Genomic DNA, 57,671 nt, shown 5'->3' with positions numbered 1-57,671 from the left:
CCCCAACTTTCCGTACGCTTAACAAAGCAGCGGCATTATTTGGCGACCGCTCCAGCGCATTAAAAGCGTGGATTGTTCATTCAACCACCTTACATACCTTGTACGACAATGCCTTAACTAACGCAGAACGTTTGTTTACTTACGATAACGTGAGTGTGATGCGCGATCCGTTTGGTCGCTTGTTTGTGGTCACGGATAGCCCTGCGTTAGTTGATAGCACCGCTTCAGCCTATAACACTCTAGGCTTGCAAGAAGGGGCGATCGTGGTAAGCGGTAACAACGATTTCAATAGCGAAATGCAACCGAAATTAGGCGGTGAAAATATCGCAGCAGTTTATCAAGCAGAATGGACTTATAACTTAGGTATTCTCGGTTATGAATGGGATATGACTGCAGGCGGTAAATCTCCTGATGATACTAAATTAGGTGCATCAGCCAACTGGCGTAAAACCGCAACTTCATTGAAAGACACTGCAGGTGTGTTGGTGAAAACCAAATAGCCATATCGCTAAAAAAGCGAGCCCCCAAGTAACGAATTACTCGGGGGTTCTTATTTCCATTGCCCATTAATTGCAAAAGGAAATAACTGTGTGAAATTGTACCAAAACAAAATTGAAGATTCTTCTAAGTAAGGAGAAAAAATGAGCGCTTATGTTTCTGTAGAAGAAGCTGATGCATATCATAATCTCAGAATGAGTGCAGAAATATGGGGGGCACTAAGTGCAACAGAAAAGGCTCGCCGATTAGTCAATGCATCGGATTATATTGATAGTGGCTATATCTATTTAGGAAAGCCATCCGATAAACATCAATTACGAGCGTTCCCACGTAATGGGGATACAGACGTGCCAGTAAAAGTAAAAAATGCAGTCTGCGAATTAGCTTTGGAAGAAAATTTAACTCAAAATCCAACCGCACTTAAAAGTGCAGTGAAAGTTGGTGAACTTTCTGTAACGTATTCTTATCCTTCAGCTGCAAACGGTGTAGAGAATCAGCGATTTAGTTATGTGGCTCAGTTATTGAGAGAGTTTGTTCGAGAGAAAGGCGCTATGCGTAGAGTATTGCTTGAACGGGGGTAAGAATGGGATTTTATGATGAGTTGGCTGATACTGCAAAGACCTTGTTAACCGAATTTGGGGTGCCATGTAGTATTGAACAAAACATTACCAGTGATTACAACGTTGAAACAGGTGAGGCAACTCGACGCAAGCGTCGCTTATTGGGTGTTTGTATATTTAACCAATTGGCCTATGACTTTCCTCAATTCCAAAGTTCTGGTGTTTTAAAAGGTGAGGCAAGCTTAGTTCAACAAGGCGATGTGTCTATTACGTTAAGCCTATCATCTCCTCTTTCGAGAGAGGAGCTGCTTTTAAGTGTACTCCTTGTTAATGGAGAGCGTTGGCAAATTGTGAATTGTCAGCCATTAAAACCATCTGGTATGACGATTTATTACAAGCTTCAGGCAAGGTTAGTAAATGGGTAAATTTGTAGCTGAAATTGATGCTTTTAGAGAACGAACGATGCAACGTGCAGATATGTTTGTACGGAAAATCGCATTGGATACATTTAAAAAAGTGCAATCTAAAACGCCTGTCGATAGCGGGCAGTTACGTCGGAGTTGGACAGTCTCGGTGGGAGAGGCACCATCTGTATTTAATGGTTCTAATGAAGTGATTAACAATGCAAAATTTGGTAATACGCTTTACATTGCGACGGATAAGCCTTATGCCTTGACGCTGGAATATGGTTTATACCCTAAACCAGGAGGGCGTAAAACAAACAATGGCTTTTCGATTCAGGCCCCAAAAGGCATGGTGAGGATTACTGTGCAAGAAATGGAAGCGTTATTAAAGAAAAGTAGGTGGTGATTTTAGATGAAACAAATTATTCGGTCTGTATTGCAAACACACTTAAACCAATTAGGACAATTTAATACCGCATGGGAAGGCGTTTTAAATACGCCCAAACTACCATATCAAACGCTCCACTTAACTATTTCATCTAGCGATACAGGTGCAATCTCTGATCGGCCACATGCTGAAGAATTAGGTTTTTTGCAATTAACGTTATTTTATGAGGCAGGATTAGGCACGAAAGCCATTGAGGAGCGTGCAACAGATATTCGACGGCATTTTTACGGTCAGTCCTTTATTAAGGATAACATTCAAATCATCATCCATAAACCGCCACTTATTGGCGGTATTTTTTTAAACGATAATAAACTGGCGTTGCCAGTTACAATCAATTTTACCGCTTATGAACTCTAGGAGGTTATATGGCAAATGCACAAGGTGTAAAACGTAAGGTTACGTTTGCAAAAGAAACAACATTTGGAGTACGTGCTGCAAAAGGTATTGGTAAAGTGATGCCTCGCACAGAAAGCTCACTGAACTCAACATTTGATTCATTCTCAAGTGAGGAAATTCGAGAAAATATGCAACGCTCTCCATCCATTGTTGGATTTGAAAAAGTGGAGGGCGATTTGAAAGGTGAATTGTCTGCAGGTCAATGGTCTGATTTTTTTGCGGCCGCATTGCGGGGAACATGGACAGAAGCGAAATCACCTGTATTAAAGAAAACTAGCACTGGGGCAGGTGAAAAACAAGGTAAATTACTCGTAATTCCTGAAACTGGCCATACAACTGATTCCTTTACGCTTGAAGACACCTTCGCAGATATTGGATTAAGTCGCATTTATACAGGTTGTCGAGTATCTAAAATTAGCCTAGATATTCAACCGAATGGTATAGCATCGATTGCGGTCACCTTTTTAGGACAAAAAGGCGAGGAGAGTCAAACTGCATATTTTACTGGTGCGCAGGAAGTGACTCAATCAGCTAAGGTTGCAGGTGTAAATGGGCAGCTGATGGTTAACAAAACCAAAGCAGCGTTAGTTACTGGTTTGAAGATGGACATTGATTTGAATGCGTCGAGTGAGGCGGTACTGGGCGCGAAATACGCACCTGACGTGTTTATTGGCACAGTGGCAATTAGCGGATCGTTTACGATGTATTTCCAAGATAAAACCATGATTGACGCTGTGCGTAGCGGCGCGAATCTTTCTCTTGCTTTAAGAATGGATGCCGAATCAGTCGACAACGGAGATTATTTAACGTTCATCTTGCCAGGCGTGAAAGCAACTTCTATTGAAATTGATGACGGTGCAAAAAACCTTATTCAAACCCTAAACTTTGATGCTTTCCCCGCGATTTATGATGCGGAAAGTACAATTGATGATGTATTAAAGAAACCAACAACACTCATCGTTCAAGATTCATTGGCCTAAAGCCGGTGAAAATTAGTCATACTTTATAGAAAACAACCCCCGAAAGTTCATCACTTTCGGTTTTTTTATTTCAATCCAATTTTATAAGGAAAACACAATGGACTTTTCTAAATTAAATACTGTTAAAGCCTCTGAAAATACTTATCGCTTTGAAGTCACTCACCCGATTACTGGGGAAGGAACTGGAGCAATGATTGATGTTTATGCCTCGCAAAGTGATGTTGTACAGCGTTTTCAATCTAACGTCTTACGCAAATTACAAAAGCAAGAATTTGAAAACCAGCGCACCCGCAAACCACAATTTAAAGAACTCTCTGAATTGAAATCGGAAGCTCTTGAAAACGCCATTGTACGCGTAGCTAGCTGGGAGAATTTAGAATGGGAAGGAACTCCTCTTGAGTTTACCCCCGCCAATGTGAAAATGCTGCTTACCCAGTGTCCTTGGTTAGCTGAACAAATTATTGAACAGTCAGAAGACTTGGGAAATTTCTTGAAGGCCTGATCGAACATCTCTACGAGTTTGCTCAGGCAGAATTTCGTCTTGATAAACGACCAGACAATTCCAAAGCGACACAACGCGAGCATCTTCAAGTTATTGAGCAACAATTAGGTATAACGCCCGAAGAGCTAAATAACTCTCCGCCCAATATCGCGGTGGGTTATTTGCTTGAGTATTTTTATGCCGTATCCTCCTCCCGTCAGTGCGGAATGTCCGCTAATCCTATTACTTTTAGTGAAATATTGGCATGGTCTCAATTGGCTAATACTTCATTGGCAAGATGGGAGGTTGAGGTAATTAAACGACTTGATATATTGTGGTTGAATATTCAAGCTGAATAGCTCAAGGTTCGGCTTGAATCCTTAACTAAGGAATGAATATGAAAGAATTTACTTGGCAAGCCGATTGGAATATGAAGCGGAAAAAAAAGCCGAATGTAAATACAATTCGATTTGGTGACGGTTATGAACAGCGACAATCAGATGGCATTAATAATAACCTAAGAACCTACGATGTAGTCTTTAGTGGTTCAGAAGAAAAGATCAAGGCAATAGATATGTTCCTTGATGAATGTCGTGGGGTGACAGCCTTTTCGTGGCAACCTTACGGAGATAAAAAAGGATTGTTTACCTGTGGTGAATGGGATGAAACTAAAAAAACAGGATATAGCACGCTAACAGCAACCTTTAAGGAAGTTGTTGCATAGAGGTAAATTATGGCAGATTTCGCACAATTAGGCATAGAGTTACGTTCTATAGGGGTTGATAAAGTTAATCGTGATATTCGTTCGGTGACGGATAACGCAAAATCTACTGAGCGCTCAGTGCAATCTCTTTTAGGCGTAATGGGTAAATTAAAAGTCTTAATGACAGCTGGATTGGGAATTCAAGGCCTTGGGCAATTTATTCAAATGTCCGACAAAATGAAAACCCTTGCTGCCCAGGTGAAATTTGTCACGAATTCATTTGAAGAATATAAAGCTGTTCAAAGCCAGCTTTTCTCTATTTCGCAACGCACACGCGCTGATTTAGAGGCAACAACCACAATTTACGCTCGCTCTGCTCGAGCATTGAAAGATTACGGTTATAGCCAAGAGCGGATTCTAACTTTTACTGAAACGTTAAATAAAGCGATGGCAGTAGGTGGAGTGGGCGCACAAGAGCAGGCGAGTGCACTTTTCCAGCTTTCACAAGCATTAGGTTCAGGTCGGTTACAAGGTGACGAGTTCCGTACTATTGCTGAAAGCGCCCCCATTATTTTAGATGTTGTTGCGCAATATATGGGGAAAACCCGTTCAGAAGTGAAACAACTTGCTTCTGAAGGTAAAATCACCTCTCAATTGTTATTTGAAGCTATTACAGGCGCAACTGAGAAAATTTCAGCAGATTTTGAAAAAATGCCTTTGACTTTTGGTCAGGCAATGACTCAATTGAAAAACCAAACACTTAAATTTGTTGATGATGTCGGTAATCGCAGTGGTATCTTTGATGGGATGGCTGCATCTGTCTCATTTTTAGCCAAAAATATTGACTATCTTTCGGTGGTGATTGGTTCGGTTCTGCTAGGACAATTAGGTAAAGCCTCTGTCGCAGGGATTAAGTCTGTATTAACTAAACGGCAAGAGGCTGTTGCGGCTTTAGAGGTTGCGCAGGCTACATCTGTTCAAGCTACGGCTGAATTAAGACTAGCACAAATACAAATGCAGTCTTTACGCGCCCAATTAAGTTTAGCTCAATCAGAACAAACAAGAATGGCGCTACGTGGTCAAATGGCCACCCAAGCCTCTCAACTTACAGTATTAATGAACGCAGAGAGAGAGGCTACAGAAAGGGCAGCGCTTGCTAAACAAAAACTATCTTTGGCTGGGCGAGCATCAAGTGGTGTTTTAAGTCTATTAGGTGGACCTATTGGACTGGTCACCACTGCGCTTACTTTGGGGGCGGGGGCATTTTATACCTGGAAACAAAATGCAGAGCAAGCCAAACAGGAAAATCTTGATTATGCGAAAAGTCTTGATGTGACAAGTGATGCGTTACAAAAATTGACTGCAAATCAGCTAGAAGCAATGAGCGCAAAATTGAAGCGTTCTATGGCAGAGCAGAAGAATCAAATCCAATCATTGATTGAAGAAAAATCAAGAATGGAGCGCGCATTATCGATTCAAACTAAAAGTATGGATGAGGGGAACCTTTGGCAAAATCAATATGCACTGAAACGCTATAATCAACTTCTTGAAGATTTAAAAATCAAGAAAGGCGAAATAGATTCAGCTAATCAGCAGTTAGCGAAGTCAGAGCGAGATTTAAAATCTATTGGTGCAGAGGAGTCAGTTCAACGTTTGAAAGAGAGCGTAGAAAAGCTCTACCCTGAATTGCAATTTAATAAAGACAAATTTGTTGAGTTAAAACTTTCAACAGAAGACTTTAAAGATTTGTTACCAGACGCCAATGGTAAAATCTTAGGGATGGCTGATGCATTAGCTCAGGCGGCGCAAAAGGCAAGATTGCTACTTAGCGGTGTAATTGGCGTAAAAGAAGAAACTGCAGGTATTGGCGCAGATGCTCAAAAGGTTATTGACGATCTTCGCCTTGATCGAAAAATTGCTAATGCAAAAACGCCGCAAGAAAGAGCAGCGGGAGAAACAGAAAAATATATTAAACGGCTTTCTGAGCAAGGTAAATATAGTAAGCCTGAACTTGATGCAATCGAAAAAGAATATCAAGCCAATGCGTTAGCTAGAGAGAATAAGGGGAGTGGGAATAAAGTTGATTATGTCAAACAGTACACTGATCAAGTGACCCAACTCCAACAACGCCTAGCGGACATAAAAGCCAATCTGCAAGATGGTGGAATTAGCCAATATCAAGAGTTAAAAAAACTCACAAACGATATTGCTGCCAATGGTGAAAAATATGCGCACTTTGGTGCAGAAGGACTGGCTAATCTAAAACGCCTTGCCAGTGAAATTGACAGTGGGCAGCAACAAGTTGCAATCCGCGATTTAGGTGACAATTACAAAGAGCAGATTGAGGCTCGACAATTTGAATTGACGCTTATTGGTCAAACAAGTGAAGCGGTAGATCAGTTACGTTTTAATCATCAACTAGAGCTTGAGACGGCAAAATTGCGCAAAGGCATGACGCAAGAAAATATTGCCTTACTTGAGCAGATGATTGATAAAATTAAACGCTTAAAAGAAGAACAAGCTAAACAAGCCGAATTACTAAAAGGCGATCCAGTGGCAGGATTTAGAGATGGTTTCCAAAAATTCCGAAACACGGTGGAAGATGTAATGGGCAACGTATCTCAAATCACGTTAAATGCGTTTAATGGAATGTCGGATGCCGTAACTAATTTCGTATTAACTGGTAAAGGAAATTTCCGAGGCTTTGCACAATCAGTGATTAAAGATATCACATCAATGATTGTAAAAATGATGATTTTTGCATCACTCGAGGCTGCGTTCAAAGGAACACCTTTTGGCAAATATTTCGGGTTCTCTGGAGGCGGTTTAGTCCCTGAATCAAAATATACTGGTGGACTCGTTGGATTTGATGAAGGGGGATTTACTGGCCAAGGAGGAAAATATACGCCAGCTGGCATTGTTCACAAAGGCGAATATGTCTTTACCAAAGAAGCAGTAAGCCGTTTGGGTGTGAATTACCTCGATCAGCTCAACTATCAACGCAAGGCTAAACCACAGGGCTACGCAAACGGCGGTTCAGTGGGTGGATACGCACCAAGCACACCAATGAATGCGAATAATCGGGGCGTGAAGGTAAACATCATCAACAACGGTGAGCCAACAAACGCCAACGTGGAAACCAAAGAGACCAGTGGCGGCTTAGAAATTACTGTGGAATTAGTGCAAGCCATTGCTCGAAAAGAGGCAGGAACAATAATGCAACAAAATATGCGACCGGGTGGAATGTTCGCCTAATTTTAGGCGAATTTTCCATTTTGTGATCTTGTTCAACGTTTTTTTGATGTTTTCAAAATAAAATGCAACCGACCATATTTTCAGAGGAGGTTGCATGAAAAAATTATTATTAACTGGGTTAGCTTGCGCATTATTGGTAGGGTGTGCTCAAGAACCGTTAAAAAAACAAACAGCGTCAGGAAAAGCAGAGGGTGAATATCCCCAATATACACCTGAACAAGTTGCTGACGCGATTGTTCAACATTGCAATGACAAAGGATATGTTATTGAAGAACAGGCTAAAAATTATGTTATTTGTTCAAAAGAAATGGAGGGAGGCGGAGCTATCATGATGCAAATGATGATCGGTAATTCGTACTCCACTACACCACAGTTAAAAGTTAGATATTCCATTAGTAAGTTTAGAAACGGAACAAAGGTTTGGGCTAATGCTTGGTCTGAATCTCAGATGGCTTTTGGGCAAATTAATAAAATGCAATTGGATAGCAATAACGCAAGAAATGAGCTCCAAGAAGTTCTTGATAAGAAATTACCCGCTTTACTTAAGAAATAATATTCGGTTACCTACAAACTCAAACACGAAGAAGCAGAGAAATTTAGAAATTTTATGAAAGAACACAGTGGTGTTTACCCATTTTATTTTAGGGATTCTGCACTTAATGGCGAGTTAGTGAAAGTGATATGTCCTAAGTTTCCTCGTCAAGTTGGCAAGGTTGACACGATATTTACTTGTGAGTTTGAGGAAGTTGTTTAATCGCAATGATTTCCCCTTGACTACAAAGGGGCTTTTTCATGCGGTAAGATTTTATTCTTTTTTAGTCATTGCAAGCAATTTCTTGTCAAGATAAAACTTTTCATCTATCATTCGATACAGTTTGAACTATTTCAATCACTGTTATTTAACCTTTAATAGCACATAAATTTACCCGTTCACTTCATTTTGGGTGAGTGTTTTTATGTTGATTAGAGAAATATGTTAGATAAAAAGAAGGCTTATAATGTCTAATAAAAAGTGTAATGTATTCACCTCAAATTTCGGCATAACCATTGAGGATACGCTCATGTCAGTGAAGAAACGCTTGGATAGAATCAGTCCGCCTTATGTCGTGGAAGTGATGTATGATGTAGAAGATAATATCCCCGCGTGGATTGGCACGTGCGATAAGTTGCATCTTGTCACTGAAGGTCGCACCTATGAAGAATTGCAACAACGCGTATGGGAAATTGCACCTGAAATGCATGAATTACAAGGTTACGGCAGTGAAAGTGATAATATCCGCCTTGCCTTTATCCAAACTGAAAGTCACGCGGATTTCCAACGTTTGGAGATGTAACGATGGGCAGTGGGTATTACGATCAGCTTATAAAAATACTCAAGCAATATGGTTGCACATTCTTGCGTCAGGGAAAGGGCAGCCATGAAATTTGGAACAGCCCAATTACTCAAAAACCTTTCCCTGTTGCTTATACTATTACCAACCGCCACACAGCAAATAACCTTGGTTTTGTGGGCTTTTGTTTTTGTGCTGAAGGAGGGATTTTTAACTTTTTTAAGGAAACGGATATGAAAAAACCTAAACACACCCATTGCATTAGCAATTTCTTGTTGGGGTTTGGTTCCATATTAAATATTGCCCCCGTTGTTTCCGTATCTTCTACAATTGAAATAGAGCCGAATGAGTATAAATATTTTAACAATGCTTGGGAAGAAACAGGGCGGCATTTACGTGATGCATTAAATAAAAGAGTATGGGGAAAATATGGAAATTAAAGATATTAATGCAATAAAACTAGCATTAAATGCTTGTACAGGGATCATTAATTTAGCAATGACAACAAAAAATGATTCTCAATCCAAACAAAATTTATTATCAGCTCTTGAAGCCGTAAAAGAGGTGTTGGATATATTAGAAAATGGAAAACGTGATAAAAATGCAGATATGGCGTATTCAATTCTTTACGATTGTTATCATAGGGCATTTGATATTGTAAACGGCAATCTTACCCCAGAAACAAAAAACTAATATTAGTTGACAGAGCAAAATTTAAAGCTTAGTATCCTCCCCAAGCTAGATAATCTAGCTTTAAGGTGTCGAAACCTTAACCAAAAAGCTTCCCAATGGAAGCTGTTTTTTTTATGGGGTAAGATATGGGTCGAAAAGATAATATCAAAGCAAATTTAGCTAAGTTAAAAGAACGGTTTCCAAATGTCTTTTTCGATACTAAACCACTAGTTCCTACAATTATCGATGATATGCTTGTCGTACTTGGTGATGATGAGTTATCAAAAGTGGTTCGAAGTGCTATGCGATATTATTTAGATTCACCTAGCTATTTAAAACGTTTTGTTCGTAGAAAATGGATCAGAGATGTTAATGGTTCAAAAGTGAGGTTAATTACTGCGGAAGAAAAGCAACTAGCGAGAGAAAGATTAAATCAAATTAACGAACATAATTCCAAAGCCAATGCTGAATATCGTTTTGCTATTGCACTCGCAAGAGAAACGAAGATTGAATATAAGAAAGTTGAATTGCTTGAGCAGAAAAATCCTGAAAAAAGTAAAGTAGTTGTAATCCATAGACGAACGCCCAAAATTAAAAGTGAATAATTACAAAAAGCCCCTTGACACCCAAGGGGCTTTTTCATTATGATTTTTATCAAGCAGATAGTTATCTGCTCAAGGTGTCGTAGCCTTAAATCCAAAGCGGTTAGTCCGCTCCCGATAGCATAGCGGTTTTTTTATGCGTGAAATTTAGTAACCTTGTTTGTTTATTGCCATTAAACATTCATTGCGCATAACCACATCTTATCTATGCCGAGAGGGCGAGGAATAAAAGACCTTCGGGGAATAACTCCAGCCGACTTTGGACGGTTTACGAACCTCTTGGCACCCTATTTAGGGTAAATCTTAATTTCGTAAAAAAAATCCAAAGGAGACATTCTATGTCTAATCAAATCTCAACCCAAACAATTTCATTCAACAATCAGTCATTAATTACCGTTGAACAAAATGGCAATCACTATGTTGCTATGAAGCCTATTTGTGAAAATATCGGCATTGACTGGCGCGCGCAACGCCAAAGAATAGTGAGAGATGAAGTATTATGTTCAACCGTGGTTATCATAACCACAGTTGCAGAAGATGAGAAAAATCGTGAAATGCTATGTCTTCCTATTCAATACCTAAACGGTTGGTTATTTGGAATTGATATTAATCGTTGTAACCCAGAAATCCGTGACACATTAATCAAATACAAAAAAGAGTGTTACCAAGCGTTACATGATTATTGGTTTAATGGTAAGGCTGAACGTAAAACCACGGTAGATGATCGCACTGGCCTGCGCAATGCCGTGAATATGCTCGTGAGCAAAAAGGGATTAATTTATTCCGATGCTTACCATTTAATCCATCAACGCTTTAATGTGGAAAGCATCGAAGATTTAACATTAGAGCAGTTACCTCAAGCGGTAGAGTATGTTCACAGAATTGTGCTTGAGGGTGAGCTTATCACTGAACAGAAAAAAGATGAGCTATTCATCCGTGAATTTACAGAGCATGACCTACAACAGCTTGTGTGGGCGTGGTTTGCTTTATTGCGTGGCACCGAACTCTGCCAAAATCTTCTCCCTGCATTAAAACAAATTGGTTCGCATTACGCTGCACCAGTTCATGACATGGCTTACGAATATCGCAGCACTCTTCGTCAGGCGCAAAAAGTATTAGAGCGAATCACTGAAAAATTTGAGTACAAACAAGGCAATAACTGGCGTGTCTTAAAATATCTTAGAGCCTACAACCCTAAAGCAACAGGATTTCAGCTAGACATTCTCTAAAACATAACAGAATTTAGACCGCACTTTGGGAAAGAAGAAAAACAAAGGGGAGCCTAATGCTCCCCACTTCACGATTAAACTGGCTTGTTATCGCCTTTGTTTAATCGACCAACTGTTTTTCAAATTGGTTTTGCAAGCCCCTCTCGGGTACGGGTAAGATTTTACCTTAGTTTTAGGGCTATTGCAGTACAATTTTTAATCAACTGGAAATCTTCGTCACACACAACAGGAACGATATAGGTTCTTTTATCAATCTTATATCGATCTAACCTAGATAGTGACACTGTGTAAACCATATCGCACTTTGCCCAACATTGAATATTTGCTTTGTCTGGTAGCGGATTTACAGGTAACGCATAATGATAATTTTCTAGGGGATTAGGTTCGGTTGTACTCAATGGGATAACAGTAACAAGTTCTCTGTTTCTCTTATGTCGAGCTATGACAACAACAGGGCGAACCTTTGTCATTTCTGGTGACTTGAATTGAGAAAAGTCACACATTAAAACCGATTTTTCCTTTGGTTGATATTTTAAAGTCATAAGATTTATTGATGTTTTTATTAGATCTTATATGACGCTATGACGGAGATCAACCATTAGATTTTCCTATAGAGTAGGGGTTACCTGCAACATGGAATAAACACAATAATACTAACAAACAACCGCTCTTATGGGCGGTTTTTTATTGCCTGTAAGATAGCGATGTACACGTGACAAGCGGTGCTTCCTTTCTCCACTCACTGCTTCTTACAGGCCTCTTTTTGTGGAGAAAACAGGAAGAAATATGCAAACATTAACTGCAGAATTTTTAGGTAAAGAAGTTACTTTAGTGGATAACAACGGCGTGGCTTATGTAGCAATGCGTGAGATTGTTGAGGGAATTGGGTTAGACTGGAAAGGTCAGCATAAAAAACTGATGGAACAGAGTGAGAAATTCAACTGTGGACATATCACCACGGTTGCCAAAGATGGCAAAAACCGTGAAATGTTATGTATTCCGATTAAAAAACTCAATGGGTGGTTATTTGGGCTTAATCCAAACAAAGTGCGTGCCGATTTAAAAGAACGCCTGGAAAATTACCAAGAGGAATGTTTCTTGGCGTTGTGGGACTATTGGACGGAAGGTGTCGCCCGCCGTGACGAAGTCAAAAACAAGTTGGCATTGTGGCAACAAAAGAAAGCCGAATACACGCAACGAGCTGGTGAACGGGGAAAATTATTGCAGCAATGCAAATCAGAAAAGCAAGCCCTTGAGCGTGAGCTTTTACAAATTAAACAGTTAGATCTTTTCGTGAACTTATAACCGCACAATCTTTTAGAAAGTGCGGTTTTTTATTGGAGTAAATAATGCCAGCCTTAATTAGCAACGCATTCAAACTCGACCTAGCCAAACTCGAACAAAATGCGCTCATTGAGTTGTTTGAGGTGGATTTGCGAGGATTGAAAGATAATGACGGCATGAATGGCGAGTTATATCGCTTTTATGCTGGCACCAATGAGAAATCACAATCTATCGTATGGCAAGGTAAAACATTTGAGCCATTTGCTGTAAAAGCAGATGGCTTTGAAATGTCAGGTAATGGCCCAAGTAATCGGCCAACTCTTACATTAGGAAATATTAACGGATTTATTACCGCACTTTGTAACCGCTTTGATCAATGTTTGGGTGGGATTGTCAGACGGAGATTAGTCTATATGCACTATCTTGATGCGGCGAATTTTGCAAATGGCAATAAAAAAGCAGATCCAACGCAAGAGGCGTTAAGTTACTTTGTGATTGAGCAATTATCCTCATTAAATCGAGATATTGCTCAATTTACACTAGCTTTGCCATCTGAGACCGACAATGCATTGATTGGTGCAAGAATGATTACATCTACTTGTAGTTGGCTGTATCGTAGCTCTGAGTGTGGCTATACAGGCAGAGCAGTTGCAGATGAAAAAGACCAACCAACAACAGATCCTAAAAAGGATAAGTGCAGTGGATTATTGACTGGATGTAAGTTGCGAAACAATACGCACAACTATGGCGGATTTGTTAGCGTTGATAAGTTGGGGTAACAATGGACGGTAAATTACATAACGAAATCATCAGTTATTCAAAATCAAAAGAACCGCAAGAAAGTTGCGGTTTTATTGTTTTAGTGGGTGGTGAAAAAGTCTTTATCCCTTGCGAAAACGCATCAGAAGATAAAGAAAACCACTTTGAAATATCGCCAGAAGATTACATTGCAGCAAGTGAAAAAGGCGAGGTTTTGGTCTTAGTCCACTCACACCCACAAGGCGAGCCAAAACTATCACAAGCAGATTTGCAAACACAACTTTATAGCCAGTTAGATTTTTGGTTAGTTTGTGATGAGCAAATTCATATTTTCCCCAAAATCCCATTTTTGATTGGTCGTGATTTTAAACACGGTGAAATGGATTGCTACACATTATTTAGAGATTTTTACCGCTTATCTGGTTGTAATTTACCTGATTTTGAGCGTGATGATTACTGGTGGGAAGATGGCTTTAATCTCTACCTAGATAACATGGCTAAACATGGTTTTGAGCAAGTAGAAGAACCACAAATAGGCGATGTTATTTTAATCAATATCGGGGCTGATGTACCCAATCACGCGGCAATTTATGTGGGCAATCAAATGGTACTTCATCATGCGCCAAAACGATTATCTAAGCGTGATTTATATGATGGATATTGGCTTAAACACACTCATAGTATTTGGAGATATAACGCATGGTCAACGTTAGATTTTACGGCAGCCTTAAACACTTTGGATCTGAATTTAGGCTAGATTGCCAAACTACGGCGGAGATAGTCCAAGCCTTAACGAGCCAAATTCCTAAATTGCGTCAATCCATCCAGCAAGGATTGTTTACCGTGCGAGTAGGGCGAGACTACTTTGATAATCGCTATCTCGAGCAAGGATTGAGCCACAAATTAAAAGATGATGCAACAGTCCATTTTACACCTGTTTTAAAAGGCTCAAAACGTGGTGGATTATTTGGCGTGATTGCGGGTGTCGCAATTATTGCTGGTGCAATCGCTTTAGGTCCGCTTGCTGGCATTATCAGTACCAATGCCGCTTGGATAGTTGGCTCTGTTGGGGCATCTCTATTATTGGGCGGTGTTGCTCAGATGCTCACTAAAATGCCAGAAATGAAAATGGGTACTGAAAAAGAAAAGAAACAATCTACGGCATTTTCGAACCTGTCGAATATGACAGCGCAGGGAAAACCTATGCCATTGGCGTATGGGAGAATAAGGGTAGGCTCTCTCATCATATCTCAGGGCGTAGAAACAATGGATACTGAAATTTAAGGAGTTTTCAATGGGTAAAGGTGGCGGTAGTGGCGGTCATACGCCAGTCGAGGCAAAAGAGAGCGGCAGAAGTAAGCAACTTGTCAAAATTGTTGAAGTAATTTCAGAGGGCGAAGTTTACGGTTTAGCCGATGGAATGAAATCCATCTATTTTGACAAAACACCAGTACAAAACAAAGACGGCTCTTATAATTTTAAAAATGTGCAGGTAGAGGGGCGTGTAGGCGGTCAAGTACAAGATTTAATGGCTGGATTTAATACATCTGAGAAGGAAGTAGGTGTTGGCACTCTAGTTAAGAAAAATCTACCGCTTACAAGAACCGTGACCGATAGCAAAGTATCTCGATTGCGCTTGACCATCGGTGTCCAATCGCTTTTTAAGCAAGAGGATAATGGCGATACTAACGGAACATCCGTAAACTTTATCATTACTATTGGCTCAAGAACTTACCCTGTGTCAATTAGTGGCAAGTATAGCTCTCAGTATTTGCAACATCATACTTTTGATAATCTGCCTAGCGTACCATTTATTGTCAAAGTCGAGCGAACTACAGACGATAGCACAACACAGCGCCTACAAAATAATACCATTTGGTCTAGCTACACTGAGATTATTGACACCGAATTTACCTACCCAAACACAGCTTTGATGGGGGTTAAATTTGATTCGGAGTATTTTAGCAACATCCCTACTCGCACTTATGACTTACTAGGATTAAAAGTTAAAGTACCTAGCAATTATGATACTCGTACTCGTCAATATACCGGTATGTGGGATGGCACATTTAAAATTGACTGGACAGATAATCCAGCTTGGGTGCTATATGATGTCGTAACGAATAAACGCTATGGCTTGGGCGGAAGACTTGGTGAGTTTGGCGCGGATAAATGGGCGTTATATCAAGTCGCTCAATATTGTGACCAATTAGTACCAGATGGATTTGGTGGGCAAGAGCCACGATTTACCTGTAATGTTTGGTTGACTGAACAACGCTCTGCTTACCAAGTTATTAATGATATTTGCTCAATTTTCAGAGCAATGCCAGTCTGGAATGGCCAGCAGCTAACCGTGGTAATGGATAGACCAGCAGATCCAGTTTGGACTTATACAAATGCCAACGTGGATGAGAGCGGGTTTAGTTATACATTTTCGGCTCGCAAATCCCGCCATAATGCAATTCAGGTCGAATATGCGGATAAAGAGAATAGTTACGAAAAAACGATTGAATACGTTTCCGATGACGAGTCTATCCGTAAAAATGGATTAAACGTTAAGAAAATCACGGCTTTTGGCTGTACATCAAGAGGACAAGCGCACCGTACAGCCTTATGGTTGCTACAAACAGAAAAACTAGAAACCAAAACCGTTACGTTTACTGTTGGCGCAGAAGGGTTAATGCATATCCCTGGCGACATTATCAAAGTCGCTGATACGCACTATGCTGGTACTAATATTGGTGGTCGAGTTTTAGCAGTCAATGGTATGACTGTAACATTAGATCGTGAAATCACTATTAGCGGTAATAGTTATCTTAGCTATATCAATGCCAATGCTAAACATCAAAATATTAAGATTATCTCAGTCAATGGTGCGGAGGTGACACTCGACCAACCGCCAGTAGGTTTGGAACTCTATGGTGTATGGTCTTTGACTACTCAACAAGTAACAAGCCAATTATTTAAGGCGTTATCTGTAAAAGAGGAGAGCAAAGGCAAGTACACCATTATGGCGTTACAACACGAGCCACAAAAAGAGGCAATCGTTGATAATGGCGCCAAGTTTGAGCCTGTAGGAACGACCGTACTTACTACACCGCAAATTAGTAACATTGGTGTGGCAGTAAATGCAGATGGTAGCGTATCAGTTGACAGTAGCGTGACTGGCGGTAATGGCATCGTCAAATACGATATCCGCATTTATAAAGGCGGTGTGCTATATGACGTGCGATTAGGACAACCTTCTCCCAATCTTAATATAAATAGTCTCGAAAATGGGGATTATAGCGTCCTTATCCAAGTTAAAACTGATAATGGGCAGTTATTGAGCGAAAAAACTCAGACCTTTACCATCAATAAACCTCCAGCGCCAACAGGCGTAAGAACAACTGGCGGTCTCGGTAATATCACGCTTGAGTGGGATTGGGTTGATGATGCTACGGCAACAGAAATTTTTGCCAGTGAAACAGATGACATTAAAACTGCCAAACGTTTGACGAAAGTCACAGCAAGAATGTACACGCACGAGGTTGGTGCAAAACAGGTTAGATATTACTGGTTGCGACATACTCGTGGTGTGAATGTTGGTCCATTTAATCAGCAGTCAGGAATTAAAGGTGAAAGTGCGGTAGATATTGATGCCGAATTAGAGGTGCTGAATAAAAAGCTATCTCATAACATTGTAAATGAGGTAATTGATACTGCGTTGCCAGCTCGCAACCTTGAAATGACTAAAACCGTAACAGGGTTAAACGTCAATAAATTTATAGGCTACAAGCAAGTATACAATACCGCCGATGGAAAACTATACACTTGGAACGGTAGTAAATACATCGAAAATGGGGTTGATGTAAACGGCATACGAATCAATACAACTCAATTAGTAGGCACGTTGCAAGCTAATCAGATTGGTGTAAACACAATTGGAGCTGGGGCGTTACAAGCTGGAGCAGTAAAAGCCAATCATTTAGCGGCTGGTGAAATAACAGGGGATAAGTTAGCAATTGGACTAGGTGGAAACCTGTTGTGTAACCCTATTTTTGCTAATAATGGCAACGGTTGGACGATGTATGTTGATACCAATAATATAGATCATGCTGATTGGGTATTTAATAGAAATACAGGTTATTATAATGGCAATGGCTATTTAGATACGGAAAATCAATTCCGTTGGCAAAGAAATAGAAAAAACACAAATAATGGTGATGTAAGATTAGGTGGATTATATCAAGACATCGCATTAGTAAAGGGCAAATATTACTGCTTTTCTGCTTATGTTGGTGGGCATCGGTCATTTCAAGACTTGAACGTAGAACTTGGCGCAATTGAAGTAATTTATAAATCTTGGACTGGCAGAGGTCGAAAAGGCGGTTTTGAAAGTATTGTAACTGGGCTAGAAGATGAATATCGTATATTTATGATATTTAAAGCAAAATCAGACAATGTCACATATAGATTAATAATTAATCAATGGGCTAGTGGAATTGAAAATAACCCCTTTATGTATATTCGACGCCCAATGCTAGAAGAATGCACTCAATATACGAGACAGCCTAGCGTATGGCAAAATGCTGGTGTAACCTCAATACACGGTGGATCTATCATCACCAGAACAATCACTACCGAGCAATTAGCGGCTAATAGTGTTACCGCTAATGAGATTGCAACTGGAGCAGTAACGGCTAAACACGTTGCGGCTAACAGCATTGGTGCAAACCACGTTGCGACACACTCTCTAACTGCAGATAAATTAAACGTAACTAGCATATCATCGATTAGTGCGGATTTAGGCGCTATCAATGGTGGCTCGCTTAAAATTGGTAGTTTAAATGGTAATTTTGGCACTTTATTTGAGGTGCAGTCTAATGGTGGTTTTAGACTTATTAGCCGAGATGCAAGCGGTGGTATTGAGTTATCTAGCGCTACAAGAGCGTTACACGTTTGGGATGGCGGAACAGAGGTTGTTAAAGTTGGTAAATTATCCTAAGGAGAGTTATGTATTACATCGATGAGCCTGTACCGATTGATAAATCGTTTACAGAAAAACCTATCTGCGCCTGGCATATTGCTGGGCGTTTGACTATTGATTACATCAATAAAAATACCACGATTGAGCTCGTAAGTTGGGCAAATAAACAATCATTTTTAGCACGTGGAGAATCATTAGTAACATTTTTGACAGTCAATGATTGTCCTAGATTTAGTGTTGATCCGAGTTTATTTGCTTTACGAGCATTGACTACCGTTGAGGGGTCGCCTTTTTATAAAAAACAAGTTAAATGCGATTATGATTTAGACCATATTTCGCAAGTGTGGGTAAGTTTAAATGAATAATTATGGATTACGAGTAAATAATAGTATATTAGATAGCTATTATTTAGAATTAGGTACTGCTCATATCACGGGGTATCAACATAAAATAAATATTCCATCTGAATATCAAATTCAATTAAATAAGGATTATATAGACTTAAATGAAAATAAAAGATTGGAGTTTGTTAGAAAGTATGGAAAAAATGCAATTTATTTAAATTATATTCCATTCGTAAGAATAGAGCAGTTTAGGTCAGAAGATTTTATATATCATTGCCCAAAAATTGAATGGGCTAGTTCACAAAATAAATATATTTTAGACCATATTCAATTTTCAGCAGATAGTTATTTTGATATTACTATTGGTTATGGCGTTATTATGGCTGATTTTCGGAGACTTTCTCAATGAATAATTACGGCATGTCAATGAATTATAAACATTTTTCATTACCTAATTTACAGCGTAAAATGGTAGCTTCAGAAATTCCTGTTAAATATTTAAGATATAAAAGGTCGTATAAATGCACATTACATAGTGCAATTTTTAGTAAAAAGCTACCTGTTGATAGAAATTGTTTACTTTTCATAGAACCTCAATCAAAATTTTTCCATAGTAAATCAAATAATGAACAAACAAATAAAGGAGTAAGTAATTTAATAATTTATCCTGATGAAACTTTTGCTAGAAGTAGATATAAATCTGATACAGGCAGATATATACAAATGTCTCCTGATTGGGATTATGCAATAAATACTAAATGTTATAGCAATGATGACCCTTTTTATCATATGGATTTTGGTTTTCATTTATTTGAATTTGTAGATAATACTTTAGATAATGCAAATTATGGCATAAAAGTTTTTAAAGAAGTGCTACTAAATAATAAGGTATATAAACCATTAGAAAGCATAAAATGTGGAAATATGTTTGATAATAATTTTGAAAGACATAGCAATATTTATAAAGATAGACGTGTCGCCTGTCTTATGCCACCTACAATGTATTACTATGACGAAAAAACAAACAGATCTATTATAACGCCTTTAATCATTGATAGTCTTTCTGGAACTAAATTTAGAACAATTTTAGCAAATAATTTGGAAAAAAATAAATTATTCTATATGCCATCTCATAGAAAAATACAAAGTGGAGAAATATATTTAGATGTAATAGATGTTTCACACTTACCGTCTTTTGATGAAATTCCTTACAATTAAAATATGGAGAAACAAAATGCAAGTATTTCTATTTGATCAACAACTAATTTCTGTAATTAATCGTAAAGAGGAAATTACAGATGAAACGTGTCTTATCACAGAGCAGGAGCGCGAAAAAATCCAAGAAACACTCGATACTCAAGGTCACTTTTGGCGTATAGATAAATATACCGTGGGTTGTAGTGGTGTCAAACCAAGCGAAAACCACAGGTGGAATGACGAAAAACACGATTGGGAAATCGATTCGGATTTAATCCAACAAAACCTCGCCAAGAAACGGGCTGAATTATGGGAAACCATTAAGGCACGCCGCTTACAAGCGACGAGAACAGGTGTAGAGGTCACTTTACCAAATGGTCAAGTTAGACATTTCCATACCGACCAAGTGGCACGCCAAGAATATGACGGTATGGGACTAACCATTGTATTAGGCACTTTTGAGCCGAGACAATGGAAAACAATCGAAAATGATTGGGTGCAATTTGATTTAGATACATTTAAAGCATTGGCGCAAGCAATCAAAGGTAAAGTCGATCACGATTACCGAAACGCTGAAGTATTAAAAGCGCAAGTTGATAAATCAGATACGCCTGAAAATATCGACCTTAACCAGGGATGGAGTCAATCTTATGTCTAAAGTGGTAATTGCTTTTTATAAACATAAACGAGAGCGGAATAGTGTTAAAAATACATTATTCCGCTTTTTTGATGATGCTATAAAATTTTTTACGCACGGACCATACAGTCATTGTGAAATAGCAATATCTAACTCTCAACAATCTAAGATGTACACTTGTTTTAGCGCAAGTAATCGAGATGGAGGAGTGCGTAAAAAAATAATGGAGCTACCTCCAGAGCGGTGGGATTTAGTTGAACTAGAAATCTCGCCAAAGGAAGTAAATGTATTTTTTGAAAAAACAAAAGGTTTGAAATATGACCTTATCGGCGCGCTAGGTGTTGTCTTGCGTATTAGAGACAGCAAGACAAAATATTTTTGCTCGGAATGGTGCGCAAAATGCCTTGGAATAGATAAGCCTTACAAGTTTAGTCCAAATTCACTTTACAAACATTTAACCAATAGCCATGGATAACACCATGGTTTTTTTATTAATAAATAGGAGTTCTTATGACGACATTCAACAAAATCTTAAACCCAATGTATTCAGTTATTGCTGCATACTCTAAACAAGAGGACGGCTCAATTAATGCTAAATATGTACTTGGTACTGGTACAGATAATGATGGGGCAGTGACAGACTTTACGCCTATCATCTCGGAATATAAATGGATTGATCCAGCCACAGCAAAAAACATTTTAGGCAAACCATTAACTCAAGATGACATTGGCAAAACAACGGAGGAAATCGATCTAGGACGCATCTATGCTTACTTAAAAGAGCAAGGACAGATTGTTATCTAATCATCTAATTATTAGAGATACCGCCTACGGGCGGTTTTTTATTGGAGGTAAGATATGGACGAAATAACACAAATTGATCTAAATCATTATCAAGGTACTGACAAAGATTTTATCTTTGAAATTGTCAATGATGACGAAGAAGAAACTGCCTACAATGGGTTAAGTAATGCATCTTTTGAAATGTGGATTAAGCCGTCCAGAGGCGAAACAATCAAACTATCTACGAGAACAGGCGAAATTGCAGTAAAAGATAATGTGATTGTTGTTAGTATTAGAAATATGCATACAGCTAACGTTAAATGGGGAATGGCTGATTATGACATATTCACACTGATTGACGACAAAATATCAGCTATTGTAACAGGCACATTTACATTACAGCATTCAATTACGAAAGAAATTCCTAAGCGAGTGAGTACGAATGAAATGTGAAAAATTTAAAGTTCGGTTGAAAACAAAACAACCGAAGATTAAAGTTAAATTGAGCAAGAAAGAACAAAATTGTGAAGATTTAATTTTACCGAATTTATTATTGATTTATAACCTAGCTAAAACATAAGGGGCTAAGATGACAGTTAATGCTAAAGATAATATCGTTGCGTTTGCAAAACAAGTTGGTGCTGACTATAAAGAGTTGCGAGAATTATTGCAACGTTTAGGTAGTCTACCAACTGATGTTGTTACTTCCTCACAACTACAAACACAACTGACACAATTTGAAAACAAATTGAAAGGTGGCGAGTTAGCTGAAAATCTTGACACTTTGTTTGAGATTGCACAGAAAATTAACAGCATTGTGTCTGACAACGAAGTTGCTAGATCTTTAACTGAAACTTTAAATAGTATTAAAGAGCGTTTAACAGCTTTAGAAAACACTGCTACACTGGATCTATTGACAGTATATAACAATGCTAAAAATGGGGTTGCACAATAATTATGGCAGATAACATTAGCGGAAATCTTGTTGAAACGATAAAAGCTATTGGGGAAGATATACGCCTGTTGAGTACGACAATAGTCGGGGTGGGTCGCCCCGATAAACCCGATACAACTAATGGCAAAATCAAAGGCACTGAACCTAACGGATCTGTTTATGATAGTATAGACGGTGCAGGCGTTGGTGCTTGGCAATGGCAAAAACGTGATGATAAATGGGTTGTTACAGTAGGAGACACAGGCTTAATCGCTCTAAAAACTCAAAATTTAAAAGCAGGTGCGCATATTAAATTGCAACGAGTAAATAATATTGTGTTCTGTTTTATGGGCGGTTTAACGTGGGGGCTATTTGGTTATTTAGGCAAAAAAGAAAAAGGTTATATCCCACGACAAGTAGGGCGTATTGATATTGTAGGACAAGGTTATATTCCTGTTGGATTTCGAGCTGTATCTTCTCTTAGTTATTCATTTTATGATGACGATACAGGGCGAGCTGTAGCAAACTTGTATATTGGCGGTCAAAAAGATAGTAATTTTATGAGAATTACGCCATTTCACGAAAACCCTAAAATACGAGGAAATGACGCTATCCCAGATATAGGTGCAAGTAATTTACGGACACCTGCAATTATATGGGTTACGAATGATAAGTGGATTGATTGAGTTTAAGACAAACGGCGGGTAATTCCGCTGTTTCTTATATCTAATTTAAACGCCCTTTAATGATAGTTTAAAGGGCGTTTTGTTTCTCAAATTTTAATTTAAAAATAGCATTATTATAGCCCTGTAACTTTTTTAATTTCGGAAAAATGTGTATAGTTTCGGAAATTACAGGCGTTATAGATTTTTAATAGTATGATTTTATTTATAAAATTTTGGTGTTTTGAAATTGGTTCATATTGACTTCAAACGCGCGTAATTTGTATTAATACGGTTTTACGTAAGTTAAAAAAAGCTCGTCAAATTTGACGAGCTTTTTTGTTTTTATAAATAACTATTTTTCACAATATATTAGGATATAGCATGCAAACGTTTACATATGTAAATGAATGTAAATATATGTAAATTGGGGGCTGAATTGCTTGACTTATATTTTTTCGCTGTTACCATGCGCGGCGTATTTTTCAGGTAATAGGGCGGTTTATGATAAATAAGTCGCTCTTAATTTTTATAACCTTTTAACTTAATTTTTTAATATTTAATAGGAAAGATATTCATGAATCAAATTTTCCGTGTAATCTGGAATCGCGCAACACAATCTTGGATTGCTGTTTCTGAATTAACTAAAGCACATAAGAAAGCAAGTTCAAGTAATACTATTAAGACTCTCTTGGGGGGAACTGCACTTTTATTAAGCCTTAATGGGGCTGAGGCTGCGCTTGCTATAAGTGATGTTACCTCTGATGGGAAGGTTGTTTCTAATGGGGCAACTGCTAGTGGAAATACTGCTATTGCGATAGGTGTTTCAACCGTTTCTGGTTCAGGCTTTGGTGTCGCTATTGGGAAAAATGCAAGGGCTGAAAAAGGTGGCCAAAGTATTGCAATTGGTGGGGGAAATAATTCAGGAGAGGGAGCTGTGGCTAAAGGAAGCCAATCTATTGCAATTGGTGGTAATACGATAGCTGAAGGTGATTCTTCGATTGCAATTGGTGGTGATGATGTTGATGATGCAGTTAAAGCTACTGTTACATATACTAATCCTCAGAATGGAGCTTCTAAGACCGATACAATTAAGCAGGCATTTCAGGATTTAACTGGTGTAGATATTTTGAATCCAAGATGGACTCCGACTAAAGCCTATAATGCTGCAACAGCAATTGGTATGAAAGCAGAAGCAAAAGAGCTTGCTGTAAGTATGGGTACGTTAGCCCGAGCTCAGAAAGTGAATTCTGTGGCTTTAGGTTCCGGGGCTCTTGCTACACTTGATAATGCTATTGCTTTAGGTGCGGGCTCTAAAACAGATAAACAAGGTACTAAGCAAACTCAAACAACAGTTCAAGGGATAACTTATAATTGGGCTGGTGGCGATAAGACTTCTATCGGGGATGTTGTATCTGTAGGTTCTGCTGGCTTTGAGCGTCAAATAAAAAACGTTGCGGCAGGTGAGGTGAGCAATGTATCTACTGATGCAATTAATGGTTCACAACTTTATGGTGTTTTGAGTAATTTAACGACGGGCGCGTTCTTAAATTATGCGGGTGATAATGCAGTCCAACCAAATGTGGATGATACTAAGGTCATCAAACAAAGCATAGCTAACAATCGTTTAGATATTCGTGGTGGTGCAGATAAAGATGCTTTAACCGAAAAGAATATTGGTGTGAACAATGAAAATGGCAAATTGTGGGTTAAATTAGCTAAAGATTTAAAGGGTTTAAATAGCACTAATGTTGGCGGTATTGTAACCAATGCAGACGGCATTGATATGAGCAATAAACCAATCACAAATTTAGCAGCGGGAACAAATTCAACTGATGCGGTTAATAAATCACAGTTAGATAAAGTCGCAAATAATAATATTAAACTCGGTGGTGATTCCGGGAACACTGATGCTCAGCAGTTAGATAAAACTGGTGGTTTACAGTTTAATGTGAAAGGTACAAATGGCTTGACTACAACAGCCAGCGGTACGGATGTAACAGTTAAATTAGATGATGCCACGAAAGCAGCTGTAGATTCAATTGCGAATAAAATTGAAAATAACAAAATCAAACTATCCGCGACAAATGATTCAACTTCAACCTCTGAACAAGATTTAAATAAATCGGGAGGCATTGAGTTTAAGGTCAAAGGTGACAACGGATTAACAGCATCTGCGTCAGGTGATACTGTTACATTAAAATTGGATGATGCAACAAAAGCTAAAGTAGATTCAGTTGATAGTAAAATCGGCGACAATAACATCTCTTTAGGAAGTGATTCAGGAAGTACAGATACCCAGGCATTAACCAATGCAGGAGGGATGAAGTTTAATATCAAAGGTGAAAACGGCTTAACGACAACCGCGAGTGGTAAAGATGTAACCGTTAAATTGGATAATGCCACTAAAGATAAAATTGATAATGCAGCGGATAAGAATTTAAGCAATATTACCGATGCTGGTAAAAAACAAATCAAAGATCAGGTAACTTGGCAAGCGAAGGCTAATAATTCTGGAATCACCTTGACTGAAGATACGGTTGATGACGATAAGACCGCTACAACTATTGGTGCAGACGGCGTGTTAACGTTAGATGCAGGTAAGAACCTACGTTTACAACGTAAAGGTAAAGTATTCACTTATGGATTAGAGTCTAATTTAACAGGCATTAACAGCATTACAGGTTTAGCTAACACCTTGCCAGTAACGAAAAATGATGCAGCTGCACCAACAACCAATCAAGCAGTACCAACCAAAGTAGATGGAACTAAAGCTGCGTCTGTAAATGATATTTTAAATGCCGGTTGGAATTTAAAAGAAAATGATACAAACAAAGATTTTGTTAAAGCTTATGACACAGTGAAATTTGTTGATGGTACCGGTACCACTGCGAATGTAACAGTCACTGAAAATGGTGCAGTAAGTGCGGTTAAATTTGATGTGAAAAAGACAACCCTTACTGCAGATGCTGATAAAGGTACGGTATCAGCCGGTAATGCAGGGGATAGTTTTGCGACAGCAAATGATGTGGCGACAGCTATTAATAGTGCATTCTGGACTGCAACTTCTGAGAATGATGGTGGAGTATTAGAGGGTAATAAGACAGAAGAAAAAGTTAAAGCTGGCGATAAAGTCACATTTAAAGCAGGCGAAAACATCAAGTTAAAACAAGTTGGTAAGGATTTTACTTATTCTTTAAATCCTGTGTTAAGTAACATCACGAGCATTGGTGGTAATGGAACTACAATGACCTTTAAGCCTGAGGGTGTAGATTTGGGTGGTAAAAAAATCACCAATATTGCCCCAGGGACAGATAGTACAGATGCGGTGAATAAATCACAATTAGATACAGCAGTACAAGAAGTGGCGGCGAAACCATTGTCATTTTCTGGTGATAATAAAGAAGCTGGAAAATTTGACCGCACTTTGGGTACTGAGGTTAAAGTTGTTGGCGGTGAAAAGGATGAATCTAAATTATCCGATAACAACATTGGTGTGATTGGGGATAAAACCGATACTTTAACGGTTAAATTAGCGAAGTCGTTAAAAGGCTTGAGTGATGTTGAAGTAAAAGATGATGCTGGCAATACCACGAATATTACTCCGAATGGGATCACTATTTCACAACCAGAGAAAGATGGTAAGAAACCTAACGATGTATCTTTGACAAAAGACGGTTTAAATAACGGTGGTCAAAACATTACTAATGTAGCGGGCAACTTGCCAGGTGCTAAAAAAGATACAAATGCACCAACTACAGCTTCTGAAGGTCCGTCTGCAGCAGATTTGCCAAACATTACAAATAATGCAGCTACTGTAGGGGATGTATTAAATGCAGGTTGGAACTTACAAAACAATGGCACAGCAAAAGATCTTGTAAAACCATATGACACTGTAAACTTTATCGATGGTGAAGGTACGACAGCGGTAGTAACTACTACAGATAATAAAGTATCCACTGTGAAATTCGATGTAAAACTTGGTACAGGTCTTAAAAAAGATGAACAAGGTAATATCGCTATAGATGCAGGTAATATTACTAATGAAAATGGTGCGCCAAAAGTAGCAGATGCAGATAAAGATAAAGTAGCCACTGCAGGTAATGTAGCAGATGCTATTAATAACTCTTACTGGACAGCATCTGCGGAAAAAGATGGCAAAGTAATCGGTCAAGACGATAACATCAAACCTAGCGGTAAAGTTACGTTTGATGCTGGTAAAAACATTGAAATTGATCACAGCACGCCAAATAAATTTACTTTCAAAACAGTAGATAACCCAGAGTTTAAAACTCTTGATTTAAATGATGGCGCTGGAAATAAAGTTAACTTAGCGCCAACAGCAGATGGCTTAAAATTAGGTAAAGGTGATAATAACGAACCTGCTAATATTACGAATGTTACCTCCGGTTTGCAAAAATATGGAGATGCGAAGCCAGATGCTAAAGATTTGGTTAATTTAGATACTCCAAATGTATCTAATAATACAGCTGCTACAGTAGGTGATCTGCGTAACATGGGCTGGGTTGTTGGCACACCAGAAAACAAATATGTTGATACTGTGAAAAATGCTAACAAAGTAGATTTCAAAGCTGGGGCTGGAATTTCTGTAACAGGTAAAACTACAGGCGATATTCGTGAAATCACTATCGCAGTTAAAGAGGGTGAAGTAGTTAAACCAAATGACGATCCTGCTAATGCTGGTACAGGCTATGTAACAGGCAATAAAGTAGCAACAGCTATTCAAAAATCTGGTTTTGTTGTTGGTAAGCAAGCAGAAAAATTATCTGCTGCAGACTTCAAAAATGAAGATGAAAAAGTTAATCCAGATGATCAAGTTCGTTTTGCAGACGGTAATAACACAAAAGTGAAATTGGCGACTAAAGAATCTGTTGATAAGGACGGAACCAAAGTAACAACGACAACAGTAAAAGTGGATGTTACAGGCTTGCCAGTTCAATATACCGATAAGAGTGGCACGCCAGTGACTAAAGTCGGTGACGAATACTTTACGGTTGATAAGGATGGTAATCCAACAGCAACGAAAGTAGATCCTAAGGACTTAACTACTAAGATCGTTAATCCTGCAGCAAAACCGAATGAAAGTGGTACACCAACGACATTGGGTAATGTGAAATCTAATCTTCCATCTGTCAATGATGCAGATAAGAACGCTAAAGATGTTGCTGGTAATCCTATTGCAGGTAAAGATAATAAATCAGCACCAATGACGGCAGATGATGCAGCAGATATTGTAAACAATGCAGGTAATAATGCAGCAACGGTATCAGATGTATTGAATGCAGGTTGGAATTTACAAAATAATGGTGGGGCGAAGGATTTTGTAAAACCTTATGACACCGTAAACTTTGTAGATGGTAAAGGTACTAAAGCTGTCGTTGAAACCATGCCAAACGGCACAATAAGTAACGTGAAGTTTGATGTTGATACAGGCACTGTTACAAGTAATAAAGACGGTTCTGTTTCAGGTCCAGTGACGCTTGAAATGCAGAAAGCCTTAGATGATGCTAAAAAAGCATTAGCAGATGCAACCACGCCTGAAGCGAAGAAGGCTGCTCAAGATAAGGTTGATGTTGCACAGGCTAATATTGATAATGTTGGCAACCCAATTGCCACGGTTCAAAATATTGCGGATGCAATCAATAAGTCAGGCTTTACTTTAACAACTTCAGAAAATGGTGGTAAGAAACTTTCTGGTGATGATGAAATTATCAATCCAGGTAAGAAAGTTGATCTTGCAGCAGGCAAAAATATGACTGTGAAACAAGACCCTGAAGGTAAAGTCACTTATGCAACAGCGGATGAAGTAAACTTTAGTAGCGTTCAATTTGGTGATAATGGTCCGAAGATTAATGCTGCAGGTGACAATATCAATATTGGTGATAAAGACGGCAAGCCAACAAAAATTACTGGGGTTAAAGCAGGTGATATTTCTCCAACAAGTACAGATGCGGTAAATGGTGCTCAAATTTATGCATTAAGTCGTGGTAATGTACCGAATGTGGAAAACATTACAGTGACAAACCCTGATGGTTCAAAAACAACTTATAAAGATATTGTTGTTGATGAGAATGGTACGCCAATCTTAAAAACCTATAATGTACAAGGTCAGAAAGAAATTATTACTAACTCAGTCGTTGAGGCTGTTCATAATATGAATGAACAAGGTATCAAGTTCTTCCACTCTAATGATGGTGTAAATCGTCCTAAAGTGGAAACTGCAAATAGCTTTGACTCAAGCGCAAGTGGTAAATTCGCGACAGCAATTGGTAAAAGCGCTGTTGCCCATGGTGATAACGCTGTTGCAATGGGGAATAGCTCTAAAGCATTGGGTAATGACTCTATTGCAATCGGTACAGGTAATATTGTTGAGGCTAATAACTCAGGTGCCTTTGGTGACCCTAACGTAATTAAAGCTGATGCAACGGGAAGCTATGCATTTGGTAACAATAACGTGATTACGACAAAAAATACATTTGTATTAGGTAATGATGTTAATAATGCAGGCAACTCCACTTCGAGAGAAGGCACCGTTGAAAACTCTGTATATTTAGGTAATAAATCAACAGCAACAGCTGGAGATGGAAGCCGTACAGCAAGTTTATATAACATTAAACAAGATGGCACTAAAGGCACAAGTACTACTGCAGGTTCTGTAGGTACGGTAACCACCGCAACGGTAGGTAATATGACTTATGGTGGTTTCCAAGGTGCAAAAGCAAATGGTGTTGTTTCAGTTGGTGCATCAGGAGATGAACGTCGTATCCAAAACGTAGCAGCGGGTGAGATTTCATCAACTTCTACTGATGCAATCAACGGTAGCCAGTTATATAGTGTGGCAAAAGGTGTAGGTAATCGTATTAATAACTTACAAGGCCAAGTTAATAAATTAGGCAAACGTATGAATGCAGGTGTAGCGGGTGCGATGGCTGCAGCTAACTTAATGCAACCTCATAAACCAGGACAATCAGCTGCGATGGCGGCAGTGGGGCAGCACCGTGGAGAGGCGGCATTAGCAGTAGGTTATTCCCGTATTTCTGATAATGGTAAATATGGTATAAAATTATCTATGGGTGCAGATACACAGGGCCAAGTAAGCACAGGTGCCGGAGTATCTTATTTCTGGTAATTCGATTTTACTCTATGTTTGATTTAAAGCCTCCGCATATACGGAGGCTTATTTTTTATTGATTTGGCATTATAATAGGTGTATGAGACAGGCAGTTTAATTGCAATAGCTAGTTTATTGAAAGCAAATATTTACAAATGTAAATGTATGTGAATTGGATCTAAATTGCTTGACTTATATTTTTTCGCTGTTACTATGCGCGCGTATTTTTCATGTATAGAGCGGTTTATGATAAATAAGTCGCTCTTAATTTTTTATAACCTTTGAATCTTTATAGGGAAGACATCTATGAACAAAATTTTCCGTGTGATCTAGAATCACGCAACGCAATCTTGGGTCGCTGTTTCTGAGCTTGCTTCAGCAAAAGGCAAAACTAAATCAAAAACAATTTCAAAATTAGCCGCACTTTCGTTAGTCACTTGCTCTCCTCTTATGGCTGAACATGTGATGGCTCGTACTTTTATTAATCAAACTGAAGTTAGCGATAAAATTGCGGATTCAACTAAACAAATTGCAATTTTGCAGGGATCTTCTCGGCCTGCAACTAGTTCAAATGGTACCATTCTTATCAGTAATGGCCCGCTTGTGCGAGATGGTTCTATAAAAATTGGTTTCGATATTAGAGATTCTTCAACCGGTAATGCTGGAGATACTATAATTGGTAACTATGTTAAAACTGGTGGTGGCGAAAAGGATTCTTTGTCTACCGCTGTTGGTTATGGTACACAAGTAGCTGGTCCTTCTGTTTCAATTGGTGTCGGTAGTAGCTCTGACATCGGGGATGCATCTGGTTGGAATGCCGTTCAAAATAGTGGTGTTGCAATTGGTGCATTTTCAAGAGTAAGTGGTCAAACAACAACAACTAATGGCGGCGTGGCAATTGGTGCCGTAGCATTTGCTGATCAAGGGTTAGGCGGTTCTGTTGCAGTTGGTCAATTATCTGGCGCTGCAACTTTGATGTATGATAGAGAAGTTACCGCTGATGGAATTTTAGTACCTGTAAATGAAACTGGAGTAGCTAATAGTAAAAATTTAACTTCGATTGGTTATAAAGCTGGAGCTCGTTCAAGCGGTGGTGTAGCAATTGGTGAGAATGCTACAACTTCTTCACTCGGAGCAAATGCGATTGCGATGGGTACAGCAAGTGCTGCAATTAAATCTGGTTCTATTGCAATTGGTCATGAAGCTATTGCTGGTGGTTATAGTAATAAAGATGATATCGCTAAGTTGACTAAGCAAAAAGAAGACCTTGAAAAATTAGAAGCATCTCAGCAAAAGCGTTTTAAACAAAAAACCACAGATATGGATAAGAATCCTACAGCTGAAAATAAATATCAAGTTGCAAGTGCTAAGGCTGCATTAGAGCGTATTCAATTGGCTATTGAGCGTATTAATGCCGATATGAAACGCTTATCAACTGATGATAGTATTACTACGAATGCCATTGCGATTGGACACCAATCTAAAGCAACTCATCAAAGTGCTCTAGCTATGGGTGATAACGCTCAGGCTAGTGGAAAGAATTCACTTGCTCAAGGCAATAGAGCTAATGCAACAGCTGAAAGTGCGATGGCTCAAGGGGACAGTTCTACCGCTTCAGGCATATATGCTGTTGCGCAAGGCCGTAAAGCGAATGCAACAGCGAATTTTACAATTGCACAAGGTAACACGGCGGTAGCAAGTGCAGTTTCTGCTATCGCATCTGGTAACCAAGCTAAGGCAACAGCTGAAAGTGCTGTAGCACAGGGTGATAATGCATTGTCCTCGGGGATATATGCTATTGCACAAGGTCGTAAAGCGAATGCAACAGCGAATTTTACAATTGCACAAGGTAATAGTGCTGTAGCGAGTGCAGTATCTGCAATCGCATCTGGTAACCAAGCTAAGGCAACAGCTGATAGCGCAGTGGCACAAGGTAATAATGCTAACGCAGCAGCTGATAGTGCTGTGGCACAAGGTAATAGTGCAAAAGCTACAGGTGCATATGCTATTGCGCAAGGCCGTAAAGCAGAGGCAACTGCAAACTTTACAATTGCTCAAGGTAATTCCGCAAATGCAAGTGCTCAATACGCTATGGCATTAGGTAACCAAGCGAAAGCGAATATTGAGCACGGTGTGGCATTAGGTTCAAGTTCTGAAACAACAGTGGCAAAAGGTGTGACTGGATTTAATCCAACTGCTCAAGGTACTTCAGATATTCGTGCTAACGCCTATGCACCATTAAATGGTAATGCGTTGACCTCCACTTTAGCTGGGGTTTCCGTTGGTAGTGCAACGAATACTCGCCAAATTAATCATGTGGCAGCTGGTACTGCAGATGATGATGCGGTAAATGTGGCGCAACTTCGTTCTGTAAACTTAAAAATTGCAGGTAATACTAATGGCGAAACAGAATCTGCAAAATCAGGTGATATGCGTAATACAGCGACTTCAAAAGCTGATGTATTGCTTGATAGCCAAACATTAAACGTGGTAAGTAGCAATACTAATTTATTAACAACAGATGCGACGAATAACACCATTACTATCACGCCAAAAACAACCAAAGTGGAAGTCAATAACGACACGACAAAAGACGACTCTGGTAAGGCTACTACTCCAACTAAGAATGGGTTAGTAACCGCTACAGACTTAGCGGATACATTAAACAGCATGTATTGGAAAGCTACTTCAGCTGCAACAACAGATGGGGTAGTATCGGGCACTGAAGTACAACCAGTTAAAGCTGGCAATACCGTTACATTTGAAGCAGATAAAAATATCAAGATTACTCAAGATAAGGGTAAATTTACATTCGCAACAAAAGACGATGTTGAGTTTAATACTGTAACTGTTGGACCTAAATTTGTTGATGAGCAAGGTAACCTAGTTACGAAAGTGGGTGATAAATACCTAGATAAAGGTGGTAAAGAAGTTCCTGCAGATAAAGTAAAACCATTTGCTCCAGTTGCAATGAAAGCTGAAAAAGCGACACGAGCTGATAATAATCAGAATGGTAAAGCGCCAACAACTGCGTTAAATGTTACGTCTACAGATGGTAAACCTACACAAATTACTGGTGTTGGTTCTGTATTGAGTAATGAAAGTGTTCCTACTAATACTAATGGAACTCCAAATAACCAACCTAATTTAGTAAATTTAGGAACTAAACCAAATGATAAAGGAGAAGTAAAGCCATTAGATCAGAATGTATTAAACTCTGCTGCAACTGTTCGTGATTTAGCGAATATGGGCTGGATTGTTGGTGCGCCTGAAAATGGTTATGTAGATACAGTGAAGAATGCTAATAAAGTAGATTTCAAGGCTGGGGCTGGAATTTCTGTAACGGGTAAAACTAATGATAAGGGCGTTCGTGAAATCACAATCTCTGTTGCTGAGGGTAATGTGAAATCTAATCTTCCATCTGTAAATGATGCAGATAAGAATGCCAAAGATGTTGCGGGCAATCCGATTGCAGGTAAAGACAACAAGTCTGCGCCGATTACGGCAACTGAAGCAGCTGACTTGTTGAATCCTAAAACAGCAGATGGAAAAGCTAATCCTAAATTTGCAGGTAACAATGCAGCAACGGTATCAGATGTGTTGAACACAGGCTGGAATTTACAAAATAATGGTGAGGCACGTGATTTTGTAAAACCTTATGACACTGTTAACTTTGTAGATGGAAAGGGTACTAAGGCAGTTGTTGAATCAGATCATAAAACCAGTAACGTAACGTTTAATGTTGATACTGTTGACATGACTTCAACCCAAAATGGTACAGTTGAGAACCCGATGGGTAATAATGCTAAAAAGTTATTAGACGATTTAGCCGCTGCTAAAAAAGCAGTTGCAGACAATCCTGATGATGAAGAAGCAAGAGCAAAACTTAAAGATGCAGAAGATGCTGTAAATAAAGCAGGTGGAAACAAAATTGCAACGGCACAAAACGTTGCTAATATGATTAACAATTCAGGCTTTACATTAAAAGCGGATAAAGTTGACGGTGGTGAAAATACTACTGATGGTAATAACGCTAATGGAGATAAATTGACTGAAAAGGGTGAGTTAATCAAACCGGGTTCAACAGTAACGATGAAAGCTGGTAAAAATATGGCTGTTAAGCATGATACAAACGGCAATATTACCTATGCAACAGCTTCTAATGTAACCTTTAACAGCGTTCAGTTTGGTGATAATGGTCCTAAGATTACTAACAATGGTGAAAATATCAATGTTGGTACAGCGACAGGCGCACCAACTAAGATTACAGGCGTAGCACCAGGTGAAATTTCAGCAACTTCAAAAGATGCAGTAAATGGTAGCCAGTTATATAGTGTGGCAAAAGGTGTAGGTAATCGTATTAATAACTTACAAGGCCAAATTAATAAATTAGGCAACCGTATGAATGCGGGCATGGCGACTTCTGCTGCGATGGCAAACTTGTTACAACCGCATAAACCGGGTCAATCTGTGGCAACTGCGGGTATTGGTCAACACAAAAACCAATCTGCTGTAGCAGTGGGTTACTCTCGTATTTCTGATAACGGCAAATACGGTGTTCGCTTCTCAATGGGGGCTAACACTCAAGGTGAAGTGACAGGTGGTGCAGCAGTCGGATACTTCTGGTAATTTCACCGCACTCTTATAAATAAAACCGCTCCTTTGGGGCGGTTTTTTGTTTATTGCGCCAATGCGTTTTTATTTAATGCCAACTTATCGTTCCATTGATATTGATTCCACACTTGATTTGCAATTAGCAGAAAGTTTAATTTCAAAAGAATTCTAAAAAAATTGGCCACACTTCGCGGCCTTTGTTTTTTGATAAACATATTGGCTTTTTCCCAATAAAAACTCACCTAAAACTCACCGCACTTTTGGCTTACTTCTTGCGCAAAAAAAGCAAACGTTTGCTATTGTTTTTTATTACACTTGATAAATGTAAATTATCGTAAAGATTGTATTTTTAAATTGAATTCCATGACTAAATCTGTATAATTTTTCTGCTTTATTTACGCCCAAGTTCTTTTATTAATTGAATAAGAGATTAAGGGTATTTTTTTACATTGTTAGAGAGACATTTATGAATAAAATCTTCCGTATCGTTTGGAGCCAAGCAACGCAATCTTGGGTGGTCGTTTCAGAATTAACCAAAGCACATAAAAAACAAAGTTCATCAAATGCACAAAGAAGTGCGGTCAAATTTTCAGGAAGATTTATTAAATATTCAGCCATCGCATTGGCGCTGTTAAGTGGCCATTCGGCTTATGCTATCGTCAATGAACCAGGCACAGGTGGCAATACCAGTGTCGCTTGGGGGACATCGTCAAATGCTTCAGGAGATAATGCTGTTGCACTTGGTAAGCAATCCAAAGCGACAGCGGCCAGTGCTGTAGCCCTTGGTGAAGCGGCAAATGCAAATCAGGCACGTGCTATCGCTATAGGTAAAGGGGCAACAATTAGTAGTGGTCAAGATACAATTGCGATTGGTACTGATACTAAGGCACAAGGTCACAATAGTATTGTAATCGGTAAAAATGCTAAAACCACAAATGATGCGGAAGGTACCGTGGTTATCGGCCGTGATGCATTCAGCGAAGGATCTGGTAATCCGGGTCGTCCTAACACTGTGCTTGGTCGTGGCGCATACACGGCATTTGGTGAAAAAGGGACATATCGTTTAAATGCGGCCACGGCTCTTGGTTTCCAAGCGGGTGCGGGTCTTCGTACAGATCCTAACAATGGTAATAAATTAGTTAATAATGAAACCAATGCCGATAGTAATGAAAATGTATTGGTAAAAGCAGGCTATGGACTTCAGAAGATTGAAGATGCAACTAAAGCAGCTGAAATGGAAAAAGTAAAAAATTTTCTACAGGCTGGATTCGAATTTAATGCCCTTGATCCTAAAAGTAATGGAGTAAGTTCTGATATAGCGAAAACTTTAAATTTTTATCGTCAAAAACATATCAATGAAGCAACTGCCATAGGTGCAGAGGCTCGTGCTATCGGTGACCAATCCATTGCTATCGGTGGACAAGTAGTCGCCGGCGATGGTGTTGTTGCCTTAGGTGGTAATGATACAGATCAATTACGTGGTAATAAATACCAAGTGGTAACAGACGATGCGGTGAACAGAACGAATGTAAATGCCATTGATGACTATAATTTAGCCTATACTGAAAGTACAAGAACAGTAGCAGACCAGTATAACAAACTAGTAGGTCGTACAATGCCAACGGGATATCGATCTACATATGGTCAATCTGGTTCCGTAGTTATCGGTATGGAAGCCCATTCTACGACAGCGTTGGGTACAGCTATCGGTACTAACTCTGTAGTTCGTATGGGGGCTTTCGGTGCTACAGCTATCGGTGCGGGTTCTACTGTACAGCCAAATGCAGAAGCTGCGGTAGCCATCGGTATGGGTTCCGTAGCGAATGGTAGTTATGCCTTAGCGGGTGGTACAGCATCTTGGGCAGATTATGGTGATATTGCTTTAGGTTATCAAGCAAAAGCTACTGGTAAAGACGGCGCTATTGCGATGGGTCGTGCAACCAATGCTCAAGGCGACTCATCTATTATGATTGGTGGGGCGAATATTGCCTCTGCAGCTGCTCAAAATACATCTTTCGAGAAAGATAGTAAACAGGTTGTGAAAAAAACCGTAACTGAAAAAATCAATGGTAAAGATGTAAGACGGGAATATAGTTTTGCTGGTACAACTCCAACTACAGGAACAGTAGCTGATGCCTATAAAGAGTTAACTGGTCTTACTATGGATACTGCTGCACTTGACTTTGTTAAAAACAAAAATGGTCATGCATCCACATCCTTAGGGGTACATGCTTTATCGAAAGGTGATTTAGGTACGGCTATTGGTGCTGGCTCTCGTTCTGATGCGATTGGTTCAGTGGCATTAGGTACCGGGGCTCATGCAACTAAACAAAATGCGGTGGCGATCGGTACAGGCTCTACAACCGATTTGGTGGGTACACGCCAATTAAGCGTGAACTACGACAGCGACGGTAATATTGTTTCCGATGATTCAAAAAATATAGCCTACACATTTAAATGGGCTGGCGGTACCAATACTTCTGAAGGGGATGTGGTGTCCTTCGGTAGCTCCGGCGCAGAACGCCAATTGAAAAACGTAGCAGCCGGTCGCGTGGCGGAAGACTCTACTGATGCAATCAACGGCTCCCAGTTGAACTCTATCACCAAAAAAATTGCAGCAGGTTTTAACACAAGCGGTAATGTGGTAACGGGATCTTCAGGTGAATTCACATCTAAAAAAGCAAATACAGATCCTGCGAAAAAAGATTATGAAACCGCAATCCGCTCGGAAGACAAAGTCCAATTCCAAGTCGGCAACAACTTGAAATTAGACCGTAATGAAACCGAATCTGAAGTTGAAGTTCCGGATGATTTTGATAAAACCAAAATAGTTAAAAAGAAAATCAGAAAAGCCGATTTTGCCTACAGCCTGAACCCTGTATTGACCAACCTGACCAGCGCAGAGTTTAAAGATGCTAACAATAACGTGACGAGCATCACCCCAACAGGAGTTACCGTTAAAAAGCCAGGTGCGACTGATGCGAATACAGTCTCATTGGGTCAGAACGGCTTAAACAATGGTGGTAATGCGATTTCTAATGTGGCAGGTAATTTACCAGAAACTAAAAATAATGATGCTGCAACAGGCCCAAGTAATGCTACTACATCTCAAGCAGCCCCAACTTTAGGAAATGCTGCAAATCAAGTAAATCCGACGAATGCAGCGACTGTATCTGATGTATTGAATGCTGGCTGGAACGTGCAAGGAAATGGTACGCCTGTAGATTTTGTGAAAGCCTATGATACAGTGAACTTCATCAATGGTGACGGTACAATCGCTACTGTGGAAAGTGCAGATGGTAAAACATCTACTGTAAAATACAGCGTAAACCTTGGCAATGGCTTACAAAAAGATGACGTAGGTAATACAATTTCTGTAAAACCAGCAGATACTTCTTTAGTAGTTGATGGACATGGTGTAAAAGTTAACACTGGTGCAATCAATAATGTTACAACAGGCGATAAAGCAGGTACTGTGGAAGCCAAGAATGGTGATGAAAATAAAGTTGCTACTGTGGGTAATGTTGTTAACGCCATCAACAATGCAGCATGGACAGCTACATCTGCTAAAACAGGGGCTGGTGAATTAGGTAAAGAAGCAACTAACCAACTTGTAAAAGCAGGCGACAAAGTTACATTCGAAGCTGATAAAAATATCAAGATTACCCAAGAGGCGGGTAAATTCACGTTTGCTACGAAAGAAAATGTGACGTTCAATACTGTACAAGTAGGTGGAGATCAAGGCCCTAAATTGAGTAAATCTGATGCGGGAGATCTAAAAGTATCTGGTCCTAATGATACAGATCCAGTGAAAGTTACGAATGTAAAAGATGGAGATATTTCTGCAGATTCCAAAGATGCTATTAACGGTAGTCAATTCCATAAACTAGCGAATAATACTATCCAATTAAAAGGCCAAACAGGTGATAATGCTGTTACAGAAACTAATAAACAAGCGTTAAATAAAGAAAATGGTATCGCTTTCACTGTTAAATCTAGCGATGGTACTTTGTTAGAAGTGACTGCAGCAAATGATACGATCACTTTGACACCGAAAACAGCGACGCTTACAACAGGAGCTGATGGCGTGCCAACAGCGGATACGACAAATGGCAAATTGGTTACTGCTGATCAATTGGTGAATACCTTAACAGAAATGGGTTGGAAAGCGACAGCAGGTAAAGATGGCTCTGGTACTGTGTCTGGTGCTGCTACAGAGTTGATCAAAGCAGGTAATACAGTAACTTTCAAAGCTGGTGATAATTTAGCCGTTAAACAAGATGGTAAAAACTTTATCTATTCTTTACAAAAAGAATTAACTGGTCTAACAAGCGCTGAATTTAAAAACCAAGCTGGTGATACAACTGTAATCAACAGTGATGGCATGAAAATCACTCCAAAAGATGCGCCGGCAAACCCTGTATCTTTAACAAAAGATGGCTTAGATAATGGTGGCAAAACAATTAAAAATGTTACATCCGGTTTGACAAATTATGGTCCTGGAACACCAAAAGAAGGCCTTGTAGATTTAAGTAAACCAGCTACAGGAAATCCAACTGTTCCTGATACTACAGCAGCTACTGTAGGCGATTTACGTAATATGGGTTGGGTTGTATCTTCTGACAAAACAACAGGTGAATTAACAAAAGCGTACACAGACCAAGTAAAAAATGCTGACGAAGTAAAATTCGTAGGAGAAGGTGGCGTTACTGTATCTGGTAAAACAGAGAATGGTGTTCGTACTATCACTGTGAAAGCAGAGGCTCAAGAAATGCCTGAGCAACCTGTAAGTTATACAACTGCAGATGGTATAAAAGTATATCCTAAGACGGTAAAAAAACCAGATGGAACTAAGGAAACTAAATACTATCCAAATCCAGATGGTACAGGCACTGAAATTCCTAAAGAGAATGTGATTGCATCTATCAATGGTCCAGAAGGTACTAAGGCACCAACTACATTATCCAATGTAGCAGGTAACTTGGATGGTGCTAAAAAAGATACAAAAGCGCCAACTACGGAACATACTCCTGTTAATACAACAGACGCAGCAGCTCCTAATTATGTAAATCCTAACAATGCGGCTACTGTGGGTGACGTATTAAATGCAGGTTGGAACCTGCAAAACAACGGCGACGCTCGTGACTTTGTGAAACCGTACGATACCGTGAACTTTATCAACGGCAAAGGTACCGTTGCTGTAGTGGAAACTGCAAATGATGCGACCAGCAGCACCGTTAAGTTTGATGTGGATGCGGGTGAAATTACTGCGGACACAAACAAATCAGGTGCGGTAAAAGGTCCTGTTACTGCGGATGAAGCGAAGAAACTGGCAGAAGATCTGAAGAAAGCCGAACAGGCAGTGAAAGATTTGCCTGAGAATGCGACTGAAGATAAGAAAGCAGCAGCACAAAAAGCATTGAAAGATGCCCAAGCTGCGGCAGCTCCATTGAACAAAGTGGCGACTGCCCAAAACGTTGCGGATATGATTAACGCATCCGGCTTTACGCTGAAAGCGGATAAAACTGAGGGAGACAACTTAACTGCGGCTGATTTGGCAAAAGGTGAGACGATCAACCCAGGTGATACCATTACTATGAAAGCAGGCAAAAATATGTCTGTGAAACATGAGAAAGATGGTTCGATTACCTATGCAACCAAAGACGAAGTTGAGTTCAACACAGTGAAAGTGGGTGGTGATGCGAATACTTATGTAGATGACAAAGGTAACCCAGTGACTAAGAAAGAAGATGGTTCTTTCGAAGATGCTAAAGGTAACAAAGTTGCTAAAGATAAAGTAAGTCCAGTAGCACCAGTAACATTAAAAACTGAGAAGGCAAGCCCGGCGAATAACAACGCAGAGGGTAACCATCCGACAACGGCGTTGAATATTGCGGCAGGCGATAAACCAACGCAGTTGAAAGGTGTGGGTTCTGTGTTAAATACAAAAGAACAGCCGACATCAACAGGTAAACAAGGAGATACTCCGGCAACAGCAGGCAACCAAAACTTAGTGAACCTTGGTAACAATCCAATTACGGGTAAATCCGACCTTGCACCTGAGATTTTGAACTCAGCAGCAACCGTTCGTGATATTGCGAATATGGGCTGGGTAGTATCAACAAAAGATGGCAACGGCTATAAAGATGTGGTGAAAAATGCGAACCAAGTGGACTTCGTGGGTAAAAATGGCATTACCGTAACCGGCGAAACCAAAGGTGGTATTCGTACTATTACTGTTGAAACGGCTCAATCGCCAGTAGTTTATACCGATAAAGAAGGTAATAAACTGGTGAAAGCAGGAGATAACTTCTACCCAGCAGATGCAGTGGTGTTTGGTGATAAGGCTTATCCTGCAGGTTCAGTTGTGATTGATGGTAATGTTTACCCAGCAGGAACAACAGCAGATGATGTGAAAGCAGGTACAGCGACGCCAGCAACGGCATTGCAGAATGGTAAAAAACCAACAGATGTGATTGCTTCAATGAACAATGGTGATGACAAATCTGCGAATGCGCCAATGCAATTGGGTAACGTAGCGCAAGGTGCAGAAACTATCGCGCCAGTAGATGCTGATGGTAATAAACTCGTTAAAGCAAATGACGGTAAGTATTACCCGGAAGGTAAAGTAAAAGCTGATGGTTCATTAGAAGATGGCACAACAGATGCGGATGTAAAACAACCGCTTAAATTGGCGAACGATGGTAAATGGTATCCAGCGGATCAAATTAGTACGAAAGGTGTTCCTACGGATACAGCAAAAGCAGTAACACCACCAGCTAAGATGGATCCAGCAGCAGGCTTAGTAGACTTTGCAAACTCTAACCCGAACAATGCCGCGACAGTAGGTGACTTGCAAAATATGGGTTGGATTGTAGGTGCTCCAGCGAATGGCTATACAGACCAAGTGCGCAACACTAACAAAGTGAACTTTGTTGGAAAAGGAATTGCAACTGTTACAGGTGAAACTGATGCGAATGGTGTTCGTACGATTACTGTAAACGTATCAAATGGCTTAGTGGATGTTGCGAAGAATGAAGCAGGTACAGCAACGGGTGCGGTAACAGGGCCGAAGAAAGCAGCTGAAGATGCATTAAAAGCGGCTCAAGCTAAATTAGAGGAGTTAAATAATAAACCAACAGCAACAGATGAGGAGAAAAAAGCTGCTCAAGATGCAGTAAATAAAGCTCAAAGTGCGGTAAATAATGCACCTAGTTTGATTGCAACTGCCGAAAATGTTGCGGATATGATTAACAAATCAGGCTTTACGCTGAAAGCAGATAAAACTGAGGGAGACAATTTAACCGCAGCTGATTTATCAAACGGTGAGATGATCAACCCAGGCGATACCATTACTATGAAAGCAGGCAAAAATATGTCTGTGAAACATGAGAAAGATGGTTCGATAACCTATGCAACGAAAGACGATGTGTCATTCAATACAGTGAATGTTGGTGAGCCTGAAACATACAAAAATGCAGCAGGCGAGACTGTTGTGAAAGGTAACGATGGTAAATTCTATAAACCAAACGAACTTAACGCTGACGGTAAACCAAATGAAGGGTCAACAGGTTTAGAACGAGACAAAGTAACGGTGGAAAATCCGCAAGTTACCTTGAAACGTGAAGCTGCGAAAGAGGCAAAAAATAATGATAATGCCAATAAACCATCAAGTGCGTTGAATGTATCTTCTTCAGACGGCAAACCGACACAATTAAAAGGTGTGGGTTCTGTGTTGAATACTGCAGATGTTAAGACTTCAACAGGTGATCAACCTGATGCTAATGGCAATGTAACAACACCGGCTAAAGAAGCGAAAGACAAACTAGTTAACTTAGGCACTAACCCGAAAGAAGGTGATAAACCTTTAAGCGAAGAAACATTAAATTCTGCAGCAACTGTTCGTGATTTAGCGAATATGGGTTGGGTGGTATCTGCAAAAGATAACAACTACACCAATACTGTGAAAAACGCGAACAAAGTGGAATTCAAAGGTAAAAACGGTATTTCTGTAACTGGTAAAGATGTAACGCAAAAAGATGGCACGGTAACTCGTGAAATTACGGTGGCGATTGCAGAAGGTAGTGTGACGGATAAAGTGACAATTACTAAAGACGGTAAAGAAATCCCAGCGATTAAGATTGGTGATAACTACTATTCAGTAGATAAAGATGGTAAACCAGTTGGCTACGAGGTAGATACAAATGGTAAACCAACTGCTAATAATCGACCGCTTGATGTAGCTGATGCAGAGATTAAGAACAATGGTTCTGGTTTTGTAACAGGTAATACCGTGGCAACAGCAATCCAAGAGTCTGGTTGGAATATTGGTTTGGCTGATTCATCTAAAGCTAATAAAGCATTTGATGATAGTAGTAAAGCGTTATCAGCAGATAAACTTGAGAAAGTAAATCCAGATGACAATGTTCGTTTTGCCGATGGTAAAAATACCAAAGTTCAAGCTGCAACTGTGGATGAGGTAAATAAAGATGGTAAAAAAATCACCAATACCTATGTGAGATTTAATGTTGATTTACCAATTAGTCAAATTACCTCTGAAGATAAGGATGGTAATAAGGTTGCTAAAGCTGCTGATGGTAAATGGTACCCAGTTAAAGAGGGTAAACCTGATACAACCAAAGAAGCCTTAGAACCAAGTAACGTTCGTACATCAGCTTCAATGGATCCTGATGGCTTAGGAGATAAATATACCTCAACAACAAGTCGTGAAGAAGGTTTAACTCCAACTCAGCTTGGTGAATTGACGGGTAAACAAGAAGCTGCCGCAAAAGCCGCAGAAGAGAAGATTAAGGATTTATTGAAAGGTCAATCTAAGGATGTTGTTGAGGCCGCTTCTAAAGCTGCAGTGGATGCGGCAAAAGAAGAAGCTAAAGTACAATATCTAAAAGATAATGGCTTAGATAAAGGTACTGGCGGTACAGTCATCTCTAATGTTGCATGGGGTACGAAACCAAGTGATGCGGTGAATGTTGATCAATTACAAAATAGTGGCATCAATGTTCATTCTAGAACGGTAGAAGGTTCAACAGGTAAAGTCATTTCAGGCAATACTTCTCCAACTAAAGTTAAAATGGATGAGACTGTTAATGTTGATGCAGGTAACAATATCGAGATTACACGTAATGGTCGTGATATTGCGATCGCAACTTCAATGACTCCTCAATTTAATAGTGTCCAATTTGGTAAAGAAGGACCTAAGATTACAGGTAAAGCTGCACAACCTGCAAAACCAGCAACAGCGACTAGCCCAGCTACACCAGCTCAGCCAGCTGAACTAAGTGTGAATGGTGCGAAAATTACTGATGTTGCACCTGGTCAAATTTCAGCAACTTCTAAAGATGCTATAAATGGTAGCCAGTTACATGCTGTAGCTGCAGGTATTGGGCATAAACTTGGTGACTTGGATAACAAGATCAACAAAGTTGGAAAACGTGGTGATGCAGGCACTGCGAGTGCATTGGCAGCGGCGAATATTCCGCAGGCTTATACACCAGGTAAGAGCTTAGTTGGTATTGCAGCGGGTAGCTACCAAGGTCAAAATGGTCTTGCAGTAGGTATGTCTCGTATTTCTGATAATGGTAAGATCATCATCCGTTTATCTGGTACGGCAAATAGCCAAGGTAAAACTGGCGTTGCAGCTGGCGTAGGTTATCAATGGTAATTATCTGATAGCAAAAACATAATGAAAAAACACCGCAAAGTGCGGTGTTTTTTTATATCGGCTTTAAAAATATGCTTTAATTAACATTAAAAGAGGGGAAAATATGCCCGTTATTATGTCATACCATTTCACTTGCAATGCTTTATTAAAGATTGTTTAATAAGATTGTTCTCATAATAAGCTTAAAAAAACACAATGAACTAGTTTACTAGTACAAAAAATAAGTGTAGAGTAACAACATAATTAAACACAGCATTTGAAAGCAAGAGAGTGATGTATGGCTAAAGAAAAAATTGAAATTGTCGTGGCAAACGATGATACGCGTATTGAGAAAGTCGATCAGGTTTTACCGCCCATTGCCTTATTAGAAAAATACCCAGCTAGTGAATATGCGGCTAAATTAGTAAAACAAACGCGTCATGAAGCACATAATATTATTCATGGTAAAGATGATCGTTTATTAGTGATTATTGGTCCTTGTTCTATTCATGATCCTAAAGCGGCAATTGAGTATGCAAACCGTTTAAAACCATTACGTGAAAAATATAAAGATAGCCTTGAAATTATTATGCGTGTGTATTTTGAAAAACCACGTACAACGGTGGGCTGGAAAGGTTTAATTAACGATCCGTATTTAAATGATACTTATCGTTTAAATGATGGTTTACGCATTGCAAGAAAATTACTTTCTGATATTAATGATTTAGGTGTGCCATCTGCAGGTGAATTTTTAGATATGATTACGCCACAATATGTGGCAGATTTTATGAGCTGGGGCGCAATTGGGGCGCGCACGACTGAATCACAAGTTCACCGTGAGTTAGCCTCTGGTTTATCTTGTGCGGTTGGTTTTAAAAATGCAACTAATGGTGGTGTGAAAGTTGCTTTAGATGCAATTGGTGCAGCAGAAGCCCCTCATTATTTCTTATCTGTAACCAAATTTGGTCATTCTGCGATTGTTTCTACAAAAGGGAATGAAGATTGCCATATTATTTTACGTGGCGGTGATAAAGGACCAAACTATAACGCTGAAGATGTAGCAAAAGTTTGTGCGGATATTGAGAAATCTGGTCGTATTCCACATGTTATGGTTGATTTCAGCCATGCAAATAGCTGTAAACAATTTAAAAAACAAATGGACGTTTGCCAGGATGTATGCAATCAGATTGCATCTGGTTCTAAACAAATCTTTGGCGTAATGGTGGAAAGTCATTTAGTGGAAGGCCGTCAAGATTTAGTTGATGGTAAAGCGCAAACTTACGGACAAAGTATTACGGATGCTTGCATTGGATGGGAAGATTCTGAAATTCTTCTTAAACAGCTTTCTGATGCGGTGATTGCTAGACGTAAAGTGACGAGTAATTAATTGAAATATAATCTAGATACTAGATAGAAGTGCGGTTGATTTTCACCGCACTTTTTTATTCGCCTTTAACTATGCAGCCCATTTCATTTTATCGCGACGTTTCATTTGATGAATTGTATTGGTTACGGTGCCGACAATAGGTAAATTCGACCAATCTTTTGTATTTATATTTGGTGTGGTGGAATCCAATGCCATGAAAAGGTAATTGCCGTTATGCGCCATAAATTCATAGACATGAAATTCGTTATTTTCTTCTAGCACAACAAGATCACCTGTATAAAGATTGTCATTTTTTTCAACGACTAGCATATCTCCACTTTCAATCCCCCAAGCTAACATGTTTGGATTGGTGACATGAATAAAACAGGTTTGCTTTGGACGCTTAATGCAATAAAGATTCAAGTCTAGTTTTTTATTGAATTTAAGGCTGTCATCCATATCACTGAAAAAAGGGAGTGGATTATAAGAAAAATCCATTTCATATTGCGCAGTCAAAGTTTGGTTGTTCATTCTCTTATCTCCTGTTAAATAATATGGATAAATAACCTTTTACCTTGTTTTTTTGTACAGTTAAATTTTACTGGTGTTTCATACAGGGTGTCAATAGCTTAAATAAAAAATTTTTTTATCAGTATGTTTTTAGAAAATATCTAACAAATTTAGAAAAAAGTTCATTTATTGGATGACAAATAACAAAAAATATTTTCTTTCGATAAGAATTTACGCTATCTTTAATCTCCTCATAGGTGGATTGGCGACAATCTGAAGTTAAATTTATTAAAAAGAAAGATAAAAGTATGAACACATCTCGTTTATTTCGTCTGTTATTCCAGGGCAATTTAGTAAAAAGAATTGCAACTGGTTTAGTTCTAGGGATCATTATTGCGCTTGTTGGACCGGCACTTGAAGGTGCTTTAGGTTTTAATATTGCTGAAAAAGTAGGCGTTTTAGGTACCATCTTTGTTAAAGCATTGCGTGCTGTTGCGCCAATTTTGATTTTCTTCCTTGTTATGGCTGCGCTTGCAAACCGTAAGATTGGTACGAAAAGCAATATGAAAGAAATCATTGTGCTTTACCTTCTCGGTACATTCTTAGCAGCGATTGTTGCAGTTATTGCGGGTTTCGTATTCCCAACGGAAGTGGTTCTTGCAACCAAAGAAGATGCCAGCTCAGCTCCGCAAGCTGTTGGTCAAGTTTTATTTACCCTTATTTTAAATGTGGTAGACAATCCATTAAATGCGATTTTCAAAGCAAACTTTATTGGTGTATTAGCATGGTCTATCGGTTTAGGTTTAGCGTTACGTCATGCATCTGATGCAACTAAGAACGTATTATCTGATTTTGCAGAAGGCGTATCAAAAATTGTTCATGTCATTATTTCTTTTGCACCATTTGGTGTATTCGGTTTAGTGGCTGAAACCTTATCTGATAAAGGTTTAGTCGCATTAGGCGGTTATGCGCAGTTACTTGCAGTATTAATCGGTACAATGTTATTTACTGCTTTTGTTATTAACCCAGCATTAGTTTATTGGAAAATTCGTCGTAATCCGTACCCATTAGTATGGACTTGTGTACGCGAAAGTGGTGTAACAGCGTTCTTCACACGTAGTTCTGCGGCAAATATCCCAGTGAATATTGAATTAGCAAAACGTTTAAACCTTGATGAAGAAACTTATTCTGTTTCTATTCCATTGGGTGCGAACATCAATATGGCGGGTGCTGCAATCACGATCACAATTTTAACGTTAGCTGCAGTACACACATTAGGTGTTGAAGTATCTTTTGTTAGTGCGATTTTATTAAGTATCGTCGCTTCTCTTTGTGCTTGCGGTGCATCTGGCGTGGCGGGTGGTTCATTATTATTAATCCCATTAGCATGTAGCTTATTTGGTATTTCTGATGATGTAGCAGCACAAATGATCGGTGTTGGTTTCATTATCGGTATTTTACAAGACTCAACTGAAACCGCATTAAACTCATCAACTGACGTATTATTTACTGCGGCAGTATGTATGGAAGAAGAACGTAAAAACGCAGCATAATGATGATGCAAATAAGAGAGGAGAGCGGGCTATGCCCGCTTTTTTTATGTGATTTTATATGCAAAGTGCGGTCTATTTTGATAGACTTCTGCCAAGTTTTATTTCCCTACAAATAGATAAGAAAAATGAACCACTTAATTATTTTTGCTCATCCTAATTCAGAGCGTAGTTTTGGACGAGCGATTGCCAATCGTATTGAGCAAATTAGTCAAGAGAAGGGTGTAAATGTATTTTTTCGTGATCTTTATGAAATGAATTTCAATCCAATTTTATCTCATGAAGAATTGCAGAATGCTAACAAAGGTATTATTCCAGAAGATATTCAGCAAGAGCATGATTTTATTCTTCAAGCGGATTTAATTACGTTGGTTTATCCCCTTTGGTGGATGGGATTTCCATCAATTTTGAAAGGCTATTTAGATCGTGTATTAAGTCACGGCTTTGCCTATAAAACGGAAAACGGCGAATCGGTTGGATTGCTCAAAAATAAGCAAATGCAGCAATTTATTACGATTGGCAGTAATGTTGATAAATATAAAGAATTTTGTGTGGATAAATCGCTTAATCATTGTTTAATTAATGGATTATTTAATTACTGTGGCATTGAAAATGTCGAGTTTGAATTATTCGGTGATATTCATTTAATTGATGATGAGGCGCGTAAAGCAATGATTGAACTTGTCGCTCAAAAAACAAAAGAAAAATTGACCGCACTTTTAAAGGAAAAAGCGTAATGTCTGAAAAACAAATTAATAATTTTTCATTAATTAGTCGATTATTCGGTAATCTTTTTTATCGTTCTCCTACCGATGAAGTACTTGTAGGCGCGTTTGCTTGGTTACAACAAAAAGGTTTAAGTCAAGTTTGGGCGTTAGATACTGATAAAGAAAGTGAATTAGCGCTGAATAGCCTACAAGCTAAAATTGAGCTCGATTTATTGAATCAAGAGTATCAAAAATTATTTGGTACCAATGGTAAAGTCATCACCTCTATTTCAGCTTATGGAATTGATGTTGAAGAATTTATGAATTTTCGCCTTGTACGCAATATGCCAGAAGTGGAAAGTGCGGATCATTTTGCTTTATTATTGCTCACAGCCTCTTGGCTTGAAGATAATTCAGATTCTTTAGTGGCTCAACAAGAATTGTTTGAAACCTTTTTATTGCCTTGTGCAGCGAAGTTTTTAACTCAAGTAGAAACTCAAGCAACTTTGCCTTTTTATCGTGCATTGGCCCTTCTTACTCGAGAAATATTGGCGGCGATGGCGGATGAATTGGAAGAAGAGTTGGGCAATATCTTGCTTTCCTCTAAGTCTTGAGGAAAGCAAGGAATATTTTATAGATAGGTTACAAAATCTTTTGTATCGATAATTCGGCATTCACGTTCGGCTTTTTCCATGCCTGTGCCAATCATGACTAATGCAATTACACGATCCTGTTCACGACATCCGAAAGCTTCTCGTAATGCAGTGCCATTAACCCATTTCCCTGAAATCCACACATTATCAAATCCTTGCGCTTGTGCAGCCAGTTGTAATCCATAAGTTGCACAACCTGCACTGAGCATTTGTTCCCATCCTGGTACTTTTGCGATTGTAGGATCAACTTTTGCTACAACACCGATTACCATTGGGGCTCGATGGGCTAAATTTTCAGCTTTTTTTAATCGCTCTTCACCAAGATCAAATTCGATAACCGCAGCTTTAAGCAGCTTTTCCAATTTATTAAGTCCTTCATTTTCCATGATAACAAAGTGATAGGGTTTTAATTTTCCATGATCAGGTGCACGCATTGCTGCTTGAAAAATTTGTTCTAATTGTTCAGCATTGGGCGCTGGTGCGGTTAATTTTTTATTTGATTTTCTTGTGGTTAAGAGGGTAAGTGCATTCATTGTATTATTCTCTGTCAATAAAAGTGCGGTAGATTATAGCATAGTTTTTGACAAGGCTTTGTGATACGCTAGCGCAAATTTTTTAAAGGTAATTCGTATGTTTCGAGTATTAAAATTATGTTGGAAAGCGCTGTGTTTCATTCGTGATCTCGTGATGAATGTGGTGTTTCTAGGTTTTGTCCTATTGCTAATGGCGATTATTAGCTTTTCAAGTGGTGGAAAAAAATCTACAACATTAACAGAGGAAGGCGGCTTATTGCTAAATTTAGATGGTTATTTAGCGGATAATCGTGATGAAACACTTCGTTGGCAAGATGCGCTAAGTGAATTGAACGGTGAGTATGTACCAAGAAAAATTTCAACATTTGATGTTGTGTCAGCGATTGAGTATGCGCAACAGGATCCTCAAATTAAAGGATTAGTGCTCGATCTTAATCATTTTGAAGGAGCTGATTTACCTGCTTTAGATTTTATTGGTGCAACGATTAATCGCTTTAAAGAAAGTGGAAAACCTGTTATTGCTTATGCAGATAATTATACACAGGGGCAATATTATCTAGCCAGCTTTGCGAACGAGATTTATCTTAATACAATTGGTCAGGTGGATATACATGGGCTGTCGCAAGAGAATTTATATTTTAAAGATATGCTCGATAAATTGGCTGTGACACCACATATTTTCCGCGTAGGAACTTATAAATCAGCGGTAGAACCTTTTATGCGCAACGATATGTCAATTGAAGCAAAAACGAATATGCAACGTTGGTTAAACTTAATGTGGAATCACTATACCTCAATGGTAAGCGAAAATCGTCATATTAAATCAAATGAACTGTTGCCTGCGGCGAAACAATATTTAGCTGAATTGAAAACATTGAAAGGGGATTCGACACGCTATGCGCAAAAACGTGGTTTGGTGACCCATTTGACAACACGTTTTGATTTAGAGAAAAAATTAACCGCACTTTTTGGCAAAAATGCAGATGGAGAAGCTAATTTAGTCGCATTTGATGATTATTTAACACAGTTCCCTGATCGTTTAACACCACAGGATAATTCGACAAATAAAATTGCCGTAGTGAATGTGGAGGGTACGATTATTGATGGGGAAAGTGATGAAGAAAATGTCGGAGGAGATACCATTGCGCGTCTTTTACGAAAAGCTTATGACGATAAAGCTGTAAAAGCGGTGATTTTACGCGTTAATTCTCCAGGTGGAAGTGCATTCGCTTCGGAAATTATTCGACAAGAGGCTGAAAATTTACAGAAAATTGGTAAACCTGTTATTGTATCTATGGGGGCAATGGCCGCATCAGGTGGTTATTGGATTTCATCTACTTCAGATTATATCATTGCCGATGCAAACACCATTACGGGTTCTATTGGTATTTTCGCGATGTTCCCGACTTTCGAAAATAGCATTAAGAAAATAGGCGTGAATGCTGATGGCGTTTCAACTACTGAATTAGCTAATACATCAGCCTTTTCTCCGTTAGCAAAACCAGTGCAAGATATTTATCAAACAGAAATTGAGCATGGTTATGACCGATTTTTAGAAATTGTTAGCAAAGGTCGCCAGCTTTCTAAAACACAAGTAGATAAACTTGCTCAAGGTCAGGTTTGGTTAGGCAGTGATGCATTCCAAAATGGTTTAGTGGATGAGATTGGTTCTTTTAATGAAGCAATCAATAAAGCTGAACAATTAGTGAATCAACGTCAAGAAAAAGCAATGGAATCTTTTAGCGTAGAATGGTTGATAGATGATGATAGCAATAGTTTTGTAAAGACATTATTACACGATACGAAAAAAACAACGCAACGTGCTTTTTCTAGCTGGATAGGGATACCAGCTCCAATTCAAAAATTACAAAAAGAATTGAATGTATTAACTAAATTTAATGATCCTAAAGGACAATATTTGTATTGTTTGAATTGTGGAAGCGTGAAGTAAAATTTACGTTTATTATGTTAACAGCACAAGTTTAATACCTGTGCTGTTATTTTTTTGAAGTAAAATTATTTCACGACACTTCCTTTCAACCATTTTCTCACCCAAGCTCGGTTAGCTGAAAGATTATGTAATATAGCTTCGCTTATAGGCAATGGCTCGCCATAAATGATTGAAGCTAAGGTTTCACCTAAGAGTGGAGCGGAGGTAAGCCCACGAGAACCTAAGGCTGCCGTTAAGAAAAGATTCTGAAAATTGGCCGCACTTTGAATAGGTTGTTTACGACGGCGGAGGTTGAATAAATTGTAATAATCCGCTTGTTGCTGTTCAAAATGGGGTACGTTTCCAACCATTGGGGCAAGATCTCTTACAGAGCAGCGGATTCCTACACGAGCGAGATTGCCTGATGTATCCACATCCTGCGTCCAAGATTGGGCGATATTTTGTTGGAGTTTTTGTTGATTTTCTTGTTGTTCTTGTTCGCTAAAATGGCGATCAACATTATCACGAACATGGCTTGCGCCGATGCAATGTGAGGTTTTTAATTGATCGGCTGGGGTGAGATATCCATCATAACAAAGCACTGATTTCAGTTTGAGTAAGTTTTCTGATGTTGGAATTTGGCTGACTTGCCCGCGGATAGGGTAGAGCGGTAGCTTTTCTGTTTGAACAAAATCAGTAATTTTATATCCGTTCGCAAGAATGATGACTTCATGGCAGTATTTTTGACCTTGCGTATTTTCTAGTTCCCAGCCTTTTTCTTGTTGAGAAAGTGCGGTAATTTTTTGTGAGGTTTTAATGACGACACCCTGTTTTTCAAGAAATGAAAAGGCATTTTGAACAAATTGTCTTGGTGCAAGCCAAGCCCCTTGTTCAATCCAACCGCCTTCGCAATTAAGCGGTAATCCCACTTTTTCACTGAATTGTTCAGCATTTAGCATTTGGAATATTTCACTCGGCAAACCAAGTTGAGAAATCTTTGTTAATTTGACCGCACTTTTTTCGTTGTAAGCACATAGTGCCACGCCACAAAATTCGTGTTCAAACGCTATGTTTTGTGCGATTGCCCAATCAAGTAATTGGCGACCGTAACTGAAAGCGTGCAGGTAAAAATCAACGGTGAGCGCATTATCATCGCTAAGTTGCGGATAAAATGCGCCTTGTTTATTGCCTGAGGCATTAAGTGCGAGCGCGTCATCTTCACAATAAATAGTGACTTTTGCCCCTCGTTTAACTAAGGAAATGGTAGTACAAAGAGAAGCAACACCTCCGCCGATAATAGCGACATCTTGTTTTTCCATTTTCGCAGGCTGAGCGAGATACCAAGGTGTAGAAAGTGCGGTAGATTTTGATTGTATTTTTAGCCCACTTAAGCATTCTCGTTTCTTGCCGAAGCCTTTACGTTTTGTCACATTAAAACCAGCGGATTCAAGTCCTTTTCTGACCGCACTTGCTGCAGTGAAGGTGGCAAAAGAACCATTGGGTTTCGTGAAACGGAACATCAGGTTATAGAGATCATCATTCCACATTTCAGGATTTTTGCTTGGCGCAAAGCCATCTAAAAACCAAGCATCAATACGTTCATTCATATAATCGCCAAGTTGTGGCAAGTTTTCTGATACATCACCAAACCATAAATCTAATGTTGTCTCTCCAAAATGGATACGATGGCAACCGAGAATCAATGAAGGCCAATAATGTTGCAAATGAACGCTTAAATCTTCAAACTGAGGATAGGCAAGATGCGCTTGCGAAAGTGCGGTAATTTTTAGCGGATATTTTTCAAAGGAAATAAAATTTAGGCATTTTAAAGGATGATTCTCATGTTGCTGGCGAAATTCACGGAATAATTGGGTTGCCGCAAAGAAATTTAATCCTGTACCAAATCCTGTTTCTGCGATAACAAAATTGGCTTCTTTGTGGGTCATCCAACGTTCCCAAAGTTGATTACCTTGTAGAAAAATATAATCTGTTTCTGCTAATCCATTTTCGTTAGAAAAATAGACATCATCGAATTGATCTGAGACGGGAATATGGTTTTGATTGAAGTGAATCTCAGCATGTTGGACACTAAAGGTCATTTTTTATTCCTTCCTTGCCTAATGAAATTTACGTATAATAACGCGATTTTCTAAACTGGTCGAACAAATGAATTATTGCTTGAAATATTTTTATTTCGTAGTAATTTTGAGCCGTTATTTTTACATATAAAACAATAAGGAAGAAGCAATGAGAAGAGCTGTAATTACAGGCTTTGGGATTATTTCAAGTATCGGTAACAATAAAGAAGAAGTATTGGCTTCATTAAAAGCAGGGAAATCAGGTATTGAAGTTGTGCCTGAGTTTGTAGAAATGAATATGCGTAGCCATGTTGCCGGAACAATCAAATTAAACCCAAGCGAGCACATTGATCGTAAAGTGTTCCGTTTTATGGGTGATGCAGCGGCTTATGCTTATCTTTCTATGCGTGAAGCGATTGAAGATTCTGGCTTAACAGAAGATCAAGTTTCTAATGATCGTACCGGTTTAGTGATTGGTGCGGGTACGGGTTCTGCACATAATCAGTTAGTGGCTTGTGATGCGGTACGTGGCCCTCGCGGTGTAAAAGCAATTGGCCCTTATGCGGTAACGAAAACCATGGCATCAAGTGTTTCTGCTTGTTTAGCCACCCCTTATAAAATCCGTGGTGTGAACTATTCAATCAGTTCAGCTTGTGCAACCTCTGCACATTGTATTGGTCATGCGGTTGAGTTAATTCAATTAGGCAAACAAGATGTCGTTTTTGCGGGTGGTGCAGAAGAATTATCTTGGGAATGTGCTACTGAATTTGATGCAATGGGTGCAGTTTCAACTAAATACAATGAAATGCCAGAAAAAGCATCTCGTGCTTATGACGCAAACCGTGACGGTTTCGTGATTGCTGGTGGTGGTGCAGTTGTAGTTGTGGAAGAATTAGAACATGCACTTGCTCGCGGTGCAAAAATCTACGCTGAAATTGTAGGTTATGGCGCAACTTCTGATGGTTACGATATGGTTGCTCCAAGCGGTGAAGGTGCAGAGCGTTGTATGAAACAAGCAATGGCAACTGTAGATACCCCAATTGATTACATCAACGTACATGGCACATCTACACCAGTAGGTGACGTGAAAGAATTAGGTGCAATCAAAAATGTATTTGGTGACAAAATTCCAGCGATTTCTTCAACTAAATCAATGACTGGTCACTCTTTAGGTGCGGCGGGTGCACACGAAGCAATTTACACATTATTAATGTTGGATAATGATTTTATTGCACCAAGTATTAATATCGAAACCTTAGATGAAGCTGCTGAAGGTTGCAATATCGTTACTGAGACGAAAGAAAATGCAGGATTACAAACTGTAATGTCAAATAGCTTTGGTTTTGGTGGTACAAATGCGACATTAATTTTTAAACGTTATAACGGTTAAAACTAGCCTATGAAAAAAGCCACTTTCGATTGAAAGTGGCTTTTTTGTAAATTAAAAAGAAAAATTAAGCAACGATACCAAATTGTTCTTTCATTAATGCTTCAAAGTCAGTGCAACCACCGATTGGTTTTTCATCAATAAAGATTTGTGGTACGGTTTCTACTGGTTTACCAACAGATTTTGATAAATCTTCTTTAGTAATGCCTTCTGCGTGAATATCCACATAACGATAGTCAAAATCAGCAACTTCGCCTTTTAATTTTTCAGCAAGGTTTTTTGCACGCACACAGTAAGGGCAGCCAGGACGACCAAAAATAACAACGAACATAATATTTCCTTTTTTGAGTTAAAAATTCTAGGCAATTCTACCTGATTTTTATCGTCTACATAAAGTGTTTTTATTCGTGTAATATACGGAACATCGTAGACAATGAGTTAAATATTATGAAATTACTAATGCTTTGCCGCGAACCTCGTCTTTATAGTTGCCAACGCTTAAAAGAAGCTGCGAAATACCAAGGGCATGAGATGGATATTTTAGATCCGAATCGATGTCTCTTAAAACTTTCACAAAATCCACCGCACTTTCAGATTTTTTATCAAGAAAATTCAGAGTCGAAACCTTATTTATTGCCTGATTATGATGCTGTTTTGCCTCGATTTGGCACAACGAGTACGCAAATGGGATGTTCAGTCTTACAGCATTTTGAAGGAAAAGGGACTTTTTGTTTAAATTCATCTCAGGCATTTTTAAATGCACGTGATAAATGGAAAAGTTTGCAACTTTTGCTGAAGGCTGGTGTTCCTGTTCCCAATTCACTTTTAAGCGGCAGTGAAGTGCAAGCTCAGGCGACGATAGCTCATATCAGTTCGCCGACAATTTTAAAAACGCTAAATGGTTCACAAGGAATTGGGGTGATTTTGGCTGAAAAACCACAAAGTGCGGTGAGCATTATGGAAGCTTTTAAACAAACCAATATATCGATGTTGCAGCAAGATTTTATCGAAGAAGCGGGCAATACGGATATTCGTTGTTTTGTGATTGGTGATCAAGTTGTGGCAACGATGCAGAGAATTGGGCAAGATGGTGAGTTTCGGGCAAATTGTCATCGTGGTGGAAAAACCGAAAAAATTATCCTAAGCGATGACGAGAAACAGATAGCCATTCGAGCTAAAAAAGCTATTGGTTTAGATGTAGCTGGCGTGGATTTAATTCATTCAAAAAATGGATTATTGGTTTTAGAAGTGAATGCAAGCCCAGGCTTAGAAATGATTGAAAAAACAAGCGGGGTTGATATTGCCACTCAGATAATTGCTTATGTCGAAACGGCTATAAGCTGTCATGTGAAATAGTATTACTGGTATATTTGATAATAAAAGCGCGTGTTTAGTATTCCACGCGTTTTTTATTAGTCAGATAAATTTGCGGCTATCATTGTTTGCCCTAAACTCAACCCGCCATCGCCCATAGGGTATTGATGGGCACTTAACACATTAAACTCTGCTAAATTTTCTTTTAATAGTTTGCGTAATAGTTGATTATGCATCACGCCACCAGAAAGTACGATAGTTTTACAATGATGATATAGGGCTTGTTTCCGCGCTAATTCTGAAAAGCCTTGTGCTAAGGCATAATGGAAAGCAAAGGCTTTATTAGCTTTAGAGGTGTCGTAAGCAAGCCAGCTTTGCCAGAAAGTTGATAAATCTAATTGATTATCTTTAATTACCATTTTAACGGGAATATTCATTGTGCTTTTGTTTTCTTTAATAAAATCAGATTGTGTAGCAAGCGCTTCTAAATGGCAAGCCGCCTCTCCTTCCCAAGAGAGTTTAGTCTCTGTAATCCCTAAACCATAGGCGACTGCATCAAATAATCTTCCTGCTGATGAGATGAGTGGTGAGTTAAGTTTTCGTTGAATGGCATTGGTGAGGGGCTCCCAAGGTAAATGAGAGCAAGTTTTTGTTGCAAATGTTTGCCAATGAGGAACAAATTGTTGTAAATGGGCGATCCAATTACGCCAAGGTTGGGTTGCTGCAAGATCACCGCCAGGTAACGCCACGGCAGGTAATCCACCAAGATGTTGGCAAGTTTCCCCCTCTACAAGCAAACATTCTCCGCCCCAAAGTTGTCCATTTGCGCCCATACCAATACCGTCTAATGCGATGCCAATAGCTTTTTCCTTGCAATGATGTTCGGCTAATACGGCTGTAATATGTGCATGATGATGTAAGACAGTGACATAAGGAATAGAAAATTTTTTTGCCAGATTTTTGCCTACTTTTGATGAAAAGTAGCCAGTATGAGTATCAATCGCAATTAAATCTGGTTTAAATTGATAAATTTGACAAAATAAATCAATATTATTTTCTAATTGTTGTTGTATCAGTTCATTCGCTGTGTCGCCAATATGTTGGCTGA

46 protein-coding genes and 2 pseudogenes (2 of these 48 cut by a window edge) are annotated in these 57,671 nt (G+C 39.0%); 42 read left to right on the top strand and 6 right to left on the bottom strand.

Annotation, left to right across the window (positions count from 1 at the left end; all coding sequences use genetic code 11):
• From A9501_RS04390 to A9501_RS04320, 17 genes and pseudogenes are all read left to right on the top strand, one after another.
• Nucleotides 1–500, top strand: the 3' portion of a protein-coding gene (locus A9501_RS04390) for a major capsid protein (RefSeq protein WP_065265041.1). It extends 451 nt beyond the left edge of the window; 500 of the gene's 951 nt are visible here — the last part of the coding sequence; its start codon lies beyond the left edge, outside the window; the stop codon is at nucleotides 498–500.
• 141 nt (nucleotides 501–641) lie between these two features.
• Complete coding sequence (locus tag A9501_RS04385; protein ID WP_065265040.1) at nucleotides 642–1,079, top strand: DnaT-like ssDNA-binding protein; 438 nt, start codon at nucleotides 642–644, stop codon at nucleotides 1,077–1,079.
• Nucleotides 1,080–1,138: 59 nt separating this feature from the next.
• Nucleotides 1,139–1,483 carry a hypothetical protein gene (locus tag A9501_RS04380; RefSeq protein WP_143421507.1) on the top strand — a complete coding sequence of 115 codons (345 nt, stop codon included), beginning with the start codon at nucleotides 1,139–1,141 and terminating at the stop codon, nucleotides 1,481–1,483.
• Nucleotides 1,476–1,868, top strand: a complete 393-nt coding sequence (locus A9501_RS04375) for an HK97 gp10 family phage protein (RefSeq protein ID WP_065265039.1) — start codon at nucleotides 1,476–1,478, stop codon at nucleotides 1,866–1,868. The genes A9501_RS04380 and A9501_RS04375 overlap by 8 nt, the downstream gene beginning before the upstream one ends.
• Before the next feature lie 6 nt (nucleotides 1,869–1,874).
• A complete protein-coding gene (locus tag A9501_RS04370; protein WP_065265038.1) occupies nucleotides 1,875–2,267 on the top strand; it encodes a phage tail terminator-like protein in 393 nt (130 codons plus the stop codon).
• Between the two features lie 8 nt (nucleotides 2,268–2,275).
• Entirely contained in the window at nucleotides 2,276–3,286 is a 1,011-nt protein-coding gene (locus A9501_RS04365) for a phage tail tube protein (protein ID WP_005643795.1), read from the top strand.
• A gap of 97 nt (nucleotides 3,287–3,383) precedes the next feature.
• Nucleotides 3,384–3,788: a hypothetical protein gene (locus A9501_RS04360; protein ID WP_046949759.1), complete on the top strand. Its 405-nt coding sequence runs from the start codon at nucleotides 3,384–3,386 to the stop codon at nucleotides 3,786–3,788.
• Nucleotides 3,785–4,126, top strand: a complete 342-nt coding sequence (locus tag A9501_RS09910) for a phage tail assembly chaperone (RefSeq protein WP_441294759.1) — start codon at nucleotides 3,785–3,787, stop codon at nucleotides 4,124–4,126. The genes A9501_RS04360 and A9501_RS09910 overlap by 4 nt, the downstream gene beginning before the upstream one ends.
• 38 nt (nucleotides 4,127–4,164) lie before the next feature.
• Nucleotides 4,165–4,491: a phage tail protein gene (locus A9501_RS04355; RefSeq protein WP_046949758.1), complete on the top strand. Its 327-nt coding sequence runs from the start codon at nucleotides 4,165–4,167 to the stop codon at nucleotides 4,489–4,491.
• Nucleotides 4,492–4,500: 9 nt separating this feature from the next.
• Nucleotides 4,501–7,725 carry a phage tail tape measure protein gene (locus A9501_RS04350; RefSeq protein WP_065265037.1) on the top strand — a complete coding sequence of 1,075 codons (3,225 nt, stop codon included), beginning with the start codon at nucleotides 4,501–4,503 and terminating at the stop codon, nucleotides 7,723–7,725.
• 94 nt (nucleotides 7,726–7,819) lie between these two features.
• The gene (locus tag A9501_RS09825) at nucleotides 7,820–8,278 is read left to right on the top strand and encodes a hypothetical protein (protein ID WP_065265036.1); all 459 of its coding nucleotides are present in this window, start codon (nucleotides 7,820–7,822) and stop codon (nucleotides 8,276–8,278) included.
• Between the two features lie 12 nt (nucleotides 8,279–8,290).
• A pseudogene (locus tag A9501_RS09820) lies at nucleotides 8,291–8,479 on the top strand (phage tail protein); the annotation flags it as partial.
• A 244-nt stretch (nucleotides 8,480–8,723) separates the two neighbouring features.
• A complete protein-coding gene (locus tag A9501_RS04340) occupies nucleotides 8,724–9,059 on the top strand; it encodes a DUF1902 domain-containing protein (protein ID WP_083071897.1) in 336 nt (111 codons plus the stop codon).
• 2 nt (nucleotides 9,060–9,061) lie between these two features.
• On the top strand, nucleotides 9,062–9,496 hold the full coding sequence (locus tag A9501_RS04335) for a type II toxin-antitoxin system HicA family toxin (RefSeq protein ID WP_065265034.1): 435 nt from the start codon (nucleotides 9,062–9,064) through the stop codon (nucleotides 9,494–9,496).
• Complete coding sequence (locus A9501_RS04330) at nucleotides 9,486–9,749, top strand: hypothetical protein (RefSeq protein ID WP_065265033.1); 264 nt, start codon at nucleotides 9,486–9,488, stop codon at nucleotides 9,747–9,749. The genes A9501_RS04335 and A9501_RS04330 overlap by 11 nt, the downstream gene beginning before the upstream one ends.
• 125 nt (nucleotides 9,750–9,874) lie before the next feature.
• The gene (locus tag A9501_RS04325) at nucleotides 9,875–10,333 is read left to right on the top strand and encodes a ProQ/FINO family protein (protein ID WP_065265032.1); all 459 of its coding nucleotides are present in this window, start codon (nucleotides 9,875–9,877) and stop codon (nucleotides 10,331–10,333) included.
• 335 nt (nucleotides 10,334–10,668) lie between these two features.
• Complete coding sequence (locus A9501_RS04320; RefSeq protein ID WP_065265031.1) at nucleotides 10,669–11,559, top strand: phage antirepressor N-terminal domain-containing protein; 891 nt, start codon at nucleotides 10,669–10,671, stop codon at nucleotides 11,557–11,559.
• Between the two features lie 161 nt (nucleotides 11,560–11,720).
• Here the strand turns inward: A9501_RS04320 and A9501_RS04315 are convergent, their stop codons facing one another.
• Complete coding sequence (locus tag A9501_RS04315; protein ID WP_065265030.1) at nucleotides 11,721–12,101, bottom strand: type II toxin-antitoxin system PemK/MazF family toxin; 381 nt, start codon at nucleotides 12,099–12,101, stop codon at nucleotides 11,721–11,723.
• Between the two features lie 244 nt (nucleotides 12,102–12,345).
• On the opposite strand from A9501_RS04315, the gene A9501_RS04310 reads away from it, so the two are divergent.
• The 19 genes and pseudogenes from A9501_RS04310 to aroG all read left to right on the top strand — a co-directional run bounded on the left by A9501_RS04310 (nucleotide 12,346) and on the right by aroG (nucleotide 45,922).
• Complete coding sequence (locus tag A9501_RS04310) at nucleotides 12,346–12,864, top strand: phage antirepressor N-terminal domain-containing protein (protein WP_065265029.1); 519 nt, start codon at nucleotides 12,346–12,348, stop codon at nucleotides 12,862–12,864.
• Nucleotides 12,865–12,908: 44 nt separating this feature from the next.
• Complete coding sequence (locus A9501_RS04305; protein ID WP_065265028.1) at nucleotides 12,909–13,622, top strand: phage minor tail protein L; 714 nt, start codon at nucleotides 12,909–12,911, stop codon at nucleotides 13,620–13,622.
• A gap of 2 nt (nucleotides 13,623–13,624) precedes the next feature.
• Nucleotides 13,625–14,359: a C40 family peptidase gene (locus tag A9501_RS04300; protein ID WP_065265027.1), complete on the top strand. Its 735-nt coding sequence runs from the start codon at nucleotides 13,625–13,627 to the stop codon at nucleotides 14,357–14,359.
• Nucleotides 14,302–14,886, top strand: coding sequence for a tail assembly protein (locus A9501_RS04295; protein ID WP_065265026.1), 585 nt, complete (start codon nucleotides 14,302–14,304; stop codon nucleotides 14,884–14,886). Before A9501_RS04300 ends, A9501_RS04295 begins: the two co-directional genes overlap by 58 nt.
• Before the next feature lie 10 nt (nucleotides 14,887–14,896).
• Nucleotides 14,897–18,589: a host specificity protein J gene (locus A9501_RS04290; RefSeq protein WP_065265025.1), complete on the top strand. Its 3,693-nt coding sequence runs from the start codon at nucleotides 14,897–14,899 to the stop codon at nucleotides 18,587–18,589.
• Between the two features lie 8 nt (nucleotides 18,590–18,597).
• On the top strand, nucleotides 18,598–18,936 hold the full coding sequence (locus A9501_RS04285; RefSeq protein ID WP_065265024.1) for a hypothetical protein: 339 nt from the start codon (nucleotides 18,598–18,600) through the stop codon (nucleotides 18,934–18,936).
• Nucleotides 18,929–19,324 (top strand): hypothetical protein, encoded by a 396-nt coding sequence (locus A9501_RS04280; RefSeq protein ID WP_065265023.1) that lies wholly within the window; start codon nucleotides 18,929–18,931, stop codon nucleotides 19,322–19,324. Before A9501_RS04285 ends, A9501_RS04280 begins: the two co-directional genes overlap by 8 nt.
• Nucleotides 19,321–20,133: a hypothetical protein gene (locus tag A9501_RS04275; RefSeq protein ID WP_065265022.1), complete on the top strand. Its 813-nt coding sequence runs from the start codon at nucleotides 19,321–19,323 to the stop codon at nucleotides 20,131–20,133. Before A9501_RS04280 ends, A9501_RS04275 begins: the two co-directional genes overlap by 4 nt.
• A 16-nt stretch (nucleotides 20,134–20,149) precedes the next feature.
• On the top strand, nucleotides 20,150–20,770 hold the full coding sequence (locus tag A9501_RS04270; RefSeq protein WP_065265021.1) for a DUF4376 domain-containing protein: 621 nt from the start codon (nucleotides 20,150–20,152) through the stop codon (nucleotides 20,768–20,770).
• Nucleotides 20,763–21,224, top strand: a complete 462-nt coding sequence (locus tag A9501_RS04265) for a hypothetical protein (RefSeq protein WP_065265020.1) — start codon at nucleotides 20,763–20,765, stop codon at nucleotides 21,222–21,224. Before A9501_RS04270 ends, A9501_RS04265 begins: the two co-directional genes overlap by 8 nt.
• A gap of 35 nt (nucleotides 21,225–21,259) precedes the next feature.
• Nucleotides 21,260–21,553 carry a hypothetical protein gene (locus A9501_RS04260; RefSeq protein ID WP_065265019.1) on the top strand — a complete coding sequence of 98 codons (294 nt, stop codon included), beginning with the start codon at nucleotides 21,260–21,262 and terminating at the stop codon, nucleotides 21,551–21,553.
• A 54-nt stretch (nucleotides 21,554–21,607) separates the two neighbouring features.
• Nucleotides 21,608–21,985 (top strand): hypothetical protein, encoded by a 378-nt coding sequence (locus A9501_RS04255; RefSeq protein WP_065265018.1) that lies wholly within the window; start codon nucleotides 21,608–21,610, stop codon nucleotides 21,983–21,985.
• Between the two features lie 136 nt (nucleotides 21,986–22,121).
• Nucleotides 22,122–22,487 (top strand): hypothetical protein, encoded by a 366-nt coding sequence (locus tag A9501_RS04250; protein ID WP_065265017.1) that lies wholly within the window; start codon nucleotides 22,122–22,124, stop codon nucleotides 22,485–22,487.
• A gap of 2 nt (nucleotides 22,488–22,489) precedes the next feature.
• Nucleotides 22,490–23,152: a hypothetical protein gene (locus A9501_RS04245; RefSeq protein WP_065265016.1), complete on the top strand. Its 663-nt coding sequence runs from the start codon at nucleotides 22,490–22,492 to the stop codon at nucleotides 23,150–23,152.
• A 553-nt stretch (nucleotides 23,153–23,705) separates the two neighbouring features.
• Entirely contained in the window at nucleotides 23,706–30,278 is a 6,573-nt protein-coding gene (locus A9501_RS04240; RefSeq protein ID WP_065265015.1) for an ESPR-type extended signal peptide-containing protein, read from the top strand.
• A 432-nt stretch (nucleotides 30,279–30,710) separates the two neighbouring features.
• On the top strand, nucleotides 30,711–34,889 hold the full coding sequence (locus A9501_RS04235) for a YadA-like family protein (RefSeq protein ID WP_065265014.1): 4,179 nt from the start codon (nucleotides 30,711–30,713) through the stop codon (nucleotides 34,887–34,889).
• Between the two features lie 49 nt (nucleotides 34,890–34,938).
• Nucleotides 34,939–35,046, top strand: a pseudogene (locus A9501_RS09520) (acylneuraminate cytidylyltransferase); the annotation flags it as partial.
• Between the two features lie 294 nt (nucleotides 35,047–35,340).
• On the top strand, nucleotides 35,341–44,556 hold the full coding sequence (locus A9501_RS04230; RefSeq protein ID WP_065265013.1) for a YadA-like family protein: 9,216 nt from the start codon (nucleotides 35,341–35,343) through the stop codon (nucleotides 44,554–44,556).
• Nucleotides 44,557–44,833: 277 nt separating this feature from the next.
• Nucleotides 44,834–45,922 (top strand): 3-deoxy-7-phosphoheptulonate synthase AroG, encoded by a 1,089-nt coding sequence (aroG, locus tag A9501_RS04225; protein WP_065265012.1) that lies wholly within the window; start codon nucleotides 44,834–44,836, stop codon nucleotides 45,920–45,922.
• A gap of 69 nt (nucleotides 45,923–45,991) precedes the next feature.
• Here aroG and A9501_RS04220 read toward each other — a convergent pair whose 3' ends face one another.
• Nucleotides 45,992–46,432: a LexA family protein gene (locus A9501_RS04220; RefSeq protein ID WP_065265011.1), complete on the bottom strand. Its 441-nt coding sequence runs from the start codon at nucleotides 46,430–46,432 to the stop codon at nucleotides 45,992–45,994.
• A gap of 287 nt (nucleotides 46,433–46,719) precedes the next feature.
• Between A9501_RS04220 and sstT the strand changes: the two genes are divergently transcribed.
• The 3 genes from sstT to A9501_RS04205 all read left to right on the top strand — a co-directional run bounded on the left by sstT (nucleotide 46,720) and on the right by A9501_RS04205 (nucleotide 49,282).
• The gene (gene sstT / locus A9501_RS04215) at nucleotides 46,720–47,964 is read left to right on the top strand and encodes a serine/threonine transporter SstT (RefSeq protein ID WP_048953555.1); all 1,245 of its coding nucleotides are present in this window, start codon (nucleotides 46,720–46,722) and stop codon (nucleotides 47,962–47,964) included.
• A 125-nt stretch (nucleotides 47,965–48,089) separates the two neighbouring features.
• A complete protein-coding gene (locus A9501_RS04210; protein WP_065265010.1) occupies nucleotides 48,090–48,698 on the top strand; it encodes an NAD(P)H-dependent oxidoreductase in 609 nt (202 codons plus the stop codon).
• Nucleotides 48,698–49,282: a TorD/DmsD family molecular chaperone gene (locus A9501_RS04205; RefSeq protein WP_065265009.1), complete on the top strand. Its 585-nt coding sequence runs from the start codon at nucleotides 48,698–48,700 to the stop codon at nucleotides 49,280–49,282. The genes A9501_RS04210 and A9501_RS04205 overlap by 1 nt, the downstream gene beginning before the upstream one ends.
• A gap of 17 nt (nucleotides 49,283–49,299) precedes the next feature.
• On the opposite strand, the gene A9501_RS04200 is transcribed toward A9501_RS04205, so the two are convergent.
• Nucleotides 49,300–49,854: an NAD(P)H nitroreductase gene (locus A9501_RS04200; RefSeq protein WP_065265008.1), complete on the bottom strand. Its 555-nt coding sequence runs from the start codon at nucleotides 49,852–49,854 to the stop codon at nucleotides 49,300–49,302.
• 97 nt (nucleotides 49,855–49,951) lie between these two features.
• Between A9501_RS04200 and sppA the strand changes: the two genes are divergently transcribed.
• Nucleotides 49,952–51,805 (top strand): signal peptide peptidase SppA, encoded by a 1,854-nt coding sequence (sppA, locus tag A9501_RS04195; RefSeq protein ID WP_065265007.1) that lies wholly within the window; start codon nucleotides 49,952–49,954, stop codon nucleotides 51,803–51,805.
• A 65-nt stretch (nucleotides 51,806–51,870) separates the two neighbouring features.
• Here the strand turns inward: sppA and mnmC are convergent, their stop codons facing one another.
• Nucleotides 51,871–53,883, bottom strand: a complete 2,013-nt coding sequence (mnmC, locus tag A9501_RS04190; protein ID WP_065265006.1) for a bifunctional tRNA (5-methylaminomethyl-2-thiouridine)(34)-methyltransferase MnmD/FAD-dependent 5-carboxymethylaminomethyl-2-thiouridine(34) oxidoreductase MnmC — start codon at nucleotides 53,881–53,883, stop codon at nucleotides 51,871–51,873.
• Between the two features lie 148 nt (nucleotides 53,884–54,031).
• Between mnmC and fabB the strand changes: the two genes are divergently transcribed.
• Complete coding sequence (gene fabB, locus A9501_RS04185; protein WP_065265005.1) at nucleotides 54,032–55,252, top strand: beta-ketoacyl-ACP synthase I; 1,221 nt, start codon at nucleotides 54,032–54,034, stop codon at nucleotides 55,250–55,252.
• A gap of 64 nt (nucleotides 55,253–55,316) precedes the next feature.
• On the opposite strand, the gene A9501_RS04180 is transcribed toward fabB, so the two are convergent.
• Nucleotides 55,317–55,580: a GrxA family glutaredoxin gene (locus tag A9501_RS04180; RefSeq protein WP_005628952.1), complete on the bottom strand. Its 264-nt coding sequence runs from the start codon at nucleotides 55,578–55,580 to the stop codon at nucleotides 55,317–55,319.
• A 116-nt stretch (nucleotides 55,581–55,696) separates the two neighbouring features.
• Between A9501_RS04180 and A9501_RS04175 the strand changes: the two genes are divergently transcribed.
• On the top strand, nucleotides 55,697–56,605 hold the full coding sequence (locus tag A9501_RS04175) for a RimK family alpha-L-glutamate ligase (protein ID WP_065265004.1): 909 nt from the start codon (nucleotides 55,697–55,699) through the stop codon (nucleotides 56,603–56,605).
• A gap of 56 nt (nucleotides 56,606–56,661) precedes the next feature.
• Here A9501_RS04175 and hypF read toward each other — a convergent pair whose 3' ends face one another.
• Nucleotides 56,662–57,671 carry the end of a carbamoyltransferase HypF gene (gene hypF / locus A9501_RS04170; protein ID WP_065265003.1) on the bottom strand. Its footprint extends 1,261 nt past the window's final position, so only the last 1,010 of its 2,271 coding nucleotides appear in the window; its start codon lies beyond the right edge, outside the window; the stop codon is at nucleotides 56,662–56,664.

The organism is Haemophilus sp. CCUG 66565 (assembly GCF_001679495.1).
In the GTDB taxonomy this organism is placed as follows: domain Bacteria; phylum Pseudomonadota; class Gammaproteobacteria; order Enterobacterales; family Pasteurellaceae; genus Haemophilus; species Haemophilus haemolyticus_K.
The sequence above is the reverse complement of the archived record's forward strand: the minus strand, read 5'-3'. Positions and strand labels throughout refer to the sequence as shown.

Excerpts from the sequence above, each read along its gene's own strand:
- A9501_RS04385 (WP_065265040.1), top strand. The coding sequence starts at position 642 with ATGAGCGCTTATGTTTCTGTAGAAGAAGCTGATGCATATCATAATCTC.
- A9501_RS04375 (WP_065265039.1), top strand. The coding sequence starts at position 1,476 with ATGGGTAAATTTGTAGCTGAAATTGATGCTTTTAGAGAACGAACGATG.
- A9501_RS04370 (WP_065265038.1), top strand. The coding sequence starts at position 1,875 with ATGAAACAAATTATTCGGTCTGTATTGCAAACACACTTAAACCAATTA.
- A9501_RS04365 (WP_005643795.1), top strand. The coding sequence starts at position 2,276 with ATGGCAAATGCACAAGGTGTAAAACGTAAGGTTACGTTTGCAAAAGAA.
- A9501_RS04360 (WP_046949759.1), top strand. The coding sequence starts at position 3,384 with ATGGACTTTTCTAAATTAAATACTGTTAAAGCCTCTGAAAATACTTAT.
- A9501_RS04355 (WP_046949758.1), top strand. The coding sequence starts at position 4,165 with ATGAAAGAATTTACTTGGCAAGCCGATTGGAATATGAAGCGGAAAAAA.
- A9501_RS04350 (WP_065265037.1), top strand. The coding sequence starts at position 4,501 with ATGGCAGATTTCGCACAATTAGGCATAGAGTTACGTTCTATAGGGGTT.
- A9501_RS09825 (WP_065265036.1), top strand. The coding sequence starts at position 7,820 with ATGAAAAAATTATTATTAACTGGGTTAGCTTGCGCATTATTGGTAGGG.
- A9501_RS04340 (WP_083071897.1), top strand. The coding sequence starts at position 8,724 with ATGTCTAATAAAAAGTGTAATGTATTCACCTCAAATTTCGGCATAACC.
- A9501_RS04335 (WP_065265034.1), top strand. The coding sequence starts at position 9,062 with ATGGGCAGTGGGTATTACGATCAGCTTATAAAAATACTCAAGCAATAT.
- A9501_RS04330 (WP_065265033.1), top strand. The coding sequence starts at position 9,486 with ATGGAAATTAAAGATATTAATGCAATAAAACTAGCATTAAATGCTTGT.
- A9501_RS04325 (WP_065265032.1), top strand. The coding sequence starts at position 9,875 with ATGGGTCGAAAAGATAATATCAAAGCAAATTTAGCTAAGTTAAAAGAA.
- A9501_RS04320 (WP_065265031.1), top strand. The coding sequence starts at position 10,669 with ATGTCTAATCAAATCTCAACCCAAACAATTTCATTCAACAATCAGTCA.
- A9501_RS04315 (WP_065265030.1), bottom strand. The coding sequence starts at position 12,101 with ATGACTTTAAAATATCAACCAAAGGAAAAATCGGTTTTAATGTGTGAC.
- A9501_RS04310 (WP_065265029.1), top strand. The coding sequence starts at position 12,346 with ATGCAAACATTAACTGCAGAATTTTTAGGTAAAGAAGTTACTTTAGTG.
- A9501_RS04305 (WP_065265028.1), top strand. The coding sequence starts at position 12,909 with ATGCCAGCCTTAATTAGCAACGCATTCAAACTCGACCTAGCCAAACTC.
- A9501_RS04300 (WP_065265027.1), top strand. The coding sequence starts at position 13,625 with ATGGACGGTAAATTACATAACGAAATCATCAGTTATTCAAAATCAAAA.
- A9501_RS04295 (WP_065265026.1), top strand. The coding sequence starts at position 14,302 with ATGGTCAACGTTAGATTTTACGGCAGCCTTAAACACTTTGGATCTGAA.
- A9501_RS04290 (WP_065265025.1), top strand. The coding sequence starts at position 14,897 with ATGGGTAAAGGTGGCGGTAGTGGCGGTCATACGCCAGTCGAGGCAAAA.
- A9501_RS04285 (WP_065265024.1), top strand. The coding sequence starts at position 18,598 with ATGTATTACATCGATGAGCCTGTACCGATTGATAAATCGTTTACAGAA.
- A9501_RS04280 (WP_065265023.1), top strand. The coding sequence starts at position 18,929 with ATGAATAATTATGGATTACGAGTAAATAATAGTATATTAGATAGCTAT.
- A9501_RS04275 (WP_065265022.1), top strand. The coding sequence starts at position 19,321 with ATGAATAATTACGGCATGTCAATGAATTATAAACATTTTTCATTACCT.
- A9501_RS04270 (WP_065265021.1), top strand. The coding sequence starts at position 20,150 with ATGCAAGTATTTCTATTTGATCAACAACTAATTTCTGTAATTAATCGT.
- A9501_RS04265 (WP_065265020.1), top strand. The coding sequence starts at position 20,763 with ATGTCTAAAGTGGTAATTGCTTTTTATAAACATAAACGAGAGCGGAAT.
- A9501_RS04260 (WP_065265019.1), top strand. The coding sequence starts at position 21,260 with ATGACGACATTCAACAAAATCTTAAACCCAATGTATTCAGTTATTGCT.
- A9501_RS04255 (WP_065265018.1), top strand. The coding sequence starts at position 21,608 with ATGGACGAAATAACACAAATTGATCTAAATCATTATCAAGGTACTGAC.
- A9501_RS04250 (WP_065265017.1), top strand. The coding sequence starts at position 22,122 with ATGACAGTTAATGCTAAAGATAATATCGTTGCGTTTGCAAAACAAGTT.
- A9501_RS04245 (WP_065265016.1), top strand. The coding sequence starts at position 22,490 with ATGGCAGATAACATTAGCGGAAATCTTGTTGAAACGATAAAAGCTATT.
- A9501_RS04240 (WP_065265015.1), top strand. The coding sequence starts at position 23,706 with ATGAATCAAATTTTCCGTGTAATCTGGAATCGCGCAACACAATCTTGG.
- A9501_RS04235 (WP_065265014.1), top strand. The coding sequence starts at position 30,711 with ATGGCTGAACATGTGATGGCTCGTACTTTTATTAATCAAACTGAAGTT.
- A9501_RS04230 (WP_065265013.1), top strand. The coding sequence starts at position 35,341 with ATGAATAAAATCTTCCGTATCGTTTGGAGCCAAGCAACGCAATCTTGG.
- aroG (WP_065265012.1), top strand. The coding sequence starts at position 44,834 with ATGGCTAAAGAAAAAATTGAAATTGTCGTGGCAAACGATGATACGCGT.
- A9501_RS04220 (WP_065265011.1), bottom strand. The coding sequence starts at position 46,432 with ATGAACAACCAAACTTTGACTGCGCAATATGAAATGGATTTTTCTTAT.
- sstT (WP_048953555.1), top strand. The coding sequence starts at position 46,720 with ATGAACACATCTCGTTTATTTCGTCTGTTATTCCAGGGCAATTTAGTA.
- A9501_RS04210 (WP_065265010.1), top strand. The coding sequence starts at position 48,090 with ATGAACCACTTAATTATTTTTGCTCATCCTAATTCAGAGCGTAGTTTT.
- A9501_RS04205 (WP_065265009.1), top strand. The coding sequence starts at position 48,698 with ATGTCTGAAAAACAAATTAATAATTTTTCATTAATTAGTCGATTATTC.
- A9501_RS04200 (WP_065265008.1), bottom strand. The coding sequence starts at position 49,854 with ATGAATGCACTTACCCTCTTAACCACAAGAAAATCAAATAAAAAATTA.
- sppA (WP_065265007.1), top strand. The coding sequence starts at position 49,952 with ATGTTTCGAGTATTAAAATTATGTTGGAAAGCGCTGTGTTTCATTCGT.
- mnmC (WP_065265006.1), bottom strand. The coding sequence starts at position 53,883 with ATGACCTTTAGTGTCCAACATGCTGAGATTCACTTCAATCAAAACCAT.
- fabB (WP_065265005.1), top strand. The coding sequence starts at position 54,032 with ATGAGAAGAGCTGTAATTACAGGCTTTGGGATTATTTCAAGTATCGGT.
- A9501_RS04180 (WP_005628952.1), bottom strand. The coding sequence starts at position 55,580 with ATGTTCGTTGTTATTTTTGGTCGTCCTGGCTGCCCTTACTGTGTGCGT.
- A9501_RS04175 (WP_065265004.1), top strand. The coding sequence starts at position 55,697 with ATGAAATTACTAATGCTTTGCCGCGAACCTCGTCTTTATAGTTGCCAA.